This is a genomic window from Lentzea chajnantorensis, assembly GCF_054300775.1.
On sequence record NZ_JBSDZT010000002.1, the window covers coordinates 1,016,921 to 1,072,823 of the forward strand.

General features: G+C 70.3%; 60 protein-coding genes, 1 tRNA gene and 2 pseudogenes (1 of these 63 only partly in view). 33 read left to right on the forward strand and 30 right to left on the reverse strand.

Annotation, left to right across the window (positions count from 1 at the left end; genetic code table 11):
* The 4 genes from ACVDFE_RS05580 to ACVDFE_RS05595 all read left to right on the forward strand — a co-directional run.
* On the forward strand, positions 1-486 hold the 3' portion of the coding sequence (locus tag ACVDFE_RS05580; RefSeq protein WP_360397003.1) for a DUF2470 domain-containing protein. Its footprint begins 279 nt before the window's first position; the window shows 486 of its 765 coding nt (coding positions 280-765); its start codon lies beyond the left edge, outside the window; it ends in the stop codon at positions 484-486.
* A gap of 94 nt (positions 487-580) precedes the next feature.
* Positions 581-1,279 carry a CPBP family intramembrane glutamic endopeptidase gene (locus ACVDFE_RS05585; protein WP_458434269.1) on the forward strand — a complete coding sequence of 233 codons (699 nt, stop codon included), beginning with the start codon at positions 581-583 and terminating at the stop codon, positions 1,277-1,279.
* A gap of 147 nt (positions 1,280-1,426) precedes the next feature.
* Positions 1,427-2,614, forward strand: a complete 1,188-nt coding sequence (locus ACVDFE_RS05590; RefSeq protein ID WP_458434270.1) for an arginine deiminase — start codon at positions 1,427-1,429, stop codon at positions 2,612-2,614.
* A gap of 103 nt (positions 2,615-2,717) precedes the next feature.
* A complete protein-coding gene (locus ACVDFE_RS05595) occupies positions 2,718-3,278 on the forward strand; it encodes a ferritin (protein WP_360397006.1) in 561 nt (186 codons plus the stop codon).
* Between the two features lie 97 nt (positions 3,279-3,375).
* Here the strand turns inward: ACVDFE_RS05595 and ACVDFE_RS05600 are convergent, their stop codons facing one another.
* The 5 genes from ACVDFE_RS05600 to ACVDFE_RS05620 form a co-directional block, all read right to left on the reverse strand.
* Positions 3,376-4,185 (reverse strand): hypothetical protein, encoded by an 810-nt coding sequence (locus ACVDFE_RS05600; RefSeq protein ID WP_458429786.1) that lies wholly within the window; start codon positions 4,183-4,185, stop codon positions 3,376-3,378.
* A gap of 1 nt (position 4,186) precedes the next feature.
* Entirely contained in the window at positions 4,187-4,708 is a 522-nt protein-coding gene (locus tag ACVDFE_RS05605) for a SigE family RNA polymerase sigma factor (protein WP_458434271.1), read from the reverse strand.
* An 85-nt stretch (positions 4,709-4,793) separates the two neighbouring features.
* Positions 4,794-5,132, reverse strand: coding sequence for a DUF952 domain-containing protein (locus tag ACVDFE_RS05610; protein ID WP_360397009.1), 339 nt, complete (start codon positions 5,130-5,132; stop codon positions 4,794-4,796).
* 49 nt (positions 5,133-5,181) lie between these two features.
* A complete protein-coding gene (locus ACVDFE_RS05615; protein WP_360397010.1) occupies positions 5,182-6,117 on the reverse strand; it encodes a DUF5926 family protein in 936 nt (311 codons plus the stop codon).
* A gap of 26 nt (positions 6,118-6,143) precedes the next feature.
* Complete coding sequence (locus ACVDFE_RS05620) at positions 6,144-6,884, reverse strand: glycerophosphodiester phosphodiesterase family protein (protein ID WP_360397011.1); 741 nt, start codon at positions 6,882-6,884, stop codon at positions 6,144-6,146.
* Positions 6,885-6,972: 88 nt separating this feature from the next.
* Here ACVDFE_RS05620 and ACVDFE_RS05625 point away from each other — a divergent pair, with 88 nt between their 5' ends.
* Positions 6,973-8,160: a cytochrome P450 gene (locus tag ACVDFE_RS05625; RefSeq protein ID WP_360397012.1), complete on the forward strand. Its 1,188-nt coding sequence runs from the start codon at positions 6,973-6,975 to the stop codon at positions 8,158-8,160.
* Positions 8,161-8,200: 40 nt separating this feature from the next.
* Here the strand turns inward: ACVDFE_RS05625 and ACVDFE_RS05630 are convergent, their stop codons facing one another.
* The 11 genes and pseudogenes from ACVDFE_RS05630 to ACVDFE_RS05680 all read right to left on the reverse strand — a co-directional run bounded on the left by ACVDFE_RS05630 (position 8,201) and on the right by ACVDFE_RS05680 (position 18,142).
* Positions 8,201-9,172, reverse strand: a complete 972-nt coding sequence (locus ACVDFE_RS05630; RefSeq protein WP_458429788.1) for a glycerophosphodiester phosphodiesterase — start codon at positions 9,170-9,172, stop codon at positions 8,201-8,203.
* A gap of 58 nt (positions 9,173-9,230) precedes the next feature.
* The gene (locus ACVDFE_RS05635; protein ID WP_458429789.1) at positions 9,231-10,136 is read right to left on the reverse strand and encodes a DUF4328 domain-containing protein; all 906 of its coding nucleotides are present in this window, start codon (positions 10,134-10,136) and stop codon (positions 9,231-9,233) included.
* A 2-nt stretch (positions 10,137-10,138) separates the two neighbouring features.
* A complete protein-coding gene (locus tag ACVDFE_RS05640; protein WP_458434273.1) occupies positions 10,139-10,486 on the reverse strand; it encodes a rhodanese-like domain-containing protein in 348 nt (115 codons plus the stop codon).
* 51 nt (positions 10,487-10,537) lie between these two features.
* On the reverse strand, positions 10,538-11,314 hold the full coding sequence (locus ACVDFE_RS05645; RefSeq protein WP_360397016.1) for a hypothetical protein: 777 nt from the start codon (positions 11,312-11,314) through the stop codon (positions 10,538-10,540).
* Positions 11,314-11,799 carry a SigE family RNA polymerase sigma factor gene (locus ACVDFE_RS05650; RefSeq protein WP_458429790.1) on the reverse strand — a complete coding sequence of 162 codons (486 nt, stop codon included), beginning with the start codon at positions 11,797-11,799 and terminating at the stop codon, positions 11,314-11,316. The genes ACVDFE_RS05645 and ACVDFE_RS05650 overlap by 1 nt, the downstream gene beginning before the upstream one ends.
* A gap of 123 nt (positions 11,800-11,922) precedes the next feature.
* A complete protein-coding gene (locus tag ACVDFE_RS05655) occupies positions 11,923-13,515 on the reverse strand; it encodes a solute symporter family protein (protein ID WP_360397018.1) in 1,593 nt (530 codons plus the stop codon).
* Positions 13,512-13,862: a DUF485 domain-containing protein gene (locus tag ACVDFE_RS05660; protein WP_360397019.1), complete on the reverse strand. Its 351-nt coding sequence runs from the start codon at positions 13,860-13,862 to the stop codon at positions 13,512-13,514. Before ACVDFE_RS05660 ends, ACVDFE_RS05655 begins: the two co-directional genes overlap by 4 nt.
* Before the next feature lie 268 nt (positions 13,863-14,130).
* The gene (locus tag ACVDFE_RS05665; protein WP_458429791.1) at positions 14,131-15,921 is read right to left on the reverse strand and encodes a sodium/solute symporter; all 1,791 of its coding nucleotides are present in this window, start codon (positions 15,919-15,921) and stop codon (positions 14,131-14,133) included.
* 1 nt (position 15,922) lies between these two features.
* On the reverse strand, positions 15,923-16,351 hold the full coding sequence (locus ACVDFE_RS05670) for a hypothetical protein (protein WP_360397021.1): 429 nt from the start codon (positions 16,349-16,351) through the stop codon (positions 15,923-15,925).
* Positions 16,348-17,206: pseudogene (locus tag ACVDFE_RS05675) on the reverse strand (LytR/AlgR family response regulator transcription factor). The gene ACVDFE_RS05670 and the pseudogene ACVDFE_RS05675 overlap by 4 nt, the downstream one beginning before the upstream one ends.
* Positions 17,207-17,278: 72 nt before the next feature.
* Complete coding sequence (locus tag ACVDFE_RS05680) at positions 17,279-18,142, reverse strand: S49 family peptidase (RefSeq protein WP_360397023.1); 864 nt, start codon at positions 18,140-18,142, stop codon at positions 17,279-17,281.
* Between the two features lie 102 nt (positions 18,143-18,244).
* Between ACVDFE_RS05680 and ACVDFE_RS05685 the strand changes: the two genes are divergently transcribed.
* Positions 18,245-18,412, forward strand: a complete 168-nt coding sequence (locus tag ACVDFE_RS05685; RefSeq protein ID WP_360397024.1) for a hypothetical protein — start codon at positions 18,245-18,247, stop codon at positions 18,410-18,412.
* 245 nt (positions 18,413-18,657) lie between these two features.
* Here the strand turns inward: ACVDFE_RS05685 and ACVDFE_RS05690 are convergent, their stop codons facing one another.
* Positions 18,658-19,920 (reverse strand): sensor histidine kinase, encoded by a 1,263-nt coding sequence (locus ACVDFE_RS05690; RefSeq protein WP_458429793.1) that lies wholly within the window; start codon positions 19,918-19,920, stop codon positions 18,658-18,660.
* A gap of 111 nt (positions 19,921-20,031) precedes the next feature.
* Between ACVDFE_RS05690 and ACVDFE_RS05695 the strand changes: the two genes are divergently transcribed.
* The 3 genes from ACVDFE_RS05695 to ACVDFE_RS05705 are packed head-to-tail and all read left to right on the forward strand — an operon-like array spanning position 20,032 to position 22,734.
* On the forward strand, positions 20,032-20,739 hold the full coding sequence (locus ACVDFE_RS05695; protein ID WP_458434274.1) for a (Fe-S)-binding protein: 708 nt from the start codon (positions 20,032-20,034) through the stop codon (positions 20,737-20,739).
* A complete protein-coding gene (locus tag ACVDFE_RS05700) occupies positions 20,721-22,139 on the forward strand; it encodes a LutB/LldF family L-lactate oxidation iron-sulfur protein (RefSeq protein WP_458429795.1) in 1,419 nt (472 codons plus the stop codon). Before ACVDFE_RS05695 ends, ACVDFE_RS05700 begins: the two co-directional genes overlap by 19 nt.
* Positions 22,132-22,734: a LutC/YkgG family protein gene (locus ACVDFE_RS05705; RefSeq protein ID WP_458429796.1), complete on the forward strand. Its 603-nt coding sequence runs from the start codon at positions 22,132-22,134 to the stop codon at positions 22,732-22,734. The genes ACVDFE_RS05700 and ACVDFE_RS05705 overlap by 8 nt, the downstream gene beginning before the upstream one ends.
* Here the strand turns inward: ACVDFE_RS05705 and ACVDFE_RS05710 are convergent.
* The 3 genes from ACVDFE_RS05710 to ACVDFE_RS05720 all read right to left on the reverse strand — a co-directional run bounded on the left by ACVDFE_RS05710 (position 22,727) and on the right by ACVDFE_RS05720 (position 25,450).
* The gene (locus ACVDFE_RS05710; protein WP_360397028.1) at positions 22,727-23,593 is read right to left on the reverse strand and encodes an Fpg/Nei family DNA glycosylase; all 867 of its coding nucleotides are present in this window, start codon (positions 23,591-23,593) and stop codon (positions 22,727-22,729) included. The genes ACVDFE_RS05705 and ACVDFE_RS05710 overlap by 8 nt on opposite strands.
* Before the next feature lie 15 nt (positions 23,594-23,608).
* Positions 23,609-24,046, reverse strand: coding sequence for a DUF983 domain-containing protein (locus ACVDFE_RS05715; protein WP_360397029.1), 438 nt, complete (start codon positions 24,044-24,046; stop codon positions 23,609-23,611).
* Positions 24,047-24,118: 72 nt separating this feature from the next.
* Entirely contained in the window at positions 24,119-25,450 is a 1,332-nt protein-coding gene (locus ACVDFE_RS05720; protein ID WP_458429798.1) for a sigma-70 family RNA polymerase sigma factor, read from the reverse strand.
* A 301-nt stretch (positions 25,451-25,751) separates the two neighbouring features.
* Here ACVDFE_RS05720 and ACVDFE_RS05725 point away from each other — a divergent pair, with 301 nt between their 5' ends.
* The 3 genes from ACVDFE_RS05725 (at position 25,752) to ACVDFE_RS05735 (ending at position 26,779) form a co-directional block, all read left to right on the forward strand.
* Positions 25,752-26,009, forward strand: a complete 258-nt coding sequence (locus tag ACVDFE_RS05725) for a hypothetical protein (protein WP_458429799.1) — start codon at positions 25,752-25,754, stop codon at positions 26,007-26,009.
* Between the two features lie 38 nt (positions 26,010-26,047).
* A tRNA-Gly gene (locus tag ACVDFE_RS05730) sits at positions 26,048-26,123 on the forward strand.
* A 416-nt stretch (positions 26,124-26,539) separates the two neighbouring features.
* Entirely contained in the window at positions 26,540-26,779 is a 240-nt protein-coding gene (locus ACVDFE_RS05735; protein ID WP_458429800.1) for an OsmC family protein, read from the forward strand.
* Here ACVDFE_RS05735 and ACVDFE_RS05740 read toward each other — a convergent pair.
* Complete coding sequence (locus ACVDFE_RS05740) at positions 26,754-27,539, reverse strand: cytochrome P450 (RefSeq protein WP_458429801.1); 786 nt, start codon at positions 27,537-27,539, stop codon at positions 26,754-26,756. The two genes, ACVDFE_RS05735 and ACVDFE_RS05740, sit on opposite strands and share 26 nt — an antisense overlap.
* 54 nt (positions 27,540-27,593) lie before the next feature.
* On the opposite strand from ACVDFE_RS05740, the gene ACVDFE_RS05745 reads away from it, so the two are divergent.
* Together ACVDFE_RS05745 and ACVDFE_RS05750 are read left to right on the forward strand one after the other, a co-directional pair.
* Positions 27,594-27,839, forward strand: a complete 246-nt coding sequence (locus ACVDFE_RS05745; protein WP_458429802.1) for a hypothetical protein — start codon at positions 27,594-27,596, stop codon at positions 27,837-27,839.
* A gap of 114 nt (positions 27,840-27,953) precedes the next feature.
* Complete coding sequence (locus tag ACVDFE_RS05750; protein ID WP_360397035.1) at positions 27,954-28,346, forward strand: contact-dependent growth inhibition system immunity protein; 393 nt, start codon at positions 27,954-27,956, stop codon at positions 28,344-28,346.
* 250 nt (positions 28,347-28,596) lie between these two features.
* Here ACVDFE_RS05750 and ACVDFE_RS05755 read toward each other — a convergent pair whose 3' ends face one another.
* On the reverse strand, positions 28,597-28,857 hold the full coding sequence (locus ACVDFE_RS05755) for a hypothetical protein (RefSeq protein ID WP_458429803.1): 261 nt from the start codon (positions 28,855-28,857) through the stop codon (positions 28,597-28,599).
* Positions 28,858-28,913: 56 nt separating this feature from the next.
* The gene (locus ACVDFE_RS05760) at positions 28,914-29,201 is read right to left on the reverse strand and encodes a helix-turn-helix domain-containing protein (RefSeq protein ID WP_360397037.1); all 288 of its coding nucleotides are present in this window, start codon (positions 29,199-29,201) and stop codon (positions 28,914-28,916) included.
* A gap of 365 nt (positions 29,202-29,566) precedes the next feature.
* Here ACVDFE_RS05760 and ACVDFE_RS05765 point away from each other — a divergent pair, with 365 nt between their 5' ends.
* The 10 genes from ACVDFE_RS05765 (at position 29,567) to ACVDFE_RS05810 (ending at position 40,355) form a co-directional block, all read left to right on the forward strand.
* The gene (locus ACVDFE_RS05765; RefSeq protein ID WP_458429804.1) at positions 29,567-30,700 is read left to right on the forward strand and encodes an SHOCT domain-containing protein; all 1,134 of its coding nucleotides are present in this window, start codon (positions 29,567-29,569) and stop codon (positions 30,698-30,700) included.
* Positions 30,693-32,396: a hypothetical protein gene (locus ACVDFE_RS05770; protein WP_458429805.1), complete on the forward strand. Its 1,704-nt coding sequence runs from the start codon at positions 30,693-30,695 to the stop codon at positions 32,394-32,396. Before ACVDFE_RS05765 ends, ACVDFE_RS05770 begins: the two co-directional genes overlap by 8 nt.
* Entirely contained in the window at positions 32,302-34,404 is a 2,103-nt protein-coding gene (locus tag ACVDFE_RS05775) for an FkbM family methyltransferase (protein ID WP_458429806.1), read from the forward strand. Before ACVDFE_RS05770 ends, ACVDFE_RS05775 begins: the two co-directional genes overlap by 95 nt.
* A gap of 70 nt (positions 34,405-34,474) precedes the next feature.
* Entirely contained in the window at positions 34,475-35,098 is a 624-nt protein-coding gene (locus tag ACVDFE_RS05780) for a hypothetical protein (protein WP_458429807.1), read from the forward strand.
* Complete coding sequence (locus ACVDFE_RS05785) at positions 35,091-36,056, forward strand: hypothetical protein (protein WP_458429808.1); 966 nt, start codon at positions 35,091-35,093, stop codon at positions 36,054-36,056. Before ACVDFE_RS05780 ends, ACVDFE_RS05785 begins: the two co-directional genes overlap by 8 nt.
* On the forward strand, positions 36,053-37,177 hold the full coding sequence (locus ACVDFE_RS05790; RefSeq protein WP_458429809.1) for an acyltransferase family protein: 1,125 nt from the start codon (positions 36,053-36,055) through the stop codon (positions 37,175-37,177). Before ACVDFE_RS05785 ends, ACVDFE_RS05790 begins: the two co-directional genes overlap by 4 nt.
* A gap of 86 nt (positions 37,178-37,263) precedes the next feature.
* Positions 37,264-38,835, forward strand: a complete 1,572-nt coding sequence (locus ACVDFE_RS05795) for an acyltransferase family protein (RefSeq protein ID WP_458429810.1) — start codon at positions 37,264-37,266, stop codon at positions 38,833-38,835.
* Between the two features lie 314 nt (positions 38,836-39,149).
* Positions 39,150-39,524: a hypothetical protein gene (locus ACVDFE_RS05800; protein WP_053732108.1), complete on the forward strand. Its 375-nt coding sequence runs from the start codon at positions 39,150-39,152 to the stop codon at positions 39,522-39,524.
* A 144-nt stretch (positions 39,525-39,668) separates the two neighbouring features.
* The gene (locus ACVDFE_RS05805; protein WP_360397044.1) at positions 39,669-40,001 is read left to right on the forward strand and encodes a hypothetical protein; all 333 of its coding nucleotides are present in this window, start codon (positions 39,669-39,671) and stop codon (positions 39,999-40,001) included.
* Between the two features lie 126 nt (positions 40,002-40,127).
* Complete coding sequence (locus ACVDFE_RS05810) at positions 40,128-40,355, forward strand: hypothetical protein (protein WP_458429811.1); 228 nt, start codon at positions 40,128-40,130, stop codon at positions 40,353-40,355.
* A gap of 1 nt (position 40,356) precedes the next feature.
* Here the strand turns inward: ACVDFE_RS05810 and ACVDFE_RS05815 are convergent, their stop codons facing one another.
* Positions 40,357-42,138 (reverse strand): gamma-glutamyltransferase family protein, encoded by a 1,782-nt coding sequence (locus tag ACVDFE_RS05815; protein WP_458429812.1) that lies wholly within the window; start codon positions 42,136-42,138, stop codon positions 40,357-40,359.
* 19 nt (positions 42,139-42,157) lie between these two features.
* Positions 42,158-43,459, reverse strand: coding sequence for a UDP-glucose dehydrogenase family protein (locus tag ACVDFE_RS05820; protein ID WP_458429813.1), 1,302 nt, complete (start codon positions 43,457-43,459; stop codon positions 42,158-42,160).
* 310 nt (positions 43,460-43,769) lie between these two features.
* Here ACVDFE_RS05820 and ACVDFE_RS05825 point away from each other — a divergent pair, with 310 nt between their 5' ends.
* Positions 43,770-44,528, forward strand: coding sequence for an SDR family NAD(P)-dependent oxidoreductase (locus ACVDFE_RS05825; RefSeq protein ID WP_458429814.1), 759 nt, complete (start codon positions 43,770-43,772; stop codon positions 44,526-44,528).
* Positions 44,529-44,625: 97 nt separating this feature from the next.
* Here the strand turns inward: ACVDFE_RS05825 and ACVDFE_RS05830 are convergent, their stop codons facing one another.
* Positions 44,626-46,269, reverse strand: coding sequence for a TM0106 family RecB-like putative nuclease (locus tag ACVDFE_RS05830; RefSeq protein WP_360397049.1), 1,644 nt, complete (start codon positions 46,267-46,269; stop codon positions 44,626-44,628).
* A gap of 82 nt (positions 46,270-46,351) precedes the next feature.
* Here ACVDFE_RS05830 and ACVDFE_RS05835 point away from each other — a divergent pair, with 82 nt between their 5' ends.
* On the forward strand, positions 46,352-46,786 hold the full coding sequence (locus ACVDFE_RS05835) for a DUF6474 family protein (RefSeq protein ID WP_360397050.1): 435 nt from the start codon (positions 46,352-46,354) through the stop codon (positions 46,784-46,786).
* Here the strand turns inward: ACVDFE_RS05835 and ACVDFE_RS05840 are convergent.
* Positions 46,764-48,413: a BCCT family transporter gene (locus tag ACVDFE_RS05840; protein WP_360397051.1), complete on the reverse strand. Its 1,650-nt coding sequence runs from the start codon at positions 48,411-48,413 to the stop codon at positions 46,764-46,766. The two genes, ACVDFE_RS05835 and ACVDFE_RS05840, sit on opposite strands and share 23 nt — an antisense overlap.
* A gap of 58 nt (positions 48,414-48,471) precedes the next feature.
* On the opposite strand from ACVDFE_RS05840, the gene ACVDFE_RS05845 reads away from it, so the two are divergent.
* From ACVDFE_RS05845 to ACVDFE_RS05860, 4 genes are read left to right on the forward strand one after another with little or no spacing between them, the layout of a single operon-like run.
* Positions 48,472-48,987, forward strand: coding sequence for a hypothetical protein (locus tag ACVDFE_RS05845; RefSeq protein WP_458429815.1), 516 nt, complete (start codon positions 48,472-48,474; stop codon positions 48,985-48,987).
* 48 nt (positions 48,988-49,035) lie between these two features.
* Positions 49,036-49,764 carry a YcnI family copper-binding membrane protein gene (locus ACVDFE_RS05850; protein ID WP_360397053.1) on the forward strand — a complete coding sequence of 243 codons (729 nt, stop codon included), beginning with the start codon at positions 49,036-49,038 and terminating at the stop codon, positions 49,762-49,764.
* A gap of 8 nt (positions 49,765-49,772) precedes the next feature.
* Entirely contained in the window at positions 49,773-50,306 is a 534-nt protein-coding gene (locus tag ACVDFE_RS05855) for a copper resistance CopC family protein (protein WP_458429816.1), read from the forward strand.
* Positions 50,303-51,322 (forward strand): copper resistance D family protein, encoded by a 1,020-nt coding sequence (locus ACVDFE_RS05860; protein WP_458429817.1) that lies wholly within the window; start codon positions 50,303-50,305, stop codon positions 51,320-51,322. The genes ACVDFE_RS05855 and ACVDFE_RS05860 overlap by 4 nt, the downstream gene beginning before the upstream one ends.
* On the opposite strand, the gene ACVDFE_RS05865 is transcribed toward ACVDFE_RS05860, so the two are convergent.
* On the reverse strand, positions 51,315-52,148 hold the full coding sequence (locus ACVDFE_RS05865) for a LysR family transcriptional regulator (protein ID WP_458434275.1): 834 nt from the start codon (positions 52,146-52,148) through the stop codon (positions 51,315-51,317). The two genes, ACVDFE_RS05860 and ACVDFE_RS05865, sit on opposite strands and share 8 nt — an antisense overlap.
* An 88-nt stretch (positions 52,149-52,236) precedes the next feature.
* Between ACVDFE_RS05865 and ACVDFE_RS05870 the strand changes: the two genes are divergently transcribed.
* Positions 52,237-52,956, forward strand: coding sequence for an SDR family oxidoreductase (locus tag ACVDFE_RS05870; RefSeq protein WP_458429818.1), 720 nt, complete (start codon positions 52,237-52,239; stop codon positions 52,954-52,956).
* An 87-nt stretch (positions 52,957-53,043) separates the two neighbouring features.
* Here ACVDFE_RS05870 and ACVDFE_RS05875 read toward each other — a convergent pair whose 3' ends face one another.
* Positions 53,044-53,322: a hypothetical protein gene (locus ACVDFE_RS05875; RefSeq protein ID WP_360397057.1), complete on the reverse strand. Its 279-nt coding sequence runs from the start codon at positions 53,320-53,322 to the stop codon at positions 53,044-53,046.
* A 157-nt stretch (positions 53,323-53,479) separates the two neighbouring features.
* Complete coding sequence (locus ACVDFE_RS05880) at positions 53,480-54,862, reverse strand: helix-turn-helix transcriptional regulator (RefSeq protein WP_360397058.1); 1,383 nt, start codon at positions 54,860-54,862, stop codon at positions 53,480-53,482.
* Positions 54,863-55,080: 218 nt separating this feature from the next.
* On the opposite strand from ACVDFE_RS05880, the gene ACVDFE_RS05885 reads away from it, so the two are divergent.
* Together ACVDFE_RS05885 and ACVDFE_RS05890 are read left to right on the forward strand one after the other, a co-directional pair.
* Positions 55,081-55,344, forward strand: coding sequence for a hypothetical protein (locus ACVDFE_RS05885; RefSeq protein WP_360397059.1), 264 nt, complete (start codon positions 55,081-55,083; stop codon positions 55,342-55,344).
* A 13-nt stretch (positions 55,345-55,357) separates the two neighbouring features.
* A pseudogene (locus ACVDFE_RS05890) lies at positions 55,358-55,718 on the forward strand (hypothetical protein).
* The last annotated feature ends 185 nt before the right edge of the window (positions 55,719-55,903 follow it).

The window sequence follows — 55,903 nt, forward strand, 5'->3', positions numbered from 1 at the left end:
CTGCTGTGGCTCACCGGCTGGGTCACCGCGCTCGACGGCCAGGAGGCACGCGACGAGGTCCTCGCGGTCGCCGACGTGCGAGCCGACCACCGGCTGCTGGACGCGGGCCACGGCGCCGCGGTGCTGCGGCTGACGCCCGCCTCGCTGGTGATCGCGGACGCCGAGGGCACGTCGTCGGTGCGGCCGGAGCAGTTCGCGAGCGCGACGCCGGACCCGTTCTGCGGCAACGAGGACCACTGGCTGCGCCACCTGGAGGCCGCCCACCGCGACGTCGTCGGCCAGCTGGCCCGCCACCTGCCGGAGGAGCTGCGGAACGGGCACGTGCGGCCGCTCGGGCTCGACCGGTTCGGGCTGCGGCTGCGGGTCGAGGCGGAGTGCGACGACCACGACGTGCGGATCGCGTTCTCCAGGCCGGTCAGCACGCCGACCGAGCTCGCCGCCGAGCTGCGCCGCCTGATGGGTTGCCCGTTCCTCTCCCAGCGCTGATCACCGAGGTAGCGTCAGCCGGGTGACCGAACCTGCGCTCATCCCCGACGCCGAGAAGCGCGGCTACCGGATCGAGCTGCTGATCGTCTTCAGCATGACGCTGGGCCTGTCCGGCCTGCGCAGCCTCGTGCGACTGGTCGACAGCCTGCTCCAGCCGACCCCGCTCAACCAGCAGTCGGTCGCGATCAACGTCCCGCAGGCGCGTGCCGACCTGCTCGACCTCGTCGCCCAGCTGCTGAGCGTGCTGCAGCTCGCCGCGTGGGGCGGGATCGGGCTCTACCTGCTGTGGCGCACCGGGATCAAGCTGCGGGTCGTCGGCCTGGACGGCACCCGCAAGCTCGCCGACTCGCTCGGCGCGCTGGGTCTCGCCGCGGTCATCGGCATCCCGGGGCTCGCGTTCTACTTCGCCGCGTGGGGGCTCGGGCTGAACCTCGCGGTGCAACCGTCCACCCTGGACGACCAGTGGTGGATGAGCGTGGCGCTGGTCCTCGCCGCCGCCGGCAACGCCTGGGCGGAGGAGGTGCTCGTCGTCGGGTACCTGATCACCCGGCTCGAACAGCTGGGGTGGCGGCGGTACACGGCGCTGTTCGCGGCGGCCGTGCTGCGCGGCTCGTACCACCTCTACCAGGGCTTCGGCGGGTTCGTCGGCAACCTGGTGATGGGGCTGGTGTTCGGCTTCTACTGGCAGCGGACCAGGCGGTTGTGGCCGCTGGTGATCGCTCACACCATCCTCGACGTGGTGGCGTTCGTGGGCTACACAATGTTGCGCGGCAAAGTCAGCTGGTTGCCTTAATGATTCGGTGGTAGTTCGCGGAATTACACCGCATTCGTTGCCATTTTAGGCGCTGGAGCGGCGATTTGTGCTGTTCAGGGTTACGCTCGTCCGGTGACTGCGCACACGATCGCTGAGACCGAAGCACTCCCGGACGCCGCGCCGCGCGTGGACAGCGAGGTCGGCCCCCTGCGCACGGTGTTGCTGCACCGGCCGGGCAACGAGCTCAAGAGGCTCACCCCGCGCAACAACGACCAGCTGCTGTTCGACGGCGTGCCGTGGGTCGGCAGGGCCCAGGAGGAGCACGACGCGTTCGCCGCGACGCTGACCTCGCGTGGCGTTGAGGTCCTGCTGCTGTCGGACGTCCTGGTGCAGGCCCTGGAGGACAGCCGCGCGCGCATCGCGGGCATCCACAGCGCCGTCAACGAGCGCCGCCTCGGCATCGACCTGGCCGACGCGCTGCGCAGCCACCTCACCTCGCTGCCGGCCCCGCAGCTGGCGCAGGTGCTGACGACCGGCATGACGTTCGAGGAGCTGCCCGCCGCCGAGGGCGCGTCGCTGGTGCGCAAGATGCACCTGCCGATCGACTTCGCCGTCGACCCGCTGCCGAACCTGCTCTTCACCCGCGACTCGTCGGTGTGGGTCGGCGACCGCGTGGCCATCACGTCGCTCGCACTGCCCGCCCGCGACCGCGAGACGACGCTGACGGACCTGATCTACGCCTACCACCCGCGGTTCCGCCGCACCGGCCGCGCGTACGGCGCGCACTCGGCCCCGCTGGAGGGCGGCGACGTCCTGCTGCTCGCGCCCGGCGTGATCGCGATCGGCGTCGGCGAGCGCACCACCCCTGCCGGCGCCGAGTCGTTCGCCCGCTCCGCGCTCGCGGACGGTCTCGCGCACACGGTGCTGGCGGTGCCGATCAAGCAGGAACGCGCCACCATGCACCTCGACACCGTGTGCACGATGGTGGACCGCGACGCCGTGGTGATGTACCCGGCGATCAGCGACTCCCTCACCGCCTACCCGCTGAAGTCCGACGGCGACGGCGGCGTGCGCGTGGACGGCCCGGTGCCGTTCCTGGAGGCGGCGGCCGAGGCGATGGGCATCGAGCGCCTGCGCGTGATCGACACCGGCCTGGACGTCGTCACCGCCGAGCGCGAGCAGTGGGACGACGGCAACAACACGCTGGCGGTCGGCCCCGGTCTGGTCGTGGCGTACGAGCGCAACGTGGAGACCAACGCGCGCCTGGAGGACGCCGGCGTCGAGGTGCTCCGCATCGCCGGTTCCGAGCTGGGTTCCGGTCGCGGCGGCCCCCGCTGCATGTCGTGCCCGATCGACCGCGCTCCACTGGTCTGATTTTTCCTTAGGAACGCCTAACCTTTGTTTGGATTACCTTTCCAAACAAAGGTTAGCTTTTCCTGGAATGCAGGAGCCGTTGTTTTCGGCTACCGTACTCCGCATGGCCTCGAACGTGAAGAAGATCCTGTCCAAGAAGTCGAAGTTCCACGAGCTGCTGCAGGCCCAGGTCGGTCACGAGTTCTCCGCCTCGCAGCAGTACACCGCACTCGCGGTGTGGTTCGACAACGAGGACCTGCCGCGCCTCGCGGCGCACTTCTACAAGCAGGCCCTCGAAGAGCGCAACCACGCCATGATGATCGTGCGCTTCCTGATGGACAACGACATCCGGGTCGTCATTCCCGGCACCGAGACGCCGATCAACGAGTTCAAGGCGCCGCGCGACCTCGTCGACCTCGCCCTGCGCCAGGAGCAGCAGGTCACCGACCAGATCGTGGCGCTGGCCCAGGCCGCTCGCGAGGAGAGCGACTACATCGGCGAGCAGTTCCTGCAGTGGTTCCTGAAGGAGCAGGTCGAGGAGGTCTCCTCGATGAAGACGCTGCTCACCATCATGGACCGCGCGGACGGCAACATGTTCTACGTGGAGAACTTCCTCACCCGCGAGAACGTGGGCGACGAAGGCGCCGACCCGAGTGCTCCCACGGCCGCCGGTGGCGCGCTGTAGTTTTCCTCCGCACGTCTGAGTGCCTGATCTGGGGCCCGTCCCACCGAATTCGGTGAGACGGGCCTTTTCAGTTCTCCGCCGCTTCGGCCACGTCGGGTCAAGCTCCGGAACAGTCGCTGTCGGCGAGGCGCATGCGCACGGTCTTGACCGTGGTGCCGTCGTTCTCGAAGACGTAGAACCACTTCGGTGACGTGTTCATCTGCACGACGAGCTCCGAACCGTTCTGGGTGGCGGTCGGATAGGCGTTCCTGAGATCGGTGACCGTCGACCCGGCGCCGATGTTCCTCGACGTCTTGGCGTACTCGGGCAACGTGATCCGGACGATTCCCCTGGCCGCGGAGATGATGACGGCATTCGGGTCGTTCACCGACGTCATGGCGTAGTTCTTGCACGCCTCGTCCGGCTGGGGCTTCGGCGGGACCAGCATCTCGGTCTTCAGCGCGTCGGCCTCGGTCATCGTCAGCCGCAGCTTGTTGTAGACCGGTGCCGCCGCCTCCGGGGCGCGGGGCGGCGTCGTGGTGCCCGTCGTCGACTTCGTGGTGCTGCCACTGCCGGTGTTGCCGTTGCCGTTGCCGGGGTGGGTGCCGCTCGTGGGAGGCACGTCCGCCGGCACGGTGATCGTCTCGGTGATCACGGTGGTCGACGGCGGCGGGGTCGTCGTGGACGGGGCGGAGGTCGAGAGCGCCGACCCGGCCACGTCCGTGTCCACCGGGCCGTGCCTGAGCTGCACCAGGCCCACGCCGGCGCCGATCAGCACCACCACCGCGAACGCCCCGGCGGCGGTGCTGCGGCGTTGCCGGCGGCGCCGGGCACCGCGGACGACCGTCTCCTCCGCACGGGACGAGACGTGCAGATCGAGGCGTTCGTCGTCCTTGAAGAGCCGGCGCAGCTCGTCCTCGACGTTCACGTCAGTCCCTCCCCAGGCGTGTCCGCAGACTCGCCATCGCCTTGCTGGCCTGGCTCTTCACGGTGCCGCAGGAGATCCCCAGCGCGTGCGCGATCTCGGCCTCGCTGAGGTTCTCGTAGTAGCGCAGCACGACCACGGCGCGCTGCCTCGGCGGCAGGTCGCGCAGCGCCTGCCACAGCGGCTCGTGCTCGAGCCGGCTCAGGTCCGACGTCACCGGCGTGTCCGGGAAGTCCGCCACGAGGTTCTCGCGGCGACGCCGGCGCCAGGTGCTGATGTGCGTGTTCGCCATGGCCCTGCGCACGTACGCGAGCGGGTCGTCCCCCTTGCGCAACACGGCGGGCCAGCGCGAGCCCACCTTCTCCAGGACCGACTGGACCAGGTCTGCCGCGTCGTGCGGATTGCCCGTCAGGGCGTGCCCGTACCGCAGCAGCCCCGGCATCGACACGCGCACGAACTCAGCGAAATCCCCCACGGTTTCCGCTCTTCCTCCGCCGCCGGCCGCGGCCCACTCAAGTTGCAGCACCGCGGTCACGGCACGTCCTCTCCCCCGAGCAACCTGGCATCGAGGAGATCACGCACGTTCGCGGCAACCGGTTGCCACCGCCGCGTCACGGAACGGCAACGGCCTCCGGCAGCACGAAAGACCCGTCCGGTGAGCACGGGAAGTCGTGGACCTGCACGACCGCCTCGACCGGGATCGGGCCGTACACGTGTGGGAACCACAGCGGCGAGTCGGGCACGGCCTCCCACCGCACCGGCACGCCGAGCCGTTCCGGGTCGACGACGAGCAGCAGCAGCCCGTCGCGCCCGTGGAAGAACTTGCCCGCCGTCACGTGCACGACGCCCCGGTCGGAGCAGTGCACGAACTCCTCGCCCGCGGCGGGCGTGATCGAACCCGCCGACCGGGCCGCGGCCCAGTCGGCGGTCGAGATGATGTGCAGCAGCACTTATCCACAGCTCCTTGTGGACAACCCTGTGTACAACTCGGTCCGAGCGTCAGCGCAGGGTGATCTGGCGGCCCCGGAGGCCGTCACGGGCCCGGCGCTCGGCGTCGGTCAGCGGCTCGTCCGAGGCCAGTGCCTCCAGCAGGCGCTTGCCCAGCGCCTCCGCCGGGTCGGCCCACTCACGCGCGTGCATCTCGCGGTCGAGGTCCCACACCGGCACCAGCAGGCCGTGCGCGCGGAACGACCCCGCGTACCGCGAGCCCTCGCCCAGGTCCAGCTCGCCGCGGGCGGCCAGCCGCGCCATCGCGGGGATCAGCTTCTCCTCCGGCTCCGGGCGGACCCAGCGCAGGTGCGCCTTGTCGCCCGCGTCCACCCAGTAGGCGGCCTTCACGCCGGGCGCGTCCACGCGGTCGGTCGGCAGGATCGCCGCGTTCGCGCGTTCGAGGGAGAGCGCCACGTCACCGGTCGGCTCGGTGCCCTCCGGCATCCACCAGATGAAGTCGGTGTGCAGCTGCGGCACGATCTCGGCCTCGGGGTCGAGCAGGTCCTGCAACCGGCCGGGGTGCTCGCCGTTGTCCGGGCCGACGACCGACAGCACCTCACCGGTCTTCGCCTGCTGCGCCCACAGCAGCGCCCGCGCGAGGTCGCGGCTGATGTCACCGGAGCGCGTCTGCACCTGCAGACCCACGAACGGCACGTCGTCGCCGCGGATCAGACCGGCCGCCGCCGTCGGCAGCACCGTGGCCAGCGTGACCTCGCGACCGTCCTTGACCGGCAGCTTCGCGACGGCGGACGGCACGAACTCGCGCAGCGCGATCAGCTCGCACTCGGCGGCGAGCCCCTCGAACGGGCGGGACACGATCACGTCCGCCGCACCGCCGGGGGCACCGTGGCAGGCCTTGTACCGCTTGCCGGAGCCGCACGGGCAGGGCTGCTTCGGGTTGATCCCGTCCTTCGGTGCGTCCTTGACAGCGGTCCGCTTGGCCACCTCGGCCCTCCTCGTGCTCAGGCTTGTCAGGTCGCCAAGTTAGCCGTCAGCAGGCGGCGCGTGTTCGCCGGGGCGTTCGTCGCGAGGTAGCGGACGCCCAGGTCACGGCACAACGCGATGTCGTCCGCGTCGTCCACCGTCCACACGTACGTCTCGTGGCCCGCCCTGCGGGCGCGGTCGACGTACCCGGGATCGCGGCGCAGCAGGTGGATGCCCGGTCCGGTGCAGTCGGCGAACGGCGGCAACGCACCGCCGCGGTACCGGCCGAGGCGGTCGAGCAGCAGGACCGTGCGGACGTCCGGCGCGAGCTCGCGGAACAGCCGCACGGCGCTCGCGGAGAACGACATCATGACGATCTGCTCCCGCAGCCCGTGCTCCTCCAGCGCGGCGGCGAGCTTGCGCTCGACCTCGTTGCGGTAGCGCACCGGGTGCTTGGTCTCGATGAACAGCTGCACGTTCGTGTCCTTGACCAGCTCCAGCAGCTCGTGGAGCCGCAACAGCCCGGCCGGCTGACCGTGCCGGTGCCAGCTGCCGTAGTCGTGCCGCTGCAGTTCGGCCAGCGTCAGCGCGCTGACCGTGCCGCGGCCGTCGGACGTGCGGGTGAGCGTGCGGTCGTGCACGCACACGAGCTCGCCGTCCCTGGTCAACCTGATGTCGCACTCCAGCCCGTCCGCGCCTTCCTCCAACGCGAGCTCGTACGCCCCGATCGTGTGCTCGGGGCGGTCGGTGGAGGCACCGCGGTGCGCGACGACTGATGGCTGCTGCACACGTCGCACCTTAGTTCTCGAACAACAATTTGAGACGTCAATCAACTCACCGTGGACTTCAGCGCCACCTCGACTTACCGTCCGCGTTGTGACGTTCGACCAGCGCGATCCCGCGTTCATCGCCGACCCGTACCCGGCCTTCGCCTCGTTGCGGGCCGCGGGTGAGGTGCACCACCACGAGGGCATGGGCATCGCCGTCGCCGTCTCGCACGCCGCCTGCTCCGCCGTCCTGCGCCACCGCTCGCTGGGCCGCCTCTGGTCGGACGTGAAGCCGGTGGAGCGGTTCCTGTCGTTCAACCTCCTGCACCGCAACTCGCTGCTGGAGAACGAGCCGCCGGTGCACACCCGGCTGCGCCGCCTGGTCGCCGCCGCGTTCGGCCGCGGGCACGTCGAGCGGCTGCGCCCGTGGGTGGCCGAGCTGGCCGACCGGCTGGTGGACGAGCTGACCGCCAAGGTCTCCGACGTCGGTCAGGCCGACCTGCTCGCGCACGTCGCCGCGCCGCTGCCGGTCGAGGTGATCGCCGAGCTGCTGGGCGTGCCCGCCTCCGACCGCTACCTGTTGCAGCCGTGGTCGAACGCGATCGTGAAGATGTACGAGTACGGCCTGCCGCCCGAGCAGCAGGACGCCGCCGAGCGGGCCGCCACCGAGTTCGTCGCCTACCTGCGCGAGCTGATCGCGCTGCGCCGCGTCTCCCCCGGCGCCGACCTGGTGTCGGACCTGGTCGCGGTCACCGACACCGACGGTGCCCGGCTCACCGAGGACGAGCTCGTCGCCACCGCCGTGCTGCTGCTGATGGCGGGCCACGAGGCCACGGTCAACGTGATCGGCAACGGCGTGTACGCGCTGATGGAGCACCGTTCGGAGTGGGAACGCCTGACGCCGGAGCTGCTGCCCACCGCCGTCGAGGAGCTGATCCGCTACGACTCGCCGCTGCAGCTGTTCGAGCGCACGGCCACCGACCGCGTCGAGATCGCGGGCCACGTGCTGGAGCCCGGCGAGAAGATCGCGGCACTGCTCGGCGCGGCCGCACGCGACCCGCTGGTGTTCGACCGCCCCGACGACCTCGACATCGGCCGGGAGAAGAACCAGCACCTCGGGTTCGGCATGGGCATCCACTACTGCCTGGGCGCGCCGCTGGCGCGGATCGAGGTGGAGGCGGCGCTGTCGGCGTTGCACCGCAAGCTGCCCGGCGCGGTGCTCGCGCAGCAGCCCGACCGGCGCGCGGAGTTCGTGATCCGCGGCCTGCACTCGCTGATGCTCGCCGACGGGGCCTGATCGGACGACCTGGGCACTTCGGCCGGTCCGTCGGGACCGACTAGCGGCGCGGGTAGCGCCGGGGGAGCGTGAACCCGCGCTCCGCGAGCACCGTCCGCAGCCGGTCGGGGTGGTCGGTGATCAGGCCGTCGACCCCGGCGTCGATCACCTCGTGCATCCGCGGCACCTCGTCCACGGTCCACGGGATGACGGCGAGGCCCTGTCCGTGGGCTTCGGTGACCAGCTCGCGCGTGGTCATCGTGTGCACGGGCGACAGGGCCTTCGCGCCGAAGCTCTTGACCGCCCTCGGCACGCTGCCGCCGAAGTCGGCGAGGTCGAGGCCGCCGGTCCACGGCGACCCCGGCCGCAGGAAGTCGGGCTGGGTCAGCGCCACCAGCGGGATGCGGGGCTCGACCTCGCGCAGGCGCATCAGGGTGCCCCAGTCGAACGACTGGACCGTCACGTTCGGCAGGAAGCCGGAGCGGCGGACCTCCGCGACGGTGCGGCGGACGAACTGCTCGCGCGGGGCGGTCTCGTGCGGTGCGGCGGCTTCGACCTTGGTCTCGATGTTGAAGCGGACGCCCCATGCGCGGTGGGCGCGGGCCAGTGCGAAGAGCTCGGCCAGGGTGGGCATGCGGGCGCCGGGCGAGAGTTCCTGGTCCGGGTACTGCGACCAGCGGGTGCTGCCGCAGTCGAGGGTTCTGACCTGGGCGAAGGTCAGGTCCTTCACGTACTTGCCCGCGTAGGGCCAGGCGGGGTCGCCGGGGAACGCCGGTGCGGTGTCGAGGCACTTGGCGGGGTTCGTCCTGCGGTCGTGGGTGATGACCTCGCGGCCGTCGCTGGTGATCTGGAGGTCCAGTTCGAGGGTGGTGACGCCGAGCGCGAGGGCCTTGCCGAACGCCTTGAGGGTGCTCTCGACGGTCAGGCCGATGCCGCCGCGGTGGGCCTGCAGGTCGAAGTCGCGGTGCGGGTGCGCAGCCGCCAGGCCCGGTGTGGCCAGCGCGATCACCAGGGCCCCGATGAGTGTCCGCATCCTCCCAACCTGGCAGTCCCGCGCGACGCCGGGAAGGCTGCCGCGGGAACGGCGGAGGTCAGCGGGGCGAACCGGAGGGGCGGAAGGAGCGCAGCGGTGGTGCCGGGGCGTCCTTCACCTCGACGACGCGCATCAGCCGGACGGACGCGGCGTCCACCGGCAGCAGCAGGGTCGTGGTGCGGCGGATCACCAGTGCGGTCGTGACCTCGACGCCGGCGAGCACCAGGTCGCCGAGCGCGTGCAGCAGGACGCCGTCGGCCTGGGCCTGGGTGCCGTCGCGCAGCAGCCAGAGCATGGTGATCACGAACAGGACGCCGGAGGACGCCCACAGGCCCCACCACCACAGCAGCAGCCGGGACGGGCGGGGGCGTTCGCCGGCGGGACGGCGGGCGACCGCGTGTTCCAGCTCGGCGAGCACCGAGCCGGGCACGACCAGGTTCACGCCGGGGACGAACAGGCTGAGCAGCGCGGAGCGGTTGGAGCGGGACGGGCCGTAGCCGACGATCGTCGCGGCCACGTTCCTGGCGCGGCGCACCCACAGCACCGTCAAGATCAACGCCAGCGGCCAGCCGACCAGCAGGATCGCCGACGAGGACACGACCATCGCGTCCGACGTGGAGACCACGCCCGCCGAGAGCGCGCCGTAGCGGCTCATCGCGAGCAGCACGTACCGCCAGACCTCGGACAGCGCCGCCCACACCGCGACGAACGCGACGAGCCACAGCGTGTTCTGCGCGGTCCTGCCGATCCGGCGCACCCCGTCGACGGAGTCGCCGCTCTCGGCCGTGTCGAGCACGGCCGTCGGCCAGCGCCACGCCAGCAGCGGGAACCCCCACCGCGGCGGCACCGGGTAGTGCGGCGGACCGCCGTAGCGCAGCCGCTGCGACCGGCGCGAGGGCTGCGGGTACGCACCGGGTGGCGGTGTCGCGACCCAGTCCACGCGCATCGGCTGCAGCGGCTGCACGGTCAGATGACCTCGGGTTCCATGCCGTCGACGCCGCCCTCGAGCGGACGACCGTGGGCGTCCCAGTGCTGCATGCCGCCCTCGACGTTCACGGCCTCCCAGCCGTTCTCGTTGAGGTACTGGGTCACGCGGGCGGAACGGCCACCGGCCCGGCACACGACGTAGAGCTGCACGTCGTTCGGCACCTCGTCCAGGCGCGCACCGATCTCGCTCATCGGGATGTGCAGCGCGCCGGGGGCGTGGCCCGCGTCCCACTCGTCCTGCTCGCGCACGTCCAGCAGGACGGCGCCCTCGGGCAGCTTCTCGGGGACGTCGGCGATCTCGACGCTGGGAACAGTCACACCGTGAATGGTGCCATGCCGGAAGTTGCACCTCCGTGAACCTCCGGCACGGCCGCACCCTCAGGACACCTCCGCGACGGCGGCCCCGAGCCTCACGAGCTCCACTTCGGACAGCGGCACCGCCTCCCGCGTGGGCTGGGAGCTCATGCGGCCCGCGTTGACCTGCTCGACGCGGAACGCCAGCCGGTCGGCGCGGAAGACGTACAGGGTCTGCACCTGCAGCTCCGACGGTGCTTCGACGCCGGGCGCGTACAGCTGGAACACGGTGCCGTCGGCGCCGGTGAGGCGCCGGCTCGCGGCACACGTGCCGGTGGCCCACCGCGCGCTGTCCGCCGCCGCGGCCGGATCACCCTCGAAGCGGGCCAGCGCGAACCGCAGGCTCCCGGCGCCCTGTCCGTCGAGGACGTCGACCCGGAAGCCCCGGCGGTCGCCGTGGTGGACGCTCGCGGGGCCGTTGGCGTCCTCGGGGAGCTCCGAGTCGACGACCCGGTCGGGCAGCACCGCCTGGGCCGAGTCCCGCCAGGCCCGCATCTGGCCGGTCGAGGGCAGGAAGGCACCCATGTTCCGCACCACGTCCGGCTGCGGACCGGCCTCGCCGCAGCTCACCCGCGGCCAGTTGGCGGGATTGGTGGCGAGCGACAGCTCGGGTTCGACCGCTCCCCGCCAGACCGCACCGCCGATCCCGACCGCCGCCACCACGGTCAGCACGCCGCCCGCGAACCCGGCCCTGCGCACGGCCACCCGGCGCCTGCCCCGCCGCAGCACGTCGTCCAGCGTCGTCGTCGGTGGTGGCGCGGGCACGTCGAGAGCTCCGCGCAGCTCGTCTTCGATCGTCATCAGGCACCCTCCGCGTTGACCGGCTCGCCGTACGCCTCGCGGAGCGTCGCCAAGCCCCTGGCCGTCTGGCTCTTCACGTTGCCCTCGGAGCAGCCCAGCTCGGCCGCCGTCTGCTCGATGGACAGGTCGTGCACGTACCGCAGCACCAGCGCGGCCCGCTGTTTCGGCGGCACCTTCCGCAACGCCGCGTGCAGCCGGGCATCGGGGTCGCCGAAGCCGCCGACGATGCCGTGGTCCGGCAGGTCGGCGACCGGGCGTTCGCGGACGCGGCTGCGGCTGTTGATGAACAACCGCGTCACGGTCGTGCGGACGTACGCCTCGGCGGTCTCGCGCCGGACGCTGGGCCACTTCGCGTAGGCACGCACGAATGCGTTCTGCGCGAGCTCTTCGGCCTCCGACCAGTCGCCGCACAACGCGTACGCGGTGCGCCGCACCCAGTCGAACCGGCTGGTGAAGAACTCCGAGAACTCCTCGTCTCGTCGCACTCCCGGTCCCCCATGCTCGTGCTGCGGTCATGTTCACTACACAGCCGGCACCAGCGGGGTTGCACGGAAACGCGGAACGGGCCGCCCCGGAAACCCGGAACGGCCCGTTCGGCAGTGCGCGGACTAGTGCGCGGTGGCCTTCTCGGCACCCGCACCGGTGAGGGAGCGGACCTCCATCTCGGCCTGCTTGACGGGGTCGGCCTTGTCCTTCGACAGGATCGTGCCGACGTAGCCGAGCAGGAACGCGATCGGGATCGAGACGATGCCGGGGTTCGACAGCGGGAACAGGTCGAAGTCGGCGTTCTTGAACATCGAGGTCGGCGTGCCGGAGACGGCGGGCGACAGGATGATCAGCGTGATCGTCACGATCAGGCCGCCGTAGATGCTCCACAGCGCACCGGAGGTGTTGAACCGCTTCCAGAACAGCGAGTAGAGGATCGTCGGCAGGTTCGCCGAGGCGGCGACCGCGAAGGCCAGCGCCACGAGGAACGCGATGTTCTGGCCGTTGGCGATGATGCCGCCGCCGATGGACACGAGGCCGATGACGATCGCGGTGATGCGGGCGACCTTGACCTCGGAGTTCTTGTCCTCCTCCTGGCCCTTCTTGATGATGTTGGCGTAGATGTCGTGGGCGAACGACGCCGACGCCGTGATCGTCAAGCCGGCCACGACCGCGAGGATCGTCGCGAAGGCGACGGCCGCGATCAGGCCGAGCAGGATCGGGCCACCCAGCTCCAGCGCGAGCAGCGGGGCGGCCGAGTTGGCCTTGCCGGGTGCCGCGTTGATCTTGTCAGGGCCGACGAGCGCACCGGCGCCGTAGCCGAGGACCAGGGTGAACAGGTAGAAGATGCCGATCAGCCAGATCGCCCACACGACCGAGCGGCGGGCTTCCTTCGCCGTGGGCACGGTGTAGAAGCGCATCAGGATGTGCGGCAGACCCGCGGTGCCGAGCACGAGGGCCAGCGCCAGCGAGAGGAAGTCCAGCTTGCTGGTGTCGGTCTTGCCGTACTGCAGGCCGGGGCCGAGGAGCTTCTCGCCCGCCTTCGGAGCGGCGTCGACGGCGGCACCGAGCAGCGAGGACAGGTTGAAGCCGTACTTGCCGAGCACCCAGAGGGTCATGACGCCGGCACCGGCGATCAGCAGGACCGCCTTGATGATCTGCACCCAGGTGGTGCCCTTCATGCCGCCGATGAGGACGTAGGCGATCATCAGGGCGCCGACCACGGCGATGACGAGGGCCTGGCCACCGGTGCCCGTGATGCCGAGCAGCAGGGCGACGAGACCACCGGCACCGGCCATCTGGGCCAGCAGGTAGAAGAACGAGACCGCCATGGTCGACGTGGCGGCGGCGGCGCGGACCGGGCGCTGGCGCATCCGGAAGCTCAGGACGTCGCCCATCGTGTACTTGCCGGTGTTGCGCAGCAGCTCGGCGACCAGCAGCAGCGCGACGAGCCACGCCACCAGGAAGCCGATCGAGTACAGGAAGCCGTCGTAGCCGTTGAGGGCGATGGCGCCCGCGATGCCGAGGAACGAGGCCGCGGAGAGGTAGTCACCCGCGATGGCGATGCCGTTCTGCGGGCCGGTGAAGGCACGGCCGGCGGCGAGGTAGTCGGCAGCGGTCTTCGTGTTGCGGCTCGCCCGGATGACCACGAACAGCGTGATCAGGACGAAGACGCCGAAGATGCTGATGTTGAGGATCGGGCTCGACTCGTTCACTTGCCGTCTCCCTCGATCTCACCGCGGAGCTTCTCCGCCAACGGGTCGAGGTTCTTGTTGGCGTGCCGCACGTACAGCGTCGTGATGACGAAGGTCGACACGAACTGCAGCAGGCCGAAGAGGAGCCCGACGTTGATGTTGCCGATCACCTTGGTGGACATGAAGCCGTGCGCGTAGTCCGCGAGCAGCACGTACAGCAGGTACCAGGCGAGGAAGAGGGCGGAGACGGGGAACACGAACTTGCGCAGGCGCTGCTTCAGCTCGGTGAAGTCGGCGCTCGCTTGCACGTCGACCCACTTCTGCGCATCGGGGGACGACTCGCTCGGGGTGTGCTCGGTGGTGCTCACAGTCCCCTCCTCGCGGTACTCGGCGTAGGGCTCAGCAACGTGGCGGGCACGTCATTGCCTCCAGGTGCGGTCCGTTCTTGGTCGAGAACCGTATGGAGACTTGAGTCACTCAGGTAAGACTCTGTTCGTGCCCATGCGCCCAGCAGTCGGGTGAAGCGGCGAACGGTCAGTATTCGAAGACGAAGGGCACCGAGCGTGACCGGAATCACCGTTCACCGATTCGAGTGACCAATTTTCACCCGTTCGAACCGCTGACTACTCAGCGTGTTTACGCAGATCCCCTGCGCTCGTGACCGGCCATCCTGGCCTTCTCCTCCGCGGTCCCGAAGCGGGCGACGTCGCGGTCGCGGATGAAGCCGAGCGGGTCGGGGGCGTGCAGCCGCAGCAGGATCTGGTTCACGTCGGCGGGCGCGCGCCTGCGGGTCGCCTTGCTGACGACGATCATGGTCAGGAACGCGATCGGCACGGTGATCAGCGCCGGCTGGGTGAACACGGCGGGCGCCCAGCGACCGGTGTAGGAGCTGATCACGCTGACCACCTGCGCCGTGATGACCATGCCGCCACCGACGACGAGACCGCACACGGCACCGACCCACGTGAGCCCGCGCCACCAGATCCCGAGGACCAGGAGCGGGCAGAAGGTGGACGCGGCGAGCGCGAACGACATGGCCACGGTCAGTGACGCGTCGGCCCGCGGCAGCAGCAGCGCGAGGCCGATCGCGACGAGTCCGGTGAACACCGTCGCCCACCGGAAGTCACGAACCTTGCCCGGCATGATGTCCGTCGAGACCACCCCGGCGACGGACACGACGAGCCCGGAGGAGGTCGACAGGAACGCCGCGAACGCGCCGGCCGCGACGATCGCGCCGAGGACCTGGCCGCCCAGGTTCGGCACCATCGTCTCGGGCAGCATCAGCACCGCCGCGTCGGTCTTGCCGTTCACCAGCAGCTGCGGCAGGTACAGCCGCGACAGCACGCCCAGCACCGTCGGGAAGATGTAGAACAGGCCCAGCAGGTACAGCACGTGCAGCGCGGTCCGGCGGGCCGCCTTGCCGTCCGGGTTGGTGTAGAAGCGGACCAGGACGTGCGGCAGGCCCATCGTGCCGAGGAACGTCGCGAAGATCAGCGAGTACGTCCGGAACAGGTCGGACAGGCCACCGGTCTGCGGGCGCATCCAGTCGCGGTTGGTCGTGGGCGACCCCTCGACGACGGGCACCGGGGCGCCGGCCGTGAACTCCATGACCGTGCCGGGGCTCAGCTCGTAGACGCCGCGGCTCCAGTACACCGCGCCGTTCGCGTCCCTGCCGTCGATCCGGCCGCGCACCACCAGCTGCAGCGGCTCGTCGACGCGGACCTTGATGTCCTGCTCGGCCACGGTGATCGTCTCGGCGGCCGGGAACCTGACCACGCCACCGTCGCTGATCGGCTGCGTGCCCCGGTCCGGCGCGACGAGGAACACCACGAAGAGCACGAACGTGGGCGCGGCGATGGCGAAGAGCTTGCCCCAGTACTGGAACGCCTGCACGAGCGTGATGGCGCGCATGCCGCCGCCCAGCACGTTGACGACCACGATGGCCGTGACGACCAGCCCGCCGAGCCACGCGGGCAGGCCGGTGATCGTCGTGAGCGTCAGGCCGGCCGACTGCAGCTGCGGCACCAGGTACAGCACGCCGATGCAGACGACGAAGAACGTGCTGAAGTGCCGCACGTTCACCGACCCCAGCCGGGCCTCGGCGAAGTCCGGCAGCGTGTACGCGCCGGAGCGCCGCAGCGGTGCCGCGACGAACAGCAGCAGCGCCAGGTAGCCCGCGGTGAAGCCGATCGGGTACCAGAGCGCGTCGATGCCGTCCTTGAGCACGAGTCCGGCCACGCCCAGGAACGACGCGGCGGACAGGTACTCGCCGGAGATCGCGGCGGCGTTGCGGGTGGCGGGGATCGACCGCCGCGCCACCAGGAAGTCCGGGGTGGTGTTCGCGGTGCGGGAGCCGACGTAGCCGAGCAGGAACGTCACCAGTGCGACGGCGACGATTGCGGTGAGGCTCCAGATGGTGGCGTTCACGTCAGCGGTCGACCATGTTCACGAAGTCGCGCTCGTGCCGTTCGGCCTGCCTGCGGAACACCCACCCGACCGCGTAGAGGGCCGGGAAGGGTGCGAGGCCGAGCACGAGCCAGGGGACGCCGATGCCGAGGACCTCGATGCCCCCGATCGCGGGGAACAGGTAGAAGGTGATCGGCAGGAGGCACATGCCGACCAGCACCGCGAACGCGAGCCCGAACGCGGACCTGAGCTGCTGCTTGATGAGGTCGCGGATCAGCTTCTCGCCGACGCTGGTCTGCTCCTCCAGCTCGATGATCGTGCGCGGTGCCTTGCTGCGCGACTTCGTCGAGTCCGCGAGCACCACCCTGCGCCTGCGCGGTTTGCGGGCCTGCTCACCGAGCCAGGCCTCACGGGCGGCCTGTTCGGGCTTTCCCGCGTCGTGCCTGCTCACCAGCCGCTCTTCGGCGGTCGCACGATCCGCTCCTTGAGCTCCTTGGTGTGCCTGCGGCTGACCGGGAAGCTCCTTGGCGCCCTCACCGGTGCCGATCACGACCGCGTAGCCGTTCGCCGTCATCCGCAGCTCGCTCACCAGCGGCAACGCCACCAGGTACGAGCGGTGGATGCGCACGAAACCCGCGTTCGCCCAGCGCTCCTCCAGCTGCGCGAGCGGGATGCGCACGAGGTGGCTGCCCTCCTGCGTGTGCAGGCGGGCGTAGTCGCCCTGCGCCTCGACGTACCGCACGGAGGCGCGCGGCACGAGCTTGATGGTGCCGCCCAGCTCGACGGGGATGACCTCGTCGTCACTCGGTTCGGCGGGGTTCTGCGCTGCCTGGCCCGTCGCGGCCGCGGGCGCCGCGGTGCGGCCCACCCGGTCGGCGACCCGGGAGATCGCCTTGAGGACGCGTTCCTCGTTGATCGGCTTGTTGATGAAGTCGAGCGCGCCGACGTCGAACGCCGTGACGAGCGCGTCCCGTTCCTCCACACCGGTCACGAAGACCAGCGCGGGCGGGTACCGGAACGCGCTGAGCACCCGTGCGAGGTCCATGCCGGAAAGTCCGGGCATGTTGATGTCGGCGAACACCGCGTCGACCGGCGGAAGGCCGGCCTTGGTGCGCGCCATCACCTCCTGCTCGTAGTCGCCCCGCAGGATCCGCAGCGCCTCCGCGGCGTCGAACGCCGTCAGCACGCGCCGGATGTGGGGGCTGCTCTCGAGGAGGAACTTGATCTCGCTCAGGCCGGGAGCCTCGTCATCGACTGCGAGGACGAGGAGACCGGCGTTGTCTTGGATACTCACTGTGTCGGGCATCTTGCCCATCAATGTGCGGTCATGTCTACGCCGGGACCGGCCCCGACACGCCCGGTGAAACCGAACTGATGCTCACAGCCCGAATCGGGACCAGCGAGCACGTTCTTCGAGGCTTGTCAGCACCTGCGTGACGAGATCCCCCGATCGGGTGGACGCCCCGGCCAGGCCCAGCTTGGCCAGCAAGGGCCTGCGCGGTTCGACGACCGTCAGCTCGGCGTCCGGGAAGCGCTTGGCGAGCACGGACCGGATCGTGCCGATGCCGTCCGCCAGGCCCAGTTCCACGGCCTTGGCGCCGGTCCACACCTCACCGGTGAAGAGCTCGTCGTCGGCCGCCTTGAGCTTCGCGCTCCTGCGCTCCTTCACCCACGCCTTGAACTGCTCGTGCAGGTCGGCGTGCAGCCCCTTGAGCCACTCGACGTCCTCTGGCTTCTCCGCCTGGAACGGGTCGAGCCGCACCTTGTTCTCACCGGCGGTGTAGACCCGCCGCTCCACACCCGCCTTGTCGAGCAGGCCGTTGAGCCCGAACCCGGCGCTCACGACACCGATCGAGCCGACGAGGCTCGTCCCGTGCGCGTAGATCTCGTCGCCGGCACACGCCAGCCAGTAGCCGCCCGACGCCGCGACGTCCTCGCAGAACGCGAGCACCGGCACGTGCTTCTTCGTCGCGAGCTCCCGGATGCGCTCGGCGATCAGAGCGGACTGCGTCGGCGCACCGCCGGGCGAGTTGATGAGCAGGGCCACCGCGATCAGGCGCTCGTTGTCGAACGCCCGGTTGATGGCCGTTTCCACGTTCTGGAGGCTGATCGTGTTGCGGGCCACCGGCGACGACTGCGGGGTGATGACCCCGTGCAACCGCACAGCGGCGACCACCGGCGGGCGTTCACCCCGGTCCATGACCCGCGGAAGACGGGCCGCGATCTTGTCCGTGACGCTCATGTGCTCGACAGTACGTGCGTTTCGCGGTCACGCGGGAGCCGAGCCGGGTGCAGGTTGCTCCCGCGTGACGTGGAACACGTGGTGCCGGGTTAGAGTCGACGGGTGACGTTCAACCCCATCCGCTGGCTGGAGCGCTATGTCGAGTGGTGGGACGACCGGGGCAGGCAGAACGCCGCCGGGCCGACACCGATGCACATCTACTGGATGTGGGTGAGCTGGAGCGTCTGCGCCGTCGCGCTGATCACGACCTTGGCCGTCGCAGCGCGCTGAGCTGCGGCGTTGCCGATCAGCACTTACAGCTGGAATAGCCCTTCGCGGTGCACTTGATGCAGACGCGAACGCGTTCGGGTGCTCGTTGTTCCTGCAATTGATGCCCTTAGCTCGCGGCCGGTCTTCGTCGGTTCACCTGACCGGCTGTTCATTGGTCACCACCACAATCGGCAGGTTCGAGGGTGGGGTTGAGGATCGTTGCCAACACAAGTTGAGTTGGTCCGAACGGCTCTCCGCACGGTCGCTCAGGCGCGGACCACGGGCTGTTCCGCCGTCATCGGCTCGTCGGTCAGCTGCGTGCCGATGTTGAGGTTCGGCAGCACGTTCCGGGCGAACTTCGGCACCTTGAGGATGACCTTGGTGCCCGCGTTCGGGGCGGTCTCGACGACCAGCGCGTACTCGGCGCCGAACACCGTGCGCATGCGGTCGTTGATGTTGCCGATGCCGACGTGCGCACCGGTCTGGTGGGCGTCCTTGATGTCGTCGAGGCGGTCGGGGTCCATGCCGACGCCGTCGTCCTCGACGCTGATCAGCGCCTCGTTGCCGTTGTCCTCGGCGGTGATGGTGAGCATGCCGCCACCGGGCTTCTTGGCCAGGCCGTGCCGGACCGCGTTCTCGACCAGCGGCTGGAGCACGAGGAACGGCAGGACGACCTGGAGGACCTCGGGGGCGATGCGCAGGCGCACGTTCAGGCGGGAGCCGTAGCGGGCCTGCTCGATGGTCAGGTAGCGGTGGATGTTCGTCAGCTCGTCGGCGAGGGTCGTGAACAGGCCGTCGGTGCGGAACGAGTAGCGCGTGAACTCGGCGAACTCCTGCAGCAGTTCGCGGGCGTGGGCCGGGTCGGTGCGGATCAGCGAGGAGATCGTGTTCAGCGCGTTGTAGACGAAGTGCGGGGAGATCTGGGCGCGCAGGGCCTTGACCTCGGCCTGGGCGAGGGCCTGGCGCTGCTTCTGCACGACCTCCAGCTCGAGCTGGGTCGAGACGAAGCGGGCGGTCTCCTCGGCCATGCGGATCTGGCGCTTCGAGGCGACGCCGGAGACGACGATCAGGGTGCCGGCCACCTCGCCCTCGACAACCAGCGGGACCACGACGACGCTGTGCAGGGAGCACGGCCCCTGCAGCTCGCAGCCGAGCTTGCGGTGGTCGACGTGCTCCTTGTGACCGGTGTTGATCGCGCGGGCGACGGTGTCGTGGAGGTACTCGTAGTGGTCGTTGGCGCCGCCGTCCCAGGACAGGACGGTGCCCTCCTCGTCGGTGATGGCGACCGCGACGCAGCGCAGCATCTCGCGCAGGTGGGGGGTGGCCTTGTTGGCGGCTTCCTCCGTCAAGCCCGCCCGGAGGTCGCTCGACGCCCTGGACATGCGGTCGAGCATGTCCATCACAGCGTCCTCGACGGAGGTGCTGACGCGTCGAGCGCGGCACAGCATCACGAAGAGGCCGAGAACGGCCAGGGTCGCGATGACGCCGAGCACAGCGCGCTCGGTCAACAGGTCGCCCACGGTGCACATGCTGTGCTGTGGGACGCCCCTATAGCAAGAGGCAGCCTCGGCGTACGCCCGTACGGTCCACCGGCCCGGGTAGACATCCGATGACTTTGGGGAGAGGGTGTGCCGGTGAAAGTGGCACTGTTCGCGACCTGCCTGACCGACACGCTCTTCCCGTCGACGGCACGTGCGGTGGTCCGTTTGCTGGAACGACTCGGCTGCACGGTCGACTTCCCGCTCGACCAGACGTGCTGCGGCCAGATGCACTTCAACACCGGCTACCGGGAGGAAGCCCGGCCGCTGGCGCGCAAGTACACCGACGTCTTCGGAGGGTACGACCACGTCGTTGCGCCATCCGGGTCATGCGCGGGCATGGTTCGGGAGGTCCACCCCGCGCTGGGCACGTCTCCCCCGCGCACGTTCGAGCTCGCCGAGTTCCTCGTGGACGTGCTGGGAGTGACGGACGTCGGCGCGTGGTTCCCCCACCGCGTCACCTACCACCCCACCTGTCACTCGCTGCGCTTGTTGGGAGTCGGGGACAAGCCGCTGGCGCTGCTCAGGGCGGTCAGGGGACTCGATCTGGTGGAACTGCCCGACGCGACGCACTGCTGCGGCTTCGGCGGCACGTTCGCGGTGAAGAACGCCGAGACGTCCACGGCGATGCTGGCGGACAAGATGCGGTGCGTGCTCGACACCGGCGCCGAGGTGCTGTCCGCCGGTGACAACTCCTGCCTGATGCACATCGGCGGTGGCCTGTCCCGGTTGCGGGCCGGCGTCCGGTCCGTGCACCTGGCGGAGGTCCTGGCTTCGACGGAGGAGGACCCGTGGCGCGCAACCCCGTGACGTGGCTGGGCAGCCCGACGTTCCCGAAGGCGGCCAAGGAGGCGCTGAACGACACCCAGCTGCGGCAGAACCTGCGCAAGGCCACCGGCACCATCCGCGGTCGCCGGGCCGCCGCGGTCGCCGAGGTGGACGACTGGGAGCAGCTGCGGGTCGCCGGCGAGCAGATCAAGGACGACGTGCTGGCCCGCCTCGACACCCTGCTCGTGCAGCTGGAGGAGTCGGTCACGGCGCGCGGCGGCGTCGTCCACTGGGCCCGTGACGCCGAGGAGGCCAACCGGATCGTGCTCGGCCTCTGCCGGGAGGAGGGCGCGACCGAGGTCGTCAAGGTCAAGTCCATGGCCACCGCCGAGATCGGCCTGAACGAGGCGCTCGAAGCCGGTGGCGTGCACGCGGTCGAGACCGACCTGGCCGAGCTGATCGTGCAGCTCGGCGACGACCGGCCGTCGCACATCCTGGTGCCCGCGATCCACCGCAACCGCTCGGAGATCCGCGACATCTTCCAGCGCCGCATGGGCGTCGAGGTGAGCGACGAACCCGCGGACCTCGCCGAGGCGGCACGGCTGTACCTGCGGCAGAAGTTCCTGAGCACCGGTGTGGCGATCTCCGGCGCGAACTTCGCCGTCGCGGACACCGGGTCGATCGTGGTGCTGGAGTCCGAGGGCAACGGCCGGATGTGCCTGACCCTGCCGGACACCCTGATCACCGTGATGGGCGTCGAGAAGCTCGTGCCCACCTGGCAGGACCTGGAGGTCTTCCTCCAGCTGCTGCCGCGCTCGTCGACCGCGGAGCGGATGAACCCGTACACGAGCGTGTGGACCGGCGTGACACCCGGCGACGGCCCGCAGCGCTTCCACCTCGTGCTGGTCGACAACGGCCGCACCGCGGTGCTGCGGGACTCCGTCGGGCGCCAGGCGCTGCGGTGCATCCGGTGCTCGGCGTGCCTGAACGTCTGCCCCGTCTACGAACGCACCGGCGGCCAGTCGTACGGCTCGGTCTACCCGGGACCGATCGGCGCGATCCTGACGCCGCAGCTGGTCGGCGACCTGCACGACCCGCAGGCGGCCTCGCTCCCCTTCGCCTCCTCGCTGTGCGGCGCCTGCTTCGAGGTGTGCCCGGTGCGGATCGACATCCCGTCGGTGCTCACCCACCTGCGCGCGGAGGTCGTGGAAGCCAAGGGCCGCACCGCGGAGTCGGTGGCGATGGCGGCCGCGGCGTGGGTGTTCGCCTCGGCCTCGCGGTACGAGAAGGCGCAGAAGGCCGGTTCGCTGGCCCGTTTCCTGGCGAAGGACGGGAAGATCAGCTCGTTGCCGTGGCCGGGGTCCAGGTGGACGTCCTCGCGGGACGTGCCCGCACCGCCCGCCCAGTCGTTCCGCGCGTGGTGGAAGGAGAACCGTGGCTAGCGCCAAGGAGGAGATACTGCGGCGCATCCGCGACGCGCGGGTGCCCGCCGCCGCACCGGTCGTGCGCGGGTACCACCGCGAAGGGCCGGGCGGCGTCGAGCTGTTCGCCGAGCGGGTCGCCGACTACCGGGCGGTCGTGCACGTCGTCACCGACGTCCCCGCGGCGCTGACCTCGTTGCGGGGCAAGCGGGTCGTGGTGCCCTCCGACGTGCCGGACGAGTGGCTGGCCGACGGTGTGGAGTGGCTGCGCGAGCCGTTGTCGATCGAGGACCTGGACGGCGCGGACGGCGTGCTGACCGGGTGCGCGGTCGCGATCGCCGACACCGGCACGATCGTCCTCGACGGTGGTGTGGCTCAGGGCCGGCGCGCGCTGACGTTGCTGCCGGACCACCACGTGTGCGTGGTGCGGGCCGACCAGATCGCCGGGTCGGTGCCGGAGGCGCTGGCACGGCTGGAACCGACGCGGCCGCTGACGTTCATCAGCGGCCCGTCGGCGACGAGCGACATCGAGCTCAACCGGGTGGAGGGCGTGCACGGCCCCCGTGTCCTGGAGGTGCTCGTCCTCGTCCACCCCGGTCAAGGGGTGGTTATTTGAGCAGGCGCGACAACCGGCGGTCGGCCAGCGGCTTGCCGCCGGTCTGGCAGGTCGGGCAGTACTGGAACGCCTTGTCCGCGAACGACACCTCGCGCACGGTGTCGCCGCACACCGGGCACGGCAGGCCGGTCCGCGCGTGCACCCGCAGGCCGGAGCGCTTCTCGCCCTTGAGCCGGGCCGCGTCCTGGCCCACCGAGCGGGCCACCGCGTCCGTCAGCGTGCTGATCATGGCCTCGTGCAGCCGGTCGAGCTGCTCGTCGTCGAGGCGCCCTGCCGTGGCGTAGGGCGAGAGGCGGGCCAAGTGCATGATCTCGTCGGAGTAGGCGTTGCCGATGCCCGCGATCAGGCCCTGGTCGGTCAGCGCGGTCTTGAGCCGCTCGGTGCGCTTGTGCAGCAGGTCCTCGAGCTGGGTGCGGGAGAGCTGCAACGCGTCCGGGCCGAGCCGCGCGACCGAGGAGATCGTCTTCGGGTCGTGCACGATCCACGCGGCGAGGCCCTTCTTGGTGCCCGCCTCGGTGAGGTCGAAGCCGGGGCCCTGGCCGGGCGGGCCGAGGTGCACGCGCAACGCGAGCGGGCCGCGGCCCTGCTTGGGCGGCGGGGCCGCCATGGTGTCCGCCCAGCGCAGCCAACCGGCCCGTGCGAGGTGCACGACCAGGTGCAGGCCGTCCGCGACCTCCAGGTCCAGGTGCTTGCCGTGCCGGTGCGCGGCCACGACCTCCTGGCCCTGCAGCGCGGTCCACGGCGGGTCGAACGTCTTCAGCACCTGGAGCGACGCCACGTCGACGCGGTGCACGGTGCGGCCGACGGCGTGTTCACGCAGGTGGTGAACCAGTGCTTCTACCTCGGGCAGCTCGGGCACCGCTCCAGTGTCGCATCAGTCGACGGGTTGCAACGGGCCTTCGACGTCGGGCAGCGAGTGCATCTCGATCGTCCTGGCCACCCGCGAGGCCTCCTGGCGCACGGCGAGCGGGCCGCGGACCTGGCCGATCCACCGCTCCGGCGGCAGCTCGTCGGCGGTCGCCTTGCTCTCCGCGACCAGCGTGTGCGGGCGGCGCAGCGCCCAGCGGACCGGGAAGAACAGGAACAGGAAGATCAGCGCGAGGACCAGCCACGAGGGCACGACGACCTCCTCGGGCGTCCACGCGATCAGCACGACCGTCATGACGAGCAGCAGGCCGGCCATCATGATGCCGGGCAGCGCACCGCCGCTCACGTCGTGCTCGAAGTCGTCGGACAGCACCGGGTTGCGCCACTCGATGCGGCTGTGCACAGTCCACATCCGCCCGTCCGCACCGCGTACCAGCCGCGTCATGACACCGTCTCCCACGCTCAGTCGGTCTTGGTCAAACCGTACCGGTCGCGGGGTGAGCCTTGTGGGTGAACCTCAGTCGGTCCGCGGTTTCGGGTAGAGCGTGATCGTCGTCGACGTCGTGGGCGGCGGCGTCGGAGGGTCGCACGGCGTGGAGCTGGAGGGTGCCGGCGACGACGAGGACGACGTGTCGAGCGACTTGATCCCGCGCGGCGTCGACCCGGCCGTCTCGACGTCGGAGGGGGCCGGGTCGGAGGACTTCGCGACCGGCTCCGCGCGTTCGGTGGCCGGTTCGCGCTGCTGCTCGGTGACCGGCGGCGGCGTGGCCGTGGTCCTGCGCACCGTCTCGGGACCGGACCGGTGCGCGGCGGGGGCGATCGCGTTGCCCGGCTGCTGCTGCTCCCGCCGCTGCTGCTGTTCGGGAGCGGGCGGGGCCTGGACGAGCTCCTGGCTGTTCCCGCTGGTCGTGCCGGACGGCAGCGACTGGACGACGGGGTGCTGGTCGGGTTGCAGCATCGCCACGCCGGGACCGTCGGAGAACACCGTGGCCACGGTGCCGACCAGGCCGATCGTCGCGACGGACGCGGCGGCGATGGCCAGCTTCGCCTTGCCGAGCAGCACCTTGCCCGCGAACGCGAGCCCGAGCGTGGACGGCACGACCAGGAACGCCGCGCTGGCCCGCAGCGTCGCGCAGACCTCGTTCAGCTCGGCGTGGAGCTGCGAGCAGGACGAGCAGGCGTCCAGGTGGGCGCGGATCCGGCGTTCCTCGACGCCCTGGACCCCGCCCGCGGTGTAGGTGCCGAGCTTCGCCCTGATCGCCGCGCACGACGACCGCCCGTCGTCCACGGCCAGGTGCGCCTGCAGGTAGGCGGCCCGCAACCCTTCACGGGCGCGCCGGGCCAGCGCCGACATGGCGTTGGGCGAAAGACCGAAGTGCGGTGCCACGGTGGCGGGGCGCTCGCCCTCCACCTCGACGCGCCACAGCACGACCCGCCAGCGTTCCGGCAGGCTGGAGAAGGCACGGGTGATCAGGTTGTGCTCGGCGCGCCTGGCGGCGTTGTCGGCCACCGGCTCGGCCCGCCGGTTCAGCTCCTCGTCCTCGACCGGCACGTCCCGCCGCCGGCCGCTCCACTCCCACGCCACCCGGCGAGCGACCGTCAGCAGGTAGGTGCGCGCGTGGTCGGTGGGCCCGCTGCCGCGGCGGATCGCCTGCAACATGCGGAAGAACGCCTCGGCGGTGAGGTCGTCGGCCTCGGCCGCCTCGCGGACGTGCCTGAGTGAGAAACGGCGGACCGCGTCCGCGTGCCGGGAGAACAGTTCGCCGTAGGCCGAGTCGTCTCCGTCGCGCACCCTGGCGAGCAGGTCCCGGTCGACCTCGTTCTCGTCGACCATCACAGGGCTCAACATGCCACAAGGGGCCAGACCTGCCCCTGGATGAGAACAGGTCGATACACAAGACCATCCGATCGACGTGGGCTGATCAGCGCAACGCTTTCGGTGACAGGACGGTCACAGGTGGGCGTCGGGCCGTCGGAGGAAGAAGACCCACCGGTTACCGTTGCCCTCGTGGTGGACTGGCGGGAACGGGCGACGGCACTCGTGCCGGAACTTCGCGATGTCGCCATGACCGAGGAATGGTCCTGCCACGTCTTCTTCTCCGAGCTTCTCCCAGCTGACCGCGGAAGCGCACCGCGAACAGGACGACGACGTGCTGCGGCGCGCGTACGGGTTCGCGCACTGGTGCTTCCACCAGCCGGAGCAGTTCCTGGAGAACGCGGCGCTGATCAGCTTCTACGAGCACGTGTTCGACGACTGGGACCAGCGCGAGGAAGTGGCGGCGTGGCTGCCGGTCGACGTGCTGCCGAAGGTGCGGGCGCTGTGGGAGTGGCGCTGGCCCAAGGAGCAGTTGGACGAGGTGGACCAGCTGCTGGCCGGTTTGGAGCCCCCCGGTCGAGACGCGGTTTAGCCCTGTTGTATAGTTCTCCACGTACGACAGCAAGACAGGCGGATGTAGCGCAGTTGGTAGCGCATCACCTTGCCAAGGTGAGGGTCGCGAGTTCGAGTCTCGTCATCCGCTCCACGCAGGACGGCTCATGCTCATCGAGAGCATGAGCCGTTTTGCGTTCCGCCATGATTTTGGGGGCCAAGCCCCCACACCCCCGGGCAGCTCGGTTGGCCGGTGCCCAGTGGGTACCGGCCTTTTGCGTTGTCCAGGTCCCGCCACGTGGGTTCTCGGGATGATCGGCGGCCGCTCACGTGGAAAGGTGGTCATCGTTCTCTCGCATCGAACCGACAAGGACCCGGAGATCATGGCCATCACTCAGACGGCAAACGCGCACTGGGAAGGCTCTCTCGTCGAGGGCAAGGGCAACGTCGCCCTCTCCACGTCGAACGCCGGCAGCTTCGACATCGACTGGAAGGCGCGGGCCGAGGAGGCCGGCGGCAAGACCAGCCCGGAGGAGCTGCATCGCGGCGGCGCACTCCTCGTGCTACTCGATGGCGCTGTCGCACGGCCTGACCGGTGCGGGTACGCCGCCCACCTCCATCGACACCAGGGCCGAGGTCAAGTTCCAGACCGGCCAGGGCATCCTCGGGATCCACCTGACCGTGCGCGCGAACGTGCCCGGCCTGTCCGAGGAGGACTTCAAGACGGCCGCCGAGGGCGCCAAGGCGAACTGCCCGGTCTCCAAGGCGCTCTCGGCCGTCGAGATCACGCTGGACGCCGCCCTGGTCTGAACCGCAGCTCCGCGGGGCCGTGGCTGATCAGGTGCCTGCGCGGGCGGATGGGCTGCTCGACCACCTCGAACGAGCGGTCGAGCAGCTCTTCGGCCACGACGCGGCCCTGTAACCGGGCGAGGCCCGCGCCCAGGCAGTAGTGCGTGCCGTGGCCGAAGCCGAGGTGCGCGGGTGCGGCGGGGCGGCCGGGGTCGAAGGTCTCGGTGAACGCGCGCGGGTCGCGGTTGCCCGCGGCGAAGTCGAGGAACAGGTGCTCGCCCTCGGCGACCGCCGTGCCGCCGACCGACACCGGGCAGGTGGCCGTGCGGAAGAAACCGATGAGCGGCGCGTCCAGGCGCACGACCTCCTCCACCACCCCGGCGAGGCGGCGCTCGTCCCGGTCCAGCCGCAGCAGCAGGCTGGACAGCATGTTCGTGGTCGACTCGGTGCCCGCGACCACGAGCCCCAGGCAGAGCGAGAGCCGTTCCTGCTCGGACAGCTGACGGCCCTTGAACACGTCGGAGCGCCCGAAGTAGGCGCAGAACTCGTTCATGGCGGCGAAGTACGACCCGAGCACCCGTTCGCTGACCTCCTCGCCGCTGGTCAGCTCCAGCACCGGTGCCACGAACTCGCGGAACAGCGGGAAGTCCGCCTCCGGCACGCCGAGCACGTCGCCGAGGACGCCCAGCGCGAACGGCGCCGCGAACCCGCTCACGAAGTCCGCCTCCTCCGGCAGGCCGTCGAGCAACGCCCTGGCGCGCAGCCGAATCGGATCAGCCATTCGGCGCACGGCCGTCTGAGTGAATTTGTGGTTCGCCGCCGCACGAATTCGCGCGTGCCCGGCGCCGTCGGTGGTGTTGATCGAGTACATCAATTCCAGCAACCGCCGCTGTTCGGGCGGCAGCGCGGCAGCGACGTCCGCTACCTGCGGACCTGTGGCGTGCCGGGACGAGAACGCGGCCGGATCAGCCAGAACGGCGCGCAGCTCGGCATAGGCGGTCACGCGCTGGGCGTTGATTCTCGGATCGAATTCCATTGCAGCATCTTGTCCCGTTTCCAGCCTTTGTCGGAGCCCTGTTGAGCCGAGCACCCGGCTGCGGAATGTCGACGCCCTGAGTGGGCCGGCAGTCGTCCAATGCCGAACCGTTGCCTCCATCCGCCCGCCAGGAGCCGGTTCTGCGGGCACGATGGGTGCGTGGACCGGGACGAAACGCTCACGCACCTGAGCGGCGACGACTGGCTGAGACCGGACTCGTCGTCCACCCAGCTCTACCGGGACCTCTGCGCGTTGCGGGACCTGCCCGTGCGGGAGCTGACACCGACCTCGCTGCACCTGCTGGTCACGCACCAGGTCGGGCTCGACGTGACGGCGGTGCTGGCGCTGGAGCACGTGGAGGCCGACCCCCTGCGGTCCGTAGCCCTCTACCCCGGCGACCTGCTGGCCGCCCTGCTGCGGGTGGACCACTCGTTCTGGACCGACCACCCGGTGCTGCTGGAGCGGATGTCGCTGGTGCTGGACCGCCTGCGCACGCTGCCCGACGGCGACTGGCAGCTGCTGGTCTCCGCGGCCGAGCAGTTCCCCGGTTAGCCGCGCATTTCGCGCTGTCACAGGGCGTGATCAACGCGAAGGATCACAAAAGTCCGACTGAGTAGAAAAGTCCCGGTTTGCTTGACCCAATCGAGTGAACCCGATAGGCAATCCCCGTGTTGGCGGCGATGAGCGGGCCGGGAAGGCTGGCAACCGGTGCGCTCATCGGTGCCGTAGTAGCGGCGTTGTCAGTGCTCGGACCGCTTTTCGGCTCGTTCGCGGCCGGCGATTCGGAGGACCCGCAGGATGCTTATCCGGCCCGCGTTTCCCTTCTCAACACGCCTTCTTTGATGCCGACGCAGACCGAGTCACAACTACAGACAGTGTCATCTGCGCCTTCTTCAGCCCCGTCGTCGTCCGCGCCGTCTTTTTCTTCCTCCACGACAACGACTACGACCACGACGACAACAACAACGCAGGTCGTCACCACTACGACGACCACGACGACGAAACCGCCGGCTCCCACCACGACGACCACACGGCCGCGGCCTACCACCACGACCACGACCACGCGGCCTTGCGGGATCATCTTCTGCTGATCAGGCCGACCGGTTCCCGTCGTCCGGCTCAGGCAGCGTTCCTCGGGGCGAGCCGCACCACCAGCTCCAGGTCCAGCGCGTGCGCGAGGCGGTCCAGCACCGGGATCGTCGGCACCGTCCCACCTGCTTCGAACCGGGCCACCGCGGGCTGTGTCATCCCCGCCGCCTCGGCGAGCTGCGCCTGGCTCCACCCGCGCGCTTCCCGAACATCCCTGACCGAGCGGCCCAGTTCGAACGCGATGCGGGCCGCCTCGTAGGCCTCGTCGGCCCCGGCCTCAGCCATCCGCCGGTCGCGGAGTTCCTTCCAGCCGGCCAACCTCACCACTCCCCGTCGTGCTCGTCCACGGTGTGCTGCTGATCAAAGAGTTTCCTGCGCCGTCGACATACAGCAGAACCGACCGGTACCGGTGCCGCCACCTCGAACGCAGACCGCGCCGCGCTGACCGGACGATCCGGGGCAACGCCGCGTGAACGCGGGAAATCGATGATCGGCCCGCACAAGCCGAGCAGAACGCCGACAGCGCCCCGACCTGCGCCTTACGGAGACCGAACCCCGGCATGTGGTCAATGTGACGGTGCCTCCCACCACAACCAGGTCACGACTTGAGAGGCCGGAACGATCGGTTCTACGAGCACGGGCACAATGTCCGGGTCATGTACGCGCGGAAGGGGGTGCCAGGGGTGACCTGGCAAGACGAGCTGCAGAAGCTCGACAACGAACTCGCCTCTGGTCGGATCTCGGCTGATGACTACCGCCGCCGCAGGGACGAGATCCTCGCGGGCTCGGCGGGTGGTTCCGCGGTTCCGAACCAGCAGCAGCAGGCGCCGTTCGCTCCCCCGTTCAAGTGGGAGGCGGTGCCGCCCAACGCGCCCAGCGCGGACGCGACCCAGGTCGTGGGCACTCAGCAACCGAAACAGCAGCCGCAGCAGCCGCAGCAGCAGCAGAAGAGTGCCAACCCGGATGCCACGCAGGTGGTGAACACGCAGCAGCGGCCCAACGCCGACGCCGAGCGCACGCAGTTCGTGACGCCGGTCGCGCCGCCGAGCTGGCAGGCGCAGCCGAACTGGCAGGGGCAGCAGGCGCCGCCGCCGTGGGTCGGTGGTGACTTCGACCAGATCAACCAGCCGACGCCGGGGTGGACACACGGGCCGGAGGTCTTCGACGACAGCAGTGGCAAGGGCGGCAAGGGCAAGGTCATCGGCATCGTCCTCGCCGTGCTCCTGCTCGCCGGTCTCGGTTTCGGCGCCTACTGGTTGTGGGGTCGCGGCGGTGACAACAGCGCGGGTGGCCAGACGAGCACCCCGCCCCCGACGAGCACCACGCAGAGCGCGCCGCCGGACCCGATCCAGGTGGGCAAGGTCGCCGGCAACCCGCAGGAACGCAAGGACATCACGAACTTCACCCAGATCGAGAACCTGAAGCCGCCGTACCTGACGCCGGGTGAGGTCACCGCGTACAAGACCGCGGGTGGCGCCAAGTCGAAGCTCAGCCTGGCCACGCCGGCCAAGGGTGCGAACACCACGATCATGATCGTCACGGCGACCGACGAGGTGGCCGCGAACAACGGTGTGCTGGAGCTGAAGACCATCCAGGTCACGAACGGCATGCAGGAGATCACCTCCGACGTGCCGGAGAAGGCCGGCGCGACCCAGGTGGACGCCAAGGACGGTCAGCCCGCGCGCATCCGCGGCCACTACTCCAGCGACAAGTACATCGTGCGCATCGACGTGACGGCGGCGAGCCTCACCGAGGCGCTGGCGCTCTTCAAGGCCGCGGCGGAGACCCAGCTCAAGGCGATGCCCGCTGATGCCTGAGGTCACCGCCTGCACGGTGGTCGCGCAGAACTACCTGCCGGCCGCCCGTGTTCTCGCCCGTTCCTACCTCCGGCACCACCCCGGTCACCGGTTCGTCATCCTCGTCATCGACGCCGAGTGGGACAGCGCCGTCGACGAGGACGGCGTGCGGGTGGTCGGCCCGGCCACCGCGGGCATCGACGAGCTCGACTACCTGCGGATGGCCACCGCGTACTCGGTCACCGAGCTCGCGACGGCGGTGAAGCCGTACCTGCTGCGCCGGCTGCGCGGCGGGTCGGACGTCGTCATGTACATCGACCCGGACATCAAGGTGTTCGCGCCGATGCCGGAGCTCGCTGAGCTGGCGATGGAGCACGGCATCGTGCTCACGCCGCACTTCCTGGCGCCCCTGCCGCGTGACGGCAAGGAACCCAGCGAAGCGGTGATCATGGGCACCGGCATCTTCAACCTGGGGTTCGTGGCGACCGGTCCGGGTTCGGAGCCGTTCCTCGACTTCTGGGCGGAACGCCTGCGGCACGACGCGATCGTCGCGCCCGAACGGCAGCTCTTCACCGACCAGCGCTGGGTCGACCAGGTGCCCGCCCTGTTCCCGAACCACGTGCTGCGCGACCCCGGTTTCAACGTGGCGTACTGGAACCTGCACGAGCGGCACGTCGAGAAGAGGGGCGAGACCTACTTCGCCGACGGGCACCCGCTGCGGTTCTTCCACTTCAGCGGCTACCGCCCGGAGCACCCGTGGCTGCTGACGTACCACTGCCAGCGCAAGCCGCGCATCCTGCTGTCGGAGAACCCCGGTCTCAAGGCGATCTGCGACGACTACGGAAGTGCGTTGCAGGCCAACGGGTACGCCGAGACGCTCGACGCGATCCCGTACGGCTTCAACAAGATGGCGGACGGCTCGAAGCTCACCCCGACCATGCGCTCGATGTACCGCAGCGCGTGGATTCGCGCCGAGGTGCCGCACGAGCGGGTTTCCAAGCACGACACGGAGATCCCGCCGCACGCGTTCGGTGCGGATGGCGGGCGGGCGTTCCGCGAGTGGCTGACCTCGCCGGCCACCCCTGGACAGGCCGCCGCCGGCCTGAGCCGCATGACGATGTCCGTCTACGAGGCGCGCACCGACCTGCAGCTCGCGTTCCCGGACGTGCTCGGCGCGGACGCCGCGGACTTCCGCAGCTGGTGCCGTGCCTCCGGGATCTCCGAGGGCATGCTGCCGACGTGGGGCCTGCCCGGTGAGCCGAAGCCGGTGCGCGAACCCGTCGACGAGTTCGGCGTGAACCTGCTCGGCTACCTGACCGCGGAGCTCGGGCTCGGCGAGATGGGCCGGATCGTGCACGACGCGATCGACCTCGCCGGTGTGCCGATCGTGTCCGTGGTGGAGGACCGGCTGGTCTCCAACCGCACGGACGTCGACGACCCGGAGACGCTCGGCGACCCGCGGTTCCCGGTGAGCGTGCTCGCCGTCAACGCGGACCAGACCAAGGCCGTGCTCGGCAACCACCCCGGTGTGGGTCACCACCGCTACCGCATCGGGCTGTGGGCGTGGGAAGCTCGAGGACTTCCCCGAGTGGCTGCACGCAGCCTTCGCGCTCGTCGACGAGGTGTGGACGGTCAGCGACTTCTGCCGCGACGCCATCGCGCAGCACTCGCCGGTGCCGGTCAGGACGATCCCGGTGCCGGTGCGCGACCCCGGTGAGCCCGCCCCTGCTCCCACCGGTCCGGTGCAGTTCCTCTTCGCGTTCGACTTCAACAGCATCGGGCAGCGCAAGAACCCGTGGGGCGCGGTCACCGCGTTCCAGAAGGCGTTCGAGGGCCGCGACGACGTCCGCCTGGTCATCAAGGCGATCAACGGCAAGCTGCACCCGCTCAGCGCGGAACGCCTGCGCGTGCTGGCCGCCGGCGACCCGCGGATCGAGCTGCTGGAGCGCTACCTCAGCGTCCAGGAGCTGCACGACCTCTACGCGAACAGCACCGCGTACGTCTCGTTGCACCGCAGCGAGGGCTTCGGGCTGACCGTCGCCGAGGCGATGGCCCGCGCGCTGCCGGTGATCTCGACCGACTACTCGAGCACCACCGAGTTCTTCGACTCGAGCGTCGGCTGGCCGGTGCCGTACGAGCTGGTCGAGGTCGGCAAGGGCAACTTCCCGTACCACGAGACCGCGGTGTGGGCCGATCCCGACCTGGACGCCGCCGCGCGGGCCATGCGGGAGATCGCCGACGACCCGGCGGAGGCACGTCGCCGCGGCCTGGCCGCGCGGGAGCACATCCTGCGCACCAGGTCGATGGACACCGCCGCCGAGTGGATGCGCGAGCACCTGGGCAACGCCTACGAGAGCTGGCGGGGCCGGCGGTACGCCACGGCGGCTCCCAGCCCGTCGGCCGACCCGTTGCAGCCGCTGCGCGAGTCGAAGCAGGCGCTGCTGTGGCAGCCCGAGGCCAGTGCGCCGTCCCGGTTGCCGGGTGCGCCGGCGATGCGGCGGGCCGTGCTGCGCGTGATCGACCACTACGACGTGCACCAGCGCAAGGTGATGGGCGCGCTGGTGGACGGCGTCGAGGACACCGCCGGGCAGATGCTCGCGCGCATGGACTCGATGGAGCGCTCGCTGACCCACCGCCTCGACGACGTGGCGAAGAGCGTCGCCAAGACGATCGAGCGGATCGAACGGCTGGAGCAGGTTCCCGCTCCCGACGTGGACGGCGTGCTGCGCGACCTCGCCAAGGTCAACGAGGACGTCGCCAGGGTCGGCACGGACGTCACCGAGGTCAGCCGGGCGGTCGGCTCGGTGCGCGAGCAGCTCGCGGACGCCGAACGGCGCAACCACGAGATGTTCGCCGACCGCGACGTCCGGATCGACCAGGACGAGCTCACGCTCCAGCAGGTGCGGCGCGACCTCACCGCGGTGCACGAGGCCGCGCGGCTGGACCACGCGCCGGTGCCGCGGGGCGCCCAGGTCGTGCTCTGCGACGTGGGCTCGCTGCTGGTGCCCGAGGACGACGTGGTGCTGCCGTGGCTGACCTACCACCGCTCGTGGGAGGTCAGCGAGGCCGACCTCATGGCGGAGCTGGTCGGCGACGGCGCGTTCCTCGACATCGGCGCGCACGTCGGCTACCACACGCTGCGGCTGCTCCAGCGGTCCTCGGCGCCGATCACCGCCGTGGCGGTGGAGGCGAACCCGGTGACGGCCGAGTACCTGCGGCGCAACGTGGCGACGGTCCTCCCGCCGGCGGTGGCCGACCGGGTGACCGTGCTGTCCATGGCGGCGTGGGACACCGAGACCGAGGTCGTGCTCGTCCAGGAGGAGGAGTTCAACAGCGGTGACCACCGGGTGCACGACGCCGGCGACGGCGTCACCGGTGTCACGGTCCCCGCTGTCCGCCTGGACAGCCGCGCGGAGGTCACCCGGCAGCGGATCAGCCTGGTGAAGGTCGATCTTCAGGGCCGCGACCACCGGGCCCTCGCCGGGCTGACGGACGTGCTCGAACGCGACCGCCCGCACGTCGTGTGCGAGTTCTGTCCGGACGCCATCGGCGAGCTGGGCGACGACGCGGCGCAGGTGCTCCTCACCTACCGCAAGCTCGGCTACCAGCTGACGCCGGTCGACGACAACGGACCCGTCGCGGGCGAGCGGTCGGACGACGAGCTGATCAGGATGGCCGACGAAGCCGAGACGAAGTTCATAACTCTCTGGCTTCGCCCCCTCTGAGCTGCGCCGATCTCGTACGATCTGTCCCGGCTCGCGACCATCGGTGTGAGCCGGGACATGGGGGTCGTACGTGACCGGGAGCAGCCAGGGCGCAGCCGTGCGCCGCAACGGCCTGCGCCATGCGGTCGGCACGGCGGTGGTCGTGGCGGTGCTCCTGGTCATCGGTGGTGGCAGCTGGCTCGCCTGGGGTCGTGACCTCGAACTGGCCGGTGCCCGCGACGCCCGCCCCGTGGGTGAGGCCGGGCGCGTGCCCGCCGACCGGCTCGCGCTGGCCGACATGGGCGGCGTGCACGAGAACTACCAGCCGATCCGCACGTTCGGCGGTGTCACCAAGGTCGGCTTCCTGACCGACGACGAAGTCGTCGAGTACGCCGACGCCGACGCCTCCGGTGCCCGCATGGCGGTGTCGATCTACCCCGAGGGCAAGGCCACGCTCGCGGTCGTGCAGGTCCGCGACGCCGACGCCGCCCGGGACCTCGCGGCGGAGCTGGCGGACCTCCAGGAGGAGTACGGCCTGAAGCCGGCCGAGACCCACGTGCACCGCTCCCGCGACGGCCTGCTCACCCGGACCGTCTACACGCACGAGGACCTCGTGGTGCGCCTCGAGGTGCGCGGCAAGACGTCCCGGTGGGTGCGGGAGAAGACGGCCGAGCTCGGCGAGGCGCAGCGCGAGGTGCTGGCCGCTGATGAGTGAGCCCGTCACCCAGCCGGTCGTGGCCGTGACCGCGCGGCCACCCGGCCTGCACGCACCGGTCGCGCTGGGCACCGCCCTGGTCGCCTACAGCGTCCTCGGCGGGCTGTGGCTGAACCGGCACGGCCACTCGCCGGAGTGGCTCGTCGTCGTGCGGGAGTGGGTCAACCGGCCGCTCGGCCTCGGTGAGGACTTCGGGCTCCTCGGCCTGTCGCTGCTGCTGGTGTGCGCCGGGCACCTGCTGTTCGCGCGGGCGATGAGCACGGGGCTGCCGAGGTTCCTGGGACGGCTGGCGTGGCAGGCCGGTCTGCCGCTGGTGGTCGCGGTGGTGCTCGGCGTGCTCTTCTCGCTGTTCGCCGACCCGTTGCCGCTGGTGGTCGACTACCGGGAGAACCCGCCGGCCCTCGCGGTGCTGGCGGTCGTGGTCTTCGCGGTGCTCTGCACGGGGTCCGCGGTGCTGCTGCCGCGCAGGCCGGTCGTGGCGGTCGCCGCGCAGCTCACCGTCGTGGTCGTGCTCCTCGTGGTGGCCGGGGTCACGGACCTCGACCAGCTGGCGGTCCTGGCCGCGCTGGTGGCGCTGCCGATCTGCGGCGAGCTGCAACTGCTGCTGCGCACGGGGCTCGGGCGGTTCTGGGAGGTCGCGCCGCTGGTGCTGATCTGCTTCGTGGTGCCGGCGGTGACCGAGCACCTGTTCCGCACGGCCGCCCTGTGGTGGTTCACCGTCGCCGCGGTGGTCGCGTTCATGCTGGTGCAGCTCGCGGTGAAGGGCGAGCCGCACACCGCGCGGCCGCGGCCGGTCGACTGGCTCGTCAGCCGCGCCTTCCCCCTGGTGCTGCTGTGCGGTGTGCTGGCCTACCCGCTGCTGGGGCTGCTGCCGCTCCCGTTCAACTACCTCGTGGCGTTGCCCGTGTGGGGCCTGGGGGCCGAGCTGCTGCACCGCTGCTTCGGGAAGTCGACATGAACACGCTCACGAACGTGCCCACGACCGCGCAGGCCCGCCCGCGCGCGTCCGGCGGCTACATGCACGGCCTGGACCTCCTGCGGGTGATCGCGTCCACGGTCGGCGTCTACGTGCACACCGCGAACTGGTTCGCCGTGAACCAGCGCGAGTTCTCGTTCAGCGACTTCGTCCGGACGGTGCTGGCCGACCCGCTGCAGCTCAACCCGCACCTGTCGTTCACCGACGTCACGATCTTCATGGTGATCAGCGGCATGGTGGTCACCCACGTGGCCGACCGGGAACGGCCCGGTCAGTTCCTGCTGCGCCGCTTCGGCCGGATCATCCCGCTGCTGGTGGTGGTGCTCGTCATCTCGGCGGTGCTGATCAACCTCGGCGTGTTCCGCGCGGAGACCAAGCAGACGTCGCTGAGCTTCCTCGACGTGCTCACCGGCGTGACGCTGGCGGGCTTCTTCACCACGCCGACCGTGATCCTGGTCGGCGTCACCTGGACGTTGCTGCTGCAGATCACGTTCTACTCGTACGTGGCGGCCACGATGCCGTTGCTGCGGCGACGACCGTGGCTGCCCCCGGCGGCCGCCGCCGCCCTGATCTGCCTGACGCTCTCGCTCGCCAGCGGCCCGCAGTCCGATGCGGTGCACCGCATCGGTGTCATCGCCTGCTTCATCACGCTGATCTTCATCGGCCAGCTGATCACCCTGGTCCGGTCCGGCAAGGTGCACGTCGGCACCGGCCTCGCGATCGGCACCGTCCACTTCGGCCTGTTCGTCTGGGCCGACAAGCTCGGGGGGTACGCGTACTCGGGCGGCGGCATGGTGCGCACCGCGTTCCTGTGCATCCTGCTGGTGCTCGTGATGATGTACGTGGGCGGTCCGGTCACCAAGTCGGCGTTCGTGAAGGCCTGGTCGGCGCGGACGTACGCGATCTACCTGATCCACCCGGTCTGCATCTACCCCACGCTCGCCGCGCTGGCACCGCAGATCGGCAACGTCCCGGCGCTGCTCGTGGCGCTGCTGCTGACCGCCGCCGTGACCGAGGTCCTGCACCGCTACGTGGAGATGGCCGTGCACCGGCGCATCCGCCGGTGGGAGAAGAAGCGGTCCGCGTCCGCCCCTGCGCGCTGATTCACGGCCGGACGACCGCATCGCGGCGCCGCCGACGTCGTTGTACCCGCTGGACGGGGGACGGCGGGCTCCCCTGGCTACTGACGGTGCCCGGCCCGTTACTCTTCTCGCCGCAACGGCGGTCCGGGACCGCACGAGGGCGAAGGGGGTCGGTCCCGCTGGAGTCACCAGCACGCACCCAGACCGGCGCTGACCAGGCACGTTCCGAGAAGACGCGGGTCGCGTTCATCGACATCGGCCGGGCCGTCGGCGCCCTCCTGGTCTTCTACAGCCACATCGCGGCCCAGTGGGTGGGCAAGCGCGACGAGGAATCCCGGTTCTTCGACGTGCTGAACGCCGTGTCCAGCGACCCGTTCCACATGTCGCTGCAGGGCATCGGCGAGGTCGCCGTGCCGTTCTTCTTCCTGGTCAGCGGGTTCGTCGTGACCCCGATCGCGCTGCGGCACGGCCAGACCCGCTTCGGCCTGAACCGGCTCTCGCGCGTCTACCCGCCGATGATCTTCACCGTGCTCCTGACCGCGCTGCTGATCACCGTCGGCGGCGGCCTGCTCGCGACTGGCCAGGCCCAGACGATCAGCGCGTGGACGCTGTTCACGAACTCCGTGCTGGTCAACTACCTGATCTTCCCGCAGGTCGTGCTGGTGGGCGTGGCCTGGACGCTGATCGTCGAGGTCATCTTCTACCTGGTGCTGATCCTGCTGATCCCGGTGCTCAAGCGCTGGGTGTGGCTCGGTCTCGCCATCGAGCTGACCTTCGTGTTCATCGTGCTGATGAGCCGGGCCCAGTTCGGCAAGTCGTGGTCGCTCTTCGCCGTGAACGTCTCGTACCTGCCCATTCCGATCATCGGCCAGATCATCTGGGCGACCACCACCAAGCGCATCCCGCTGTGGGCCGGCGGCGTCTACACGGCGCTGGCGTGGTCGTTGTACGTGCTCGGCGACCTGCTGAAGCTGGGCCGCGTCGACAACTCGTACAGCCTGGCGCTGGCCATCGCGGTGATGTGCTTCCTGATGGGCCTGTTCGCCGAGCCGCGGCTGCGCGAGCGGAAGTTCTGGATCGCGCTGTCCGAACGCAGTTATTCCATCTACCTGCTGCACGGCCTGATCGCGTTCGCCGTGCTGGACCTGCTGCGCCCGGCCGTTCCGCTGCTGCCGGCCGTGGTGATCGCCGTGGCAGCCACGTTCGCGTTCGTCGAGCTCAGCTACCGGTTCGTCGAGAAACCGAGCCACAAGCTCGCGCGCAGGCTTTCCCGGCCGCCGGCCAAGCCCAAGCCCACGCCGGAACCAGAGCCGAAGCCGGCGCCGGAGGCAGCGGCCCCTGTGCCGGAGGAGAGCACCGAGATCACCCCGGCGCGGGAGCACCGGGACTCGCGCGCGATCGTGGCGGCCGAGGTGACGATCGAGCTGCCGCGCGTGCGCAAGCGGGCCGTTCCCGCCGTCGCTGCCGCGGAGGACGAGGACCACACGCAGGTCCTGCCGCGCGTGCCGAACTACCCGACCACCGACCCGGACGAGGGTTCCCGCCGCCGGCGACTGGACGACAACGCCCGCGGGGCCGTGACCGTGGCCGCATTGCTCGCCGAGCAAACTCAGAGGGAACAGGCCAGAAAAGATCACCGGTCCGAGCGGCGCAGCCGGGAGAATCGACCGGCTCAGTGAGTCGCTCCCACTTGCAACCGCCGACGAGTGCTAGACGTCTACCTGTGTAAGTCACCGTTCGGAGGCGACACATGTGGATCAGCGTGACATTAGTCACATTAGGTGGTTTGGCGTTCTTGACGCGAACCGTGACGGCCGTCCTGGCCGTTTCCTCTCGCAAGAAGATGAATGACTACGCTAAGCCACAAACGTCCACCAATTGAGATACTCGTTCGGCCTACGACTTACGGGCGAACGTTGACTTACCGTACGATCCTTTCGGGTCGTATGACTGAACGGTCACCTGATGGGGACCTCACAGGGGTAGGTGCGCCATGGACCACGCACTGAGCAAGGTCATCGAGCTGCGCGAAAACGGGTTTCAGTTCCTGCACCTGAGGGACGACGCCGGGCAGCTCGACCGCATCATGGCGTTCAAACAGCGCAGAGGGTTCATCGACTCGATCCTCTTCTGGTCGGAGACCGAGGCCCGCGCGGGACGCTTGCCCGCGGTGCGCGACTCGGCCAGGCCCGCGCAGGCCGTCTGGATCTACGAGGGCCCGTTGATCGAGGCCGTGGACCGGTTGCTGGACCTGCCGGAACCGGGTGCGCGCAACGCGCCGTCGTTGATGAAGGCGACCGCGTCCGATCTGGCCGTCGTGACGACGCTGCCGTTCAAGCTGAAGCTGCCGCCCGGCGCCATCGCCTGACGACGTGCCGGTCATTTCCCAGTCGCCAGTTGTTGCGGCGGCTTCGAATGCTGCGCCGAACAGCTCACCGAACGTGTGAAGAACTTCCCCCTCCCGGATTACGCAGCTTGATGTAGAGGGGTCGGGTGCGGAACCTTCGCGCCCATGAACCTCAGGAAGACCGTCGCGGGGGCCGCCGTGGCCCTCGGCAGCGCCACCGTCATGCTCGGCCTGGGTGGCATCGCGCACGCGGACACCGCGAACGCCAACGCCCACACCGCTCCCGACCTGGGTGGCCAGCTCGGTGACGTCGCGTCCGTGGGCGACCTCGCCTCCGTCAACACCAAGGACGTCGACGGCAAGGTCCAGGCGCTCAACGCCCAGCAGCCCGACGTCAACGCGATCGTCGAGAACGTCGACTCCAGTGCGACCGCGACGCTGCTGGGCCTGACCGAGCCCTCGGGTGTGCCGACCGGCAACGCCTCCGTCGACATCTGATCGTCGGCATCTGATCGTCCGCCGCTGAACTGACCAGTTCTTCCTGACCGGAGCGGCGCCCGGTTCCCTCCCCCTCGAACCGGGCGCCGTTCCACTTTCTCCAGCACCTGAAGAGAGGGAACCGCCGTGCGCCTGAAGAAGATCGTCACCTCCGCCGGGATCGCCGCCGGTGCGCTGGCCGCGTTGGCCGGCACCGCGAACGCGAGCCCGCAGGCCGTTCCGCAGCTGCCGCAGCTCGACCCGGTCACGCAGCTCAGCGAGCTCGGCGACCGCGCGGGTGTCACGGCGCTGCACGACCTCAACGGTCCGAACGTGACGGCGGTGCACAACGGCACCGCGCTGGTGGAGGGCTGAGCTAGCGACCGACCGCGTACCCCTGTGCGCCGCGCGGGTTGGCCCCGGCGCGCAGGAGCCCGTCCGCGGCGTCCCTGGCCACGGCCGACATCCGGCCGAGGGTCCACTCGCCGGCGTCCACGACCTGGTGGCCACGCGCACGCAACGCTGCCAGCACGTCCACGCCGGCGCGTGACTCGATGACGAGCTTCCCCGGTGTCCAGGCCCGCGGGTAGAACGAGCTCGGGAACGCGTTGGAGTGCCACATCGGCGAGTCGATCGCCTCCTGCAGGTTCAGCCCTGCGCGGTGCGCGAGCCAGAAGCCGAGCTGCCACTGGTCCTGCTGGTCCCCGCCGGGCGTGCCGAACGCCAGTGCGGCCTCCCCGTCCCGCAGCGCCATCGACGGCGACAGCGTGATCCGCGGGCGCTTGCCGGGGGCGAGCGAGTTCGGCAGTCCCCGGTCGAGCCAGAACATCTGGGCGCGGCTGCCCAGGCAGAACCCGAGCGACGGGATCGTCGGCGAGGACTGGAGCCAGCCGCCGGACGGGGTCGCGGAGACCATGTTGCCCCAGCGGTCCACGACGTCGACGTGCACGGTGTCGCCGCGCGTCACGCCGGAGCGCGCCACCGTCGGCTCGCCGATCGCACCGGTCGGGTCGGACACGGGGGTGGCCGGTCCACCGGTGATGTGCCGGGGCAGCACGGGTGCGCGGCCGCCGGGCGAGCCGGGCCGCAGCTCGTAGGAAGCGCTCTCCCCGATCAGGGCACGGCGTTCGGCCGCGTAGGAGCGGGACAGCAGGATGTCGAGCGGGACGTCGCCGACGTCGCCGTACCAGGCCTCGCGGTCGGCGAACGCCAGCTTGGCCGCCTCGACCGCCAGGTGCACGGTCTCCGCGGTCGGCCTGCCGTCCACGTAGGACAGGTCGTAGCCCTCCAGCAGCCGGAGCTGTTGCACCAGAACGGGTCCCTGCGTCCACGCGCCGGCCTTGACGAGCGTCCACTCGCCGAACTCCGCGGTCAGCGCGTCCTCGTACGACGCCTCCCACGACGCCATGTCCGCACCGGTCAGCACACCGGCGTGGTCGCGGCCGGAGTCGTCGCGGTGGGCGGTCCGGCAGAACTCGTCGACCTGGGCGGCCACGAAGCCCTGCGACCACGCCCTGCGCGCGGCCTCGATCTGCGCCTCGCGGTCGGCGCCCGCGGCCTCTCCTGCGGCGAGCAGCCACTCCCAGGTGTCGGCGAGCTTCGGGTTGCGGAACCGGCCACCGCGCGCGGGCAGCGCACCGCCGGGCAGCCACTGCGCGGCCGAGGTGGTCCAGTGGTCGCGGAAGAGGTCGGAGACGCGTTCGATGGTGTCGACCACGCGGTCGAGGAGCGGGAACCCGTCCCTGGCGTAACCGATCGCGCGGTCGAGCACCTCGCGCAACGTCTTGGTGCCGTGGTCGCGCAGCAGCGTGAGCCAGCCGTCCCACGCGCCCGGCACGGTCGCCGCCAGCAGGCCGCTGCCGGGGATCAGGTCGAGTCCGAGGCCGGTGTAGTGGTCGATCGTGGCGGCGGCGGGCGCGACGCCCTGGCCGCTCAGCACGCGCGGGGCGGACCCGGCCTTCGCGAAGATGATCGGCACCTCGCCGCCGGGGCCGTTGAGGTGCGGTTCCACGACCTGGAGCACGAATCCGGCGGTGACGGCGGCGTCGAAGGCGTTCCCGCCGTCCTCCAGCACGGCCATGGCCGCCGAGGAGGCCAGCCAGTGGGTCGAGCCGACCATGCCGAAGGTGCCGACGAGTTCGGGGCGCGTGGTGAACACCCCATAAAGGTACGCGGGGCTAACTAAATTGCGTGACTCCGAGTGACGCACGACCCACGCCCGAATGGAGCAGCCCTGCGCGGGCCAGCGCCTCCGCGTCCAGGTGGTTCCGGGAGTCGACGATCGTGTGGCCGTCCATGAGCTCGGCCACCCGCGACCAGTCGAGCGTGCGGAACACCGGCCAGTCGGTCAGCAGCACGACCGCCTCGGCGCCCTTGACCGCCTGGTAGGGGTCGTCGACCACCAGCATCCCGGTGATCGGCCCGCTCACCTCCGGGTCGTGGGCGGTGAGCTCGGCGCCCTCCAGCACCAGCTGTTCCGCCACGGCCAGGGCGGGCGAGTCGCGCAGGTCGTTCGTGCCGGCCTTGAACGCGAGCCCGAGCACGCCGATCCGCACTCCGGCGAGCGTTCCGCCGCAGGCGGCGCGGACCTTCTCGACGACCCGCAGCTGCGCGCGGACGTTCGCCTCGATCGTGGAGCGGACCAGTCCGAAGTCGACACCCGCCGCCTCGGCGATCTGCACCATCGCGTGCGTGTCCTTGGGAAGGCACGACCCGCCCCAGCCCGGCCCCGGCCGCAGGAACGACTGCCCGATCCGCTTGTCGTAGCCCATGCCCTCGGTGACCGACTCGACGTCGGCGCCCAGCCGTTCGCACAGCTCGGCGACCGCGTTGACGTACGAGAGCTTCATCGCGAGGAAGCAGTTCGCGGCGTACTTGACCATCTCGGCGCTGGCGGCGTCCATCAGCACGGTCGGTGCGCCCAGCTTGGCGAACAGCGCCGCCACCCGCTCGGCCGCGGACGGCGAGTCCGACCCGACCACGATCCGGTCCGGGTGCAGAAAGTCGCGCACGGCAGTGCCCTCGCGCAGGAACTCGGGGTTCGACACCACCGCCACGTCCTCACGCCCGAGCAACGCGCGCACGCGTTCCGACGTACCGACGGGCACCGTGGACTTGGTGACCACGACCGTCCCGTACGGCAGCACGTCGCGGATCTCGGCGGCCACGGACTCGACGGCGCTGAGGTCGGCCGCACCACCCGCGCCCATCGGCGTCGGCAGGCAGAAGAACACGACGTCGGCGTCCCGCACCGCGGGAGCGGCACCGACGACGAACTCCAGCCGTCCGGCCAGCCGGCCCTCGACGACGAGCTCGGCGAGCCCCGGTTCGAGGATGTCGACCTGGCCGGCGCGCAGTCTGACCACCTTCTCCGCGTCGACGTCCGCGCACACGACGCGGTGTCCCAGTGATGCGAGGCAGGCTCCCGTGGTGAGTCCCACGTAGCCGATGCCGACGACCGCGATGCGACGGGCGAACATGCGGGTGACCCTGACATCCCCGGTTGGCCGCTCGGGGAACACCGTACGACTTTCGTCGTAGCTGACCGTGACAGATCTCCTCCCAGAGGTCTACCGGCGCGGGCGATGTTTCGAACACCGTCGAACGGCACAGTTCAAGGCATGGGAGTTCTGCTGATCGCAATGATCTTCATCGGCCTCGCGGTGCTGGCAGCGGTGCCCCTGGTGGCGCTGCTGCACCTGTCCGACCGTTGACCCGGTCCGGGGGTCGACCACCGGGTAACGAGCGTTAACCTCCTCGCGAGCAGTTCGCTTCGAGGAAGGTGAAGGCATGGAGATCTCGGGTACCGCGGCCATCGTCACCGGTGGCGCGTCCGGTCTCGGCGGCGCGACCGCACGTGCGCTGGCGGCGCGTGGAGCGCAGGTGTTCGCGCTCGACCTGCCCGGCGCGATCGAGAAGGCGGAAGCCGTCGAGAACGTCACCTACCTGGCCGCCGACGTGACCTCCGGCGACGAGGTCCAGGCCGCCGTCGACACCGCGGCCGGCTCCGGCGCCCCGCTGCGCATCACGGTGAACTGCGCTGGCATCGGCCCGTCGACCAGGACCGTCGGCAAGAGCGGCCCGCACGACCTCGACCTCTACCGCAAGGTCGTCGAGGTCAACCTGATCGGCACGTTCAACGTGCTGCGCCTCGCCGCCGCCGCGATGGGCAAGACCGAGGAGCTCGAGCACGGCGCCCGCGGCGTCATCATCAACACCGCCTCGATCGCCGCGTTCGACGGCCAGATCGGCCAGGTCGCCTACGCCTCCTCCAAGGGCGGCGTCGTCGGCATGACCCTCCCGGCCGCGCGCGACCTGTCCTCCGTCGGCATCCGCGTGCTGACCATCGCCCCCGGCATCGTCGACACCCCGATGCTCGCCACGGTCTCCGACGAGTTCCGCGCGGGCCTCGCCGCCGGTGTGCCGTTCCCGAAGCGCCTGGCGCAGCCGTCGGAGTACGCGCAGCTGGCCGTGTCGATCGTGGAGCACGACTACCTCAACGGCGAGGTCATCCGCATGGACGGCGCCCTCCGCATGTCCCCTCGCTAGCCCCACGCGCCTGCTTCTCGAGTGCACGCGGGGAGCTTTCGTACTCATATGCGGTACGAAAGGTCCCCGCGTGCGTTCGGCGTGGGCGGGCGGCGCGTCAGAGGTCGCCGGCGTAGGGCAGGCGGGACATCGCGTCCGAGGTCATCCACTCGCGCAGGCGGTGGGTGGCCCGGACGTCGTCCTCGTTGTACTCCAGCAGCCTGCGCCGCTGGTCGAGGTCGAGCGGGTCGCCGTTCAGGCCGACCGCGGACCGGTACCAGCGCATCGAGTTCTCGCCGCCCGCCTCCGGGTCGCGCCACGTGAAGCCGGCGACCGGGGCGATGATCTTCAGTCCCTTGCCGTGGGCGCACAGGAACTGCTCGCGCACGATGCCGAAGAGGTCCACCCACGCGTCGGAGCCGATGAACTCCTTGACCTGCGCCACGGTCGGGATGCCGGGCTTGCCGGCGAACCGTTCCGCGGACGCCAGCAGCCAGCGGTTCTCGGCGAGCTCGTTGTAGCAGTAGGCGCGGAACGACAGGCCGCGTGCCTTGGCGCGCAGGCGGATGCCGGTCAGCCAGGTCCAGAACTCGGCGAACGAGCGAGCCTCGTCGTCGCACGGCAGCGCGTCCCACGTGACGAACGCGCGGTAGCCGTGGTCCTCGTCGACGTCCTTGCCGGACAACAGACATCCCCACATGTACGCGCCCAAGTCGCCGAAGCTCTCCATGTCGACGTCGACCTCGACGTCGGCGCGCGGCACGTTCATCTCCCGCACGCGGCGGACCAGCGTGAGGTCGCGCAACCACGCCCGCGCGAGCACGACCGCGTCGCCGAACGGCATGCCGACGAGCTGGATCGGACCGTCCGAGGCCGGGTCGAGCTCCGCCAGTTGGTCCACAGTGGACAGACCGATCCTGCGCAGCGCCACCGCGTCCTCGCCGCGCACGACCAGTGAGACGTCCCTGCCGCGCTTGAGGTCGGTGTCGCAGGTCGGCCACCACGGGCAGGTCTTGCAGTCGACGATCCGCGACGGCTTGGCGAGCGGGTCCTTCTGGTTCGCCGCCGCCAGCGCCACGGCCAGCCGGTCGGAGAACCGCGCGTCGTACTCGGCCAGCGCGGTGCGTCCGCCGGGCCAGGTCGGTGCCTCCAGGTCGTGCCACAGCACCACGTCGGCGTCCATGCCGATCACGCCACCGGTCGCGCGGGCGTTCGTCGCGTGGCCCGCGGCCTGGAGCTGGCGCTGGGCGTGCGCGAGCCGCAGCTGGTCACGGGGCTGCGGCCGGACCTTGCGATGCGGGTCGGTGCGGCTGCCGCCGGGCAACGGCATGGTCAACGGGCTGGTGCGCGCGCCCTGGCCGGGGTCGGTGATCTTGTGCCGCACCACGAGCACCGGCACGTACCCGGTCGCGTCCTTCACCAGCAGGTCGATGCCACCGCGACGGCCGCCACGCGGGTCACGCGGCAGTGCGGCGCCCCAGATGTAAGGCGCGCCCATCTCCATCGCCGCGAGCGTGACGCGTTCCCGGTCCGCGGTGCGCACCTCGGGACCGTTCGGCACCTCGAAGAGGTTAGAGCCGACGATCCGCCCGAGGGCGTCCGCCACCGCGCGGCGGTGGTTCGCCGCGTCCGCTTTCCGTTGTTCCGAAGCCGGGTCCAGCGCCGCTTTGGGAGCGTCGCGCATCTCCGGATCGTTTTCGAGGTGCACCCGCCGCCGACAACGAGTGACCACGCCGGCGTCTAGCTGCACCTGGGAAGTCACCGGTGCAGCGTATGTCGCGCGCCGACCTCATGTGCCAGCAACCTGGGCAGTAAGTTTCACGTGACGGAGGAGGTGTACCCGAATGGCGCGCAAAGCGAAGGCCGGATTCACGCCCGGCAGGGCGAAGAACCTGGTCGGCGTCGCGAAGGTGGTGGCGCCCGCGCTCATCCCGGTGCTGGCCCCCGTGATCGCCCGCGGAGCTGGGGTTTTGAGCGAGCAGTACGACCGCTACCGCGCACGGAGGCTCGGCATCGACGTGGCCGACATCGGCCGGTACTCCGGTTACGGGGCCCGGTTGCACGCGCGGATCGTCGGCTTTTCGGAGTCGCTCGAGACGGTGCGGGCCGCGGATTCCGATTGGGTTTCGAAGACCGAGGCGCGCCTGTCGCAACTGCTCGCCGCCGTGCGCGCTTCCGAACGCATGCCGACGGCCCGGCGCAAAGCAGCGCACCGGGCCGTCGGAACCGATCTGGACGTGTTGGAGCAGGAACTGCTCAGGCGTCTGAACGTGCGCTGACGTTCGGCGTGCGCCCGGTCACCTTGGCCACGGCCTCGACCGCCGCCTCCTCGACCACTTGACCGGGGTCGAGGTGGGCGGTGACCTCCTCCATGACCTCGGCCACGCGTTCCTCGCGCCGGATCATCGGGTCGGACCGCAGGTCCTTGGCCAGCGAGACGCACAGGCCGACCATCACGACCATGAACGGCAGCGCCGCGATGATCGTGAGGTTCTGCAGGCCGGTCAACGCGTTGGAGCCGCCGACCAGCAGCATCACCGCGGCCACGGCACCGGTGAGCACGCCCCAGAACACCACCACGGCCTTGGTGGGGTGCATGGAGCCCCGCTGGGAGAGCGTTCCCATCACGATGGACGCGGCGTCGGCGCCGGACACGAAGAAGATGGCGACGAGGATCATCACGACCACGCCGGCCACGGTGGCCAGCGGGAACTGGTCGAGCAGCGAGAACAGCTGCGACTCCGGCGTCGACTGGCCCGCGAGGTCCACACCGGACCGCTGCTCGAAGATCGCCGAGCCGCCGAGGATCGCGAACCACACCAGCGACACCGCGGACGGCACGAGGATCACGCCGGCGACGAACTGGCGGATCGTGCGGCCGCGCGAGATGCGGGCGATGAACGTGCCGACGAACGGCGTCCAGGAGATCCACCACGCCCAGTAGAAGATCGTCCAGCCGGACAGCCACGTCTCGGTCGCCTCACCACCGGAGGCGGCGGTGCGGCCGGCCATGTTGGCCAGCTCGCGGAAGTAGTCGCCGAGCGCGGTGGGCAGCAGGTTCAGGATGAACACCGTCGGGCCGACGACGAACAGGAACAGCGCCAGCACCACGGCCAGCACCATGTTGGTGTTCGACAGCCATTGGATGCCCTTCGCGACCCCCGAGACGGCGGATGCGACGAACGCCACGGTCAGCACGGCGATGACCGCGACCAGCACGCCCTTGCCGACCTGGCCACCCCACCCGGCCGCCTCCAGCCCGCTCCCGATCTGCAGGGCGCCGAGACCGAGGGAGGCGGCCGAGCCGAACAGCGTGGCGAAGATCGCCATCACGTCGATCGCACGGCCCCACCCCGACGCGGCCCTGCGACCGAGCAGAGGGGCGAAGGCAGCGCTGATCAGCGACGACCGGCCACGGCGGAAGCTCCCGTAGGCGATCGCGATGCCGACGACGGCGTAGATCGCCCACGGGTGCAGGGTCCAGTGGAAGAGCGTGGTGGCCATGGCGGTCTCGAGGGGGTCGCCCTCGGTGCCGGGCGGCGGCTTCACGAAGTGCGTGAGCGGCTCGTTCACGCCGTAGAACATGAGCCCGATGCCCATGCCGGCGCTGAACATCATCGCGACCCACGAGACCGTCTTGAACTCGGGTTTCTCGTCGTCACGACCGAGCGGGATCTTGCCGTAACGGCTGAAGGCGAGCCAGAGGGCGAACAGCACGAAGCCGGACGCCGTGAGCACGAAGGCCCATCCCAGGTTCTGGATGACCCACCCGAGCGCGGTCTTCGAGGCCGAGGCCAACGAGTCAGTTCCGGCAATCCCCCAGGCCACGAATGCAAGCGTGAGACCTGCGGCAACGCCGAACACGACCCGGTCGGTGCGGCCCGGCCTGTCGCATTGGTTGTGCATGCGGCCCTAGATACCCACTCGTGGACCGATGCAAACCGGTCGCATTACCCTCAGATCCGTGAGCACCCGGTCGAGTGAGATGCGCACCCTTCGCGGTGCCGTTCTCGCGGTGACCTCGTCGGCGCTCACGATCGCCGCCCACGGCATCGGCGGTGGTGAGCTCGCGGAGTTCGTCCACGCGCTGCCGCTGGTGGTGCTGATCGCGTTCGCGGCGGCGTCGCTCGCGGACCGGCGGACCGGCAGGCTCTCGGTCATGGCCGGGCTCGCCACGGCCCAGCTCGCGCAGCACCTGCTGCTGACCTGGGTCAGCCACGAGCACACCGGCACGCTCACCTGGCAGATGTTCGGCGCGCACCTCGTCGCGGCGACGCTGACCGGGCTGTTGCTGTTCCACGCGGAGAACGCGCTGTTCCGGCTGTTCGCCGCGGTCACCCGCCTGATCCCCCGCAGGCTCATGCCGCAGCCGGTGCTCACGCCGGTGCGGACGTCCACCGGCACGCCCTACCTGCGGCGCGCACACGCCGCCGAGCTGAGCCGTGCCCACGGGCTGCGCGGCCCGCCCTGTGGTTCCTGACACCCAGCACCCGCATCTCCCCCCTTTGGCATCAGGAGCCACAACCACATGTCTGCACATCGCTTTGGCGTGCGCGCGCTCGCCGTCCTCGCCGTGGCCGGGTTCGCCGTCCTCGGCACCCCCGCGATCGCGTCCGCGCACGTCAGCGCCCAGCCCTCGGAGTTCACGCAGGGCGGCCGCGCCACGTTCGCGTTCCGCGTCCCGAACGAGCGGGACAACGCCGGCACGACCAAGATCGAGGTCACGCTGCCGCAGGACACCCCGCTCACCTCGGTGCGCACCCGGCCGCTGCCCGGCTGGAAGGCAGAGGCGGTCAAGGGCAAGCTCGACAAGCCCGTCACGGTCGCCGGCAAGGAGATCACCGAGGCGTTCACGTCGATCACCTGGACCGCGGAGCCCGGCACGAAGATCGGGGTCAACGAGTACCAGGAGTTCTACGTCGCCCTCGGCACGCTGCCGGAGAAGGACACCCTGCTGCTGCCGACCAAGCAGACCTACGAGAACGGCGAGGTCGTCGACTGGAGCCAGCCCGCGGGCGCCGACGGCAAGGAGCCGGAGCACCCGGCACCCGCGCTGAAGCTCGCCCCGAAGAAGGCGGACGGCGACGACCACGGCCACGGCTCGACGAACGCCGCGAACTCGACCGACACGCACGAGGCGTCGGCCGCCGGTTCCGACCAGACCGCCCGCTACCTCGGTGGCGCCGGCCTGGCCGTCGGTGCGCTGGGCCTGGGCTTCGGCATCGGCGCGATCCTGCGTTCGCGCAGGAAGGCGTGACCCACAGCATGAAGCGCGCACTCATCGCGTGCCTGATCGCGGGTGCGGCCGTGCTCATCACGGCCGCGCCCGCTTCGGCGCACAACGCACTGATCAGCAGCGACCCGAAGGACAAGGCCTCGCTGGAGGTCGGCCCGTCCTCGGTCACGCTGACCTTCGACCAGGACGTGCAGGGCGGCAAGGACATCAACACGATCTCGGTGGTGGACGCGAACGGCGGCCACTACGAGGTGCCGGGCGACCCGAAGATCACCGACAACTCGGTGTCCGCCCAGGTCAACGCCCTGGGCAAGGCCGGTCAGTACAAGATCGGCTATCGGATCCTGTCCGCGGACGGCCACCCGGTCTCCGGTGAGCTGACGTTCACGCTCACCAAGGACGGCACCGGTACGCCCACCACCCCGGCCAGCGCCGACGCCTCCGGCAGCAGCGACTCCGGTGGCGGCATCCCGCTGTGGGTGTGGATCGTCGGCGCCGTGGTGCTGCTCGGCGGCGGCGTGTTCGTCGCCCTGCGCGGCGGCGGCGGGAGCGCCAAGGCATGAGCGACGTCCGGACCACCGCCCCCACTCACTACCGCGTGCTCGCCGGTCTGGTGTTCGGCGCGCTCGCGGGCATCGCCCTCGGCCTCGTGCTGGCGCCCCCCGTCGTGGTCGCCGGGGTCGTGGACGCCGGGGCGGCGGTCCGGTACGGCCTGCCGGTCACCCGCGTGCTGCTCGACGTGTCGGCGACGATCGTCGTCGGCCTGTCGATCCTGCCGAAGCTGCTCGGCTTCGACCGACCCACGCACACCGAACCGGTCATGCGGATCGCCCGGCCCGCCGCGGTCGTCGCCGCGGCGGTCTGGGTGGTGACCGCGCTGCTCGCGATCGTCCTGCAGGCGGCGGAGCTGCGGCCGGGCAGCGACGTCAGCATCGGCAACGCGGTCGACTACATCGCCACGGTCGGCGCCGGCAAGGGCCTGCTGTTCAGCGCCGCCTGCGCGTTCGCGTACCTGCTGGTCGGCGTGCTGGCGGTGCGCAGCGGCGAGTCCGTGCCGGCCGAGCTGCGCATCCTGGTCTCGATGTTCGGCCTGCTGCCGATCCCGGTCACCGGGCACGCCTCCAACTGGAAGTACCACGACTACTCGATGGTCTCCATGGAGCTGCACGTGCTGGGCGCGGCGGCGTGGACCGGCGGGCTCGGCGCGCTGATGGCGCTGGTCGCGTACCGCAAGGGTCTGCTCGCCGTCGCGCTGCCGAAGTTCTCCCGGATCGCGACCGTCAGCCTGGTCGTCGTCACGGTGACCGGCCTGTTCAACGGTCTGCTGGAGCTGGCCCTCAACCCGGTCGTGCCGTTCCCGCAGTCGATGTTCACCACCGGCTACGGCCTGCTGTTCCTCGGCAAGGCGGCGTGCGCGGCTGCGGTCGCGGTGCTCGGCGCGCGCATCCGGTGGAAGCTGCTGCCGCAGATCTCGCAGCACCGGACCACGGCGATCGTGCAGTGGGCGGTCTTCGAGATCACCGTCATGGGCCTGGCGTTCGGCCTGGCCGTCGTGCTGAGCCGCGCACCGGTCAGCTGACCCCGGTCGCGACCCTGACCAGGTCGGCGAGCGCCCGTGACCGGCTGTGCGGTGGCCACGCGATCACCGTGGTCACCTTCGGGGCGTCCACGACCGGAACGGCGACCAGCCCTTCGGTGAGCCTCGTGCGGAAGTCCTCCGGCACCACGGCGACGGCCCTGCCGAGCTCGATCATCTGGAACAGCTGCGTCAGGTTGCGCACCTCGATGCCGGGACCGTCCGGGTAGGTGCCGTCCGGACGCGGCCAGCGGGCCCGTTCGGCCAGACCGCTGACGTCCGCCATCCGCAGCTGCGCCGCTCCCGCGAGGGGGTGCGCCGACGGCATCACCGCGACCTGGTCCTCGGTGTGCAGGACCTCCACGTCGAGGCCGGTCGTCGGGTCGTACGGTTCGTGCAGCAACGCCACGTCGGCCCGTCCGTCGAGCAGCGGGACGTGGGTGTTCGACTCGCACAGCAGGACGTCGACCGGCACGGCACCGGGCTGGGCGGCGTACACGTCGAGCAGCTTCGCCAGCACCTCACCGGAGCTGCCCGCCTTCGCGGCGAGCACCAGCGACGGCCGGTCGGCGGCCACGTCCCTGGTCCGGCGTTCGGCCGCGACGACAGCGGCGAGGATCGCCCTGGCCTCGGCCAGCAGGGTCGCCCCGGCGGCGGTGAGCAGGACCTTGCGGCTGGTGCGGGTCAGCAGTTCGACGCCGAGCCGGTGTTCGAGCTGCGCGATGGTGCGCGACAGCGGTGGCTGGGCGATGCCCAGGCGTTCGGCGGCACGGCCGAAGTGCAGCGCCTCGGCGACCGCGACGAAGTAACGGAGCTCCCTGGTCTCCACGCCGTCCACCGTATCCATACCGCTGGGGTATCGCTGCGACACCGAGGTGGTGTTGGTCTTCACGGCCTCGCGGAAGACGATCAGAGACATGAGCGAACAGACGATTGCACTGGTCACGGGCGCGAACAAGGGCATCGGGTACGAGATCGCCGCCGGTCTCGGCGCGCTCGGCATGAGCGTCGGTGTCGGCGCCCGGGACGCACGGCGTGGCGAGGAGGCGGCGGAGAAGCTGCGGGCGAACGGCGCGGACGCGTTCTTCGTGCCGCTGGACGTGGCCGACGACGGGAGCGTGGCCGCGGCCGCGGCGCTGTTCGAGGAGCGGTTCGGTCGCCTCGACGTGCTGGTCAACAACGCGGGCATCGCCGGGTCGTGGCCCACGCCGCCGTCCGCCGCCACCCCGGCGGGCCTGCGGGAGGTGCTGGAGACCAACGTGATCGGCGTCGTCCGGGTCACCAACGCGGTGCTGCCCCTGCTGGGCCGGTCGGCACGGCCGCGGATCGTCAACCAGTCGAGCCACCTGTCGTCGCTGACCCTGCAGACCGCGCCGGACGCGGCCTTCCACGACATCGACGGGATCTACACGCCGTCGAAGACGTTCCTGAACGCCGTCACCGTGCAGTACGCCAAGGAGTTGACCGGCATGAAGGTCAACGGCGCCTGCCCCGGCTACGTCGCGACCGAGTTCAACGACTTCCAGGGGCGGGAGACGCCGGCGAACGCCGCGCGGATCGCGGTCGAGCTGGCCACGCTGCCCGACGACGGGCCGACCGGTGGCCTCTTCGACGGCGATGGTCCGGTGCCCTGGTGATGCGTTGTTCAACGTGAAACATCCGGGGTGACCGGGGCTGCACTCGGCGAGTGGTCCGTTCGACGCGGCGAACAGCGCGCGAACGGACTAGTCGGTGATCAGTCGGGCCGAAGATTCTTCGCGCATGCGGGCCAGGCGGTTCATCGTCCGCTGGCCGCGGCGGTCGAGCTCACGGCTGTCGATCCAGCCGTTGGCGTAGTAGCGGTAGTCCTGCGCGAGGGCGACGAGCTCGGCGAGGTAGTCGGCGGAACGCCGCCGGCGCTCCTCGTCGAACGACGCGAGCAGCGGCAGCTGGGTGTCCACGACCTCGTCGAGCAGCTGCGCGGACCGCAGCGCTCTCCGTGACCGCCACCTCCGAGTAAGCATCACGCGCCGCACCCCGCCCTTCGCCCCGACCTGCCGCACCTTAGGCCCTGTGTTTCCCGCCCGTCGATGCTGCATTCGCGTCAGGGGCTCCCGGCGTTACCGGTTCGTGTCCCACACCATTCGAACGTGGTGCTATGGGGCCCAAACGACGTGCTGGTCAGGCAGCCGTGTCGGCTCCGGTGAAGCGGGCGACGCGGTCGGCCAGCTCGCGGGCCTCGGGGTTGTTGCGGCGCTTCTCGGCCTCCTGGCGCAACGGCTCCATGCGCTGCTTGGTGCGCACCGACTTGAGGCTCTCCGACAGGTCGACCGCTTGGCGGCCGATCTTGGCGCCGTGGTCGATGTCGCCCTCGATGAGGTGGTTGATCGACATCGAGGTCAGGTTGAACGACCGGCTGCGGGCCATGTCGTCGCCGAAGTTGTTGATCGCCTTGGACAGCGCGGGAATGGCGGTCCTCGTGTACTTGGCGTCCACCGTCTGAGCCAGCTCCGTGTGCACCGTGCCGATCATGGACGAGAGGTCGATCTCGTTGAAGAACTTGGCCCACGCGGGCGCCTCGGCGACGTTGGCGCGGGAGAACTCGTCGCGGGCGCGGCCGAGCAGCTTGAGCGCCTGCTCGTCGGAGCCCATCTTCGCGTACGCCCAGGCCTCGTTGGCGCACAGGATGCCCACCGCGAGCTCGGAACCGGAGTTCTGCGCGGCCAGCTGGCCGAGCTGGAACACCTTGAGCGCGTCGTCGGGGGCGTTCTGGTGCAGGTACACGCGGCCCATGCGGTACAGGATGTTCGCCATCAGCGCCTCGTTGTCGCCCTGCTTGGCGAGGTCGAGCGCCTGACCGAAGTGGTTGCGGGCGGAGTCCATCAGACCCGTGTCGAACGACGTCCAGCCGGCGAGGTTGTGCAGGTCGGCCAGTGCGACGTAGAGGCGCTGGCGCACGACGTCCGTGGAGCTCGCACCGAGCATCTGCTGTCCCCAGGACAGCTGGGCGACGACCGCGTCGCGGCAGGAGCCGCCGCCGTACTGGTAGTCGAGGGCGCGCAACGCGCGGGTAGCCGCTTCCACCTGGCGCACGTCGGTCATGCCGATGCGTCCCGGAGCCGGAGTCTGTGTGGGGTGTGAGACCCACGACCCGGAGTCCGCTCCGAACACGGCCGCGCCGACTGTCACGGCGGCGGCGTGCGCGAGGAACTTCCGACGCTTCACCGACTCGTCCTCCTCAGGATGGGGTGTGTCCGCGGCTGCGGCCACCCTCACTGCCGTTGTCTCGTCATAGGCGAGACCCATGTATCCACGTGGGACACCCAGGCCGATGGCGATCCTGGTCAGGACGTCGTAGGCCATCACCTGACGTCCCTTGAGGATCTCCGAGACCTCGGACTGCGACTGCCCGGTGAGCGCCGCGATCTGGCGCTGGGACACGCCGTGCCGTCGGAGCAGCCGGTAGACCGAGCTGATCTCCCGTCGGGCCAGTGCGTCCCGCATCTCCTGCTGGTCCCACACGTCGGTGGGGATCGGAGAGCCCTGGGAACTCATGGTGTTCATCGCGCACCCTCACAGTCCGTTGGGCGTCATCGGCAGACTAGGGGGAGGTCCCCGAGCCCGAGAAGTCCTCTTCGGCAGGGCTGATCGGCCCTGCCGAACACCGCTTACCGCTCACCGTAAGAGTTCCACCGGTGGGCGCTGTGACGTCCCGTTCCGGCATGAATCATCGCAATCTGGATTCCGGTAAGCGAGTGAGCACGGAGAGGAACAGCCAACCGATGGACAGCTCCTCCCCCGGCTCCACCTCCATCGTGGAGACGGGTGACACCGGATCCACATGGCGCGGCACGACCGGGCAGCGTCGGACGTGGCAGATCAGCTGCGGCGACGTGGTCGACCGGGACCGCCAGCTCACCGTGAAGGTGGTTCAGGGCCGAGTGGTCCTGGTCGGCCCTCCCGGGGAGACGGCAGTCTTGTCCCACGACCAGCTCGTACAGCTCAGGGCTGCGCTACGCGAAGCCGCCGACCAGGCGGAAAGGTGACGGTGACGTTTCGATGGACGCGATCCTCGGACAGGTTCTTCGCAACGCTGTGTGGGAACGCCTCGACCTGCTCACGGAGCTGGCGAGCCGCGCTGACGCCCCGTCCCTCCTGTCGGTGGCTCGATCCGAGCTTCCCTCGGCTGACCGAGGGATGGCGTGCTCTGCTGGCAGCGCACGAGCCGGACGAGAAGGGCAACTGCCCCGAGTGCTCCGGTCGTTGGCGCCAGCAGAAGTCACCTTGCTCGGTGTGGCGCGCCGCGTACGAACACCTGGTCGCGGGCGGTCTCGCCCCGCGCCCGGCTCGCCACCTGCGCGAGGCCCCGGTGACCCCTCCTGTCACCCGGACCCGCCGCGCGGTGGCTCGAGCCCACTAACGGGCCTTTGCGACCGACCTGGCGTCCCCCCGACACGACCAGGTCTGCAAACGGCCTACTGACCGGTGGTCCGCGATGTGCGAACCCCCGACCGCTGCATCGCGGACCCCGGTCAGCTCAACTCCACAGATTCCCGCGGGCCGGTGCCGTGCACCTTCCCTCCCGACCGGTACCGGTCCGCGGTC

Bases quoted from the DNA above. Each gene is read 5' to 3' on its own strand.
- ACVDFE_RS05585 (WP_458434269.1), top strand. From the start codon at position 581: ATGACGCTGGGCCTGTCCGGCCTGCGCAGCCTCGTGCGACTGGTCGAC.
- ACVDFE_RS05595 (WP_360397006.1), top strand. From the start codon at position 2,718: ATGGCCTCGAACGTGAAGAAGATCCTGTCCAAGAAGTCGAAGTTCCAC.
- ACVDFE_RS05630 (WP_458429788.1), bottom strand. From the start codon at position 9,172: ATGCGGACACTCATCGGGGCCCTGGTGATCGCGCTGGCCACACCGGGC.
- ACVDFE_RS05645 (WP_360397016.1), bottom strand. From the start codon at position 11,314: ATGACGATCGAAGACGAGCTGCGCGGAGCTCTCGACGTGCCCGCGCCA.
- ACVDFE_RS05680 (WP_360397023.1), bottom strand. From the start codon at position 18,142: ATGAGCGTCACGGACAAGATCGCGGCCCGTCTTCCGCGGGTCATGGAC.
- ACVDFE_RS05690 (WP_458429793.1), bottom strand. From the start codon at position 19,920: ATGTGCACCGTGGGCGACCTGTTGACCGAGCGCGCTGTGCTCGGCGTC.
- ACVDFE_RS05715 (WP_360397029.1), bottom strand. From the start codon at position 24,046: ATGACGCGGCTGGTACGCGGTGCGGACGGGCGGATGTGGACTGTGCAC.
- ACVDFE_RS05720 (WP_458429798.1), bottom strand. From the start codon at position 25,450: ATGTTGAGCCCTGTGATGGTCGACGAGAACGAGGTCGACCGGGACCTG.
- ACVDFE_RS05735 (WP_458429800.1), top strand. From the start codon at position 26,540: ATGGCGCTGTCGCACGGCCTGACCGGTGCGGGTACGCCGCCCACCTCC.
- ACVDFE_RS05740 (WP_458429801.1), bottom strand. From the start codon at position 27,539: ATGGCTGATCCGATTCGGCTGCGCGCCAGGGCGTTGCTCGACGGCCTG.
- ACVDFE_RS05770 (WP_458429805.1), top strand. From the start codon at position 30,693: ATGCCTGAGGTCACCGCCTGCACGGTGGTCGCGCAGAACTACCTGCCG.
- ACVDFE_RS05785 (WP_458429808.1), top strand. From the start codon at position 35,091: ATGAGTGAGCCCGTCACCCAGCCGGTCGTGGCCGTGACCGCGCGGCCA.
- ACVDFE_RS05790 (WP_458429809.1), top strand. From the start codon at position 36,053: ATGAACACGCTCACGAACGTGCCCACGACCGCGCAGGCCCGCCCGCGC.
- ACVDFE_RS05800 (WP_053732108.1), top strand. From the start codon at position 39,150: ATGGACCACGCACTGAGCAAGGTCATCGAGCTGCGCGAAAACGGGTTT.
- ACVDFE_RS05805 (WP_360397044.1), top strand. From the start codon at position 39,669: ATGAACCTCAGGAAGACCGTCGCGGGGGCCGCCGTGGCCCTCGGCAGC.
- ACVDFE_RS05820 (WP_458429813.1), bottom strand. From the start codon at position 43,459: ATGTTCGCCCGTCGCATCGCGGTCGTCGGCATCGGCTACGTGGGACTC.
- ACVDFE_RS05825 (WP_458429814.1), top strand. From the start codon at position 43,770: ATGGAGATCTCGGGTACCGCGGCCATCGTCACCGGTGGCGCGTCCGGT.
- ACVDFE_RS05835 (WP_360397050.1), top strand. From the start codon at position 46,352: ATGGCGCGCAAAGCGAAGGCCGGATTCACGCCCGGCAGGGCGAAGAAC.
- ACVDFE_RS05840 (WP_360397051.1), bottom strand. From the start codon at position 48,413: ATGCACAACCAATGCGACAGGCCGGGCCGCACCGACCGGGTCGTGTTC.
- ACVDFE_RS05850 (WP_360397053.1), top strand. From the start codon at position 49,036: ATGTCTGCACATCGCTTTGGCGTGCGCGCGCTCGCCGTCCTCGCCGTG.
- ACVDFE_RS05855 (WP_458429816.1), top strand. From the start codon at position 49,773: ATGAAGCGCGCACTCATCGCGTGCCTGATCGCGGGTGCGGCCGTGCTC.
- ACVDFE_RS05860 (WP_458429817.1), top strand. From the start codon at position 50,303: ATGAGCGACGTCCGGACCACCGCCCCCACTCACTACCGCGTGCTCGCC.
- ACVDFE_RS05870 (WP_458429818.1), top strand. From the start codon at position 52,237: ATGAGCGAACAGACGATTGCACTGGTCACGGGCGCGAACAAGGGCATC.
- ACVDFE_RS05875 (WP_360397057.1), bottom strand. From the start codon at position 53,322: ATGCTTACTCGGAGGTGGCGGTCACGGAGAGCGCTGCGGTCCGCGCAG.
- ACVDFE_RS05880 (WP_360397058.1), bottom strand. From the start codon at position 54,862: ATGAACACCATGAGTTCCCAGGGCTCTCCGATCCCCACCGACGTGTGG.
- ACVDFE_RS05885 (WP_360397059.1), top strand. From the start codon at position 55,081: ATGGACAGCTCCTCCCCCGGCTCCACCTCCATCGTGGAGACGGGTGAC.